Source organism: Mycolicibacterium bacteremicum (assembly GCF_002086115.1).
Lineage (GTDB): Bacteria > Actinomycetota > Actinomycetes > Mycobacteriales > Mycobacteriaceae > Mycobacterium > Mycobacterium bacteremicum.
In genome coordinates this window covers 56,364-113,721 of the sequence record NZ_MVHJ01000003.1, presented here as the reverse complement: position 1 = coordinate 113,721, position 57,358 = coordinate 56,364, and the positions used below count along the sequence as shown (strand labels likewise).

General features: G+C 69.5%; 49 protein-coding genes and 1 other RNA gene (2 of these 50 only partly in view). 26 read left to right on the top strand and 24 right to left on the bottom strand.

Going from position 1 to position 57,358, the window contains the following annotated elements; genetic code table 11:
* Window positions 1–662 carry the 5' portion of an HAD-IA family hydrolase gene (locus BST17_RS04650; protein WP_083055769.1) on the bottom strand. It extends 25 nt beyond the left edge of the window, so the window shows 662 of its 687 coding nt (coding positions 1–662); its start codon is at window positions 660–662; the stop codon falls past the left edge of the window.
* A gap of 107 nt (window positions 663–769) precedes the next feature.
* On the opposite strand from BST17_RS04650, the gene cobC reads away from it, so the two are divergent.
* The 4 genes from cobC to BST17_RS04630 are packed head-to-tail and all read left to right on the top strand — an operon-like array spanning window position 770 to window position 4,630.
* Window positions 770–1,726 carry an Rv2231c family histidinol phosphate aminotransferase CobC gene (gene cobC / locus BST17_RS04645; RefSeq protein ID WP_234807547.1) on the top strand — a complete coding sequence of 319 codons (957 nt, stop codon included), beginning with the start codon at window positions 770–772 and terminating at the stop codon, window positions 1,724–1,726.
* Window positions 1,723–2,853, top strand: coding sequence for a Nif3-like dinuclear metal center hexameric protein (locus BST17_RS04640; RefSeq protein ID WP_083055767.1), 1,131 nt, complete (start codon window positions 1,723–1,725; stop codon window positions 2,851–2,853). Before cobC ends, BST17_RS04640 begins: the two co-directional genes overlap by 4 nt.
* Window positions 2,850–3,578 carry a zinc ribbon domain-containing protein gene (locus BST17_RS04635; protein WP_083055766.1) on the top strand — a complete coding sequence of 243 codons (729 nt, stop codon included), beginning with the start codon at window positions 2,850–2,852 and terminating at the stop codon, window positions 3,576–3,578. Before BST17_RS04640 ends, BST17_RS04635 begins: the two co-directional genes overlap by 4 nt.
* Entirely contained in the window at window positions 3,575–4,630 is a 1,056-nt protein-coding gene (locus tag BST17_RS04630) for a bifunctional RNase H/acid phosphatase (RefSeq protein WP_083056050.1), read from the top strand. The genes BST17_RS04635 and BST17_RS04630 overlap by 4 nt, the downstream gene beginning before the upstream one ends.
* A gap of 9 nt (window positions 4,631–4,639) precedes the next feature.
* Here the strand turns inward: BST17_RS04630 and BST17_RS04625 are convergent, their stop codons facing one another.
* A complete protein-coding gene (locus BST17_RS04625) occupies window positions 4,640–5,209 on the bottom strand; it encodes a type II toxin-antitoxin system RelB family anti-toxin (RefSeq protein ID WP_083055765.1) in 570 nt (189 codons plus the stop codon).
* Between the two features lie 47 nt (window positions 5,210–5,256).
* Between BST17_RS04625 and BST17_RS29920 the strand changes: the two genes are divergently transcribed.
* The 3 genes from BST17_RS29920 to rnpB all read left to right on the top strand — a co-directional run bounded on the left by BST17_RS29920 (window position 5,257) and on the right by rnpB (window position 9,161).
* Entirely contained in the window at window positions 5,257–6,774 is a 1,518-nt protein-coding gene (locus tag BST17_RS29920) for a bifunctional NAD(P)/FAD-dependent oxidoreductase/class I SAM-dependent methyltransferase (protein WP_083056048.1), read from the top strand.
* 108 nt (window positions 6,775–6,882) lie between these two features.
* Complete coding sequence (locus BST17_RS04615; RefSeq protein WP_083055764.1) at window positions 6,883–8,673, top strand: DUF222 domain-containing protein; 1,791 nt, start codon at window positions 6,883–6,885, stop codon at window positions 8,671–8,673.
* An 88-nt stretch (window positions 8,674–8,761) separates the two neighbouring features.
* Window positions 8,762–9,161, top strand: an RNA gene (gene rnpB / locus BST17_RS04610) — RNase P RNA component class A.
* 3 nt (window positions 9,162–9,164) lie between these two features.
* On the opposite strand, the gene BST17_RS04605 is transcribed toward rnpB, so the two are convergent.
* Window positions 9,165–10,628, bottom strand: a complete 1,464-nt coding sequence (locus BST17_RS04605; protein ID WP_083055763.1) for a CYTH and CHAD domain-containing protein — start codon at window positions 10,626–10,628, stop codon at window positions 9,165–9,167.
* 142 nt (window positions 10,629–10,770) lie between these two features.
* Here BST17_RS04605 and BST17_RS04600 point away from each other — a divergent pair, with 142 nt between their 5' ends.
* Window positions 10,771–11,568, top strand: a complete 798-nt coding sequence (locus BST17_RS04600; RefSeq protein WP_083055762.1) for an enoyl-CoA hydratase/isomerase family protein — start codon at window positions 10,771–10,773, stop codon at window positions 11,566–11,568.
* A 4-nt stretch (window positions 11,569–11,572) separates the two neighbouring features.
* Here the strand turns inward: BST17_RS04600 and panB are convergent, their stop codons facing one another.
* Window positions 11,573–12,430: a 3-methyl-2-oxobutanoate hydroxymethyltransferase gene (panB, locus tag BST17_RS04595; RefSeq protein ID WP_083055761.1), complete on the bottom strand. Its 858-nt coding sequence runs from the start codon at window positions 12,428–12,430 to the stop codon at window positions 11,573–11,575.
* 159 nt (window positions 12,431–12,589) lie between these two features.
* On the opposite strand from panB, the gene BST17_RS04590 reads away from it, so the two are divergent.
* The 5 genes from BST17_RS04590 to BST17_RS04570 all read left to right on the top strand — a co-directional run bounded on the left by BST17_RS04590 (window position 12,590) and on the right by BST17_RS04570 (window position 21,468).
* Window positions 12,590–13,984, top strand: a complete 1,395-nt coding sequence (locus tag BST17_RS04590; RefSeq protein WP_083055760.1) for a WS/DGAT/MGAT family O-acyltransferase — start codon at window positions 12,590–12,592, stop codon at window positions 13,982–13,984.
* A 59-nt stretch (window positions 13,985–14,043) separates the two neighbouring features.
* Window positions 14,044–15,555, top strand: coding sequence for an alpha/beta hydrolase (locus tag BST17_RS04585; protein ID WP_207573570.1), 1,512 nt, complete (start codon window positions 14,044–14,046; stop codon window positions 15,553–15,555).
* An 86-nt stretch (window positions 15,556–15,641) separates the two neighbouring features.
* Window positions 15,642–17,108 (top strand): alpha/beta hydrolase, encoded by a 1,467-nt coding sequence (locus BST17_RS04580; protein WP_083055758.1) that lies wholly within the window; start codon window positions 15,642–15,644, stop codon window positions 17,106–17,108.
* A 52-nt stretch (window positions 17,109–17,160) separates the two neighbouring features.
* Window positions 17,161–18,498, top strand: coding sequence for a type I glutamate--ammonia ligase (gene glnA, locus BST17_RS04575; protein WP_083055757.1), 1,338 nt, complete (start codon window positions 17,161–17,163; stop codon window positions 18,496–18,498).
* A gap of 9 nt (window positions 18,499–18,507) precedes the next feature.
* Entirely contained in the window at window positions 18,508–21,468 is a 2,961-nt protein-coding gene (locus BST17_RS04570; protein WP_083055756.1) for a bifunctional [glutamine synthetase] adenylyltransferase/[glutamine synthetase]-adenylyl-L-tyrosine phosphorylase, read from the top strand.
* Here the strand turns inward: BST17_RS04570 and BST17_RS04565 are convergent.
* Window positions 21,465–26,132 (bottom strand): cadherin-like domain-containing protein, encoded by a 4,668-nt coding sequence (locus tag BST17_RS04565; RefSeq protein WP_083055755.1) that lies wholly within the window; start codon window positions 26,130–26,132, stop codon window positions 21,465–21,467. The two genes, BST17_RS04570 and BST17_RS04565, sit on opposite strands and share 4 nt — an antisense overlap.
* A 147-nt stretch (window positions 26,133–26,279) precedes the next feature.
* Between BST17_RS04565 and BST17_RS04560 the strand changes: the two genes are divergently transcribed.
* Entirely contained in the window at window positions 26,280–26,906 is a 627-nt protein-coding gene (locus tag BST17_RS04560) for a PaaI family thioesterase (protein WP_083055754.1), read from the top strand.
* Here BST17_RS04560 and BST17_RS04555 read toward each other — a convergent pair.
* The 3 genes from BST17_RS04555 to glnA (BST17_RS04545) all read right to left on the bottom strand — a co-directional run bounded on the left by BST17_RS04555 (window position 26,903) and on the right by glnA (BST17_RS04545) (window position 29,381).
* Window positions 26,903–27,325 carry a DoxX family protein gene (locus BST17_RS04555; RefSeq protein WP_083055753.1) on the bottom strand — a complete coding sequence of 141 codons (423 nt, stop codon included), beginning with the start codon at window positions 27,323–27,325 and terminating at the stop codon, window positions 26,903–26,905. The two genes, BST17_RS04560 and BST17_RS04555, sit on opposite strands and share 4 nt — an antisense overlap.
* A gap of 34 nt (window positions 27,326–27,359) precedes the next feature.
* Window positions 27,360–27,785: a DoxX family protein gene (locus BST17_RS04550; RefSeq protein ID WP_083055752.1), complete on the bottom strand. Its 426-nt coding sequence runs from the start codon at window positions 27,783–27,785 to the stop codon at window positions 27,360–27,362.
* 159 nt (window positions 27,786–27,944) lie between these two features.
* Complete coding sequence (gene glnA, locus BST17_RS04545; RefSeq protein ID WP_083055751.1) at window positions 27,945–29,381, bottom strand: type I glutamate--ammonia ligase; 1,437 nt, start codon at window positions 29,379–29,381, stop codon at window positions 27,945–27,947.
* A gap of 115 nt (window positions 29,382–29,496) precedes the next feature.
* Here glnA (BST17_RS04545) and BST17_RS04540 point away from each other — a divergent pair, with 115 nt between their 5' ends.
* Window positions 29,497–29,985 (top strand): RDD family protein, encoded by a 489-nt coding sequence (locus tag BST17_RS04540; RefSeq protein WP_083055750.1) that lies wholly within the window; start codon window positions 29,497–29,499, stop codon window positions 29,983–29,985.
* On the opposite strand, the gene BST17_RS04535 is transcribed toward BST17_RS04540, so the two are convergent.
* The 6 genes from BST17_RS04535 to sucB form a co-directional block, all read right to left on the bottom strand.
* Complete coding sequence (locus BST17_RS04535) at window positions 29,982–31,799, bottom strand: amidohydrolase (protein WP_083055749.1); 1,818 nt, start codon at window positions 31,797–31,799, stop codon at window positions 29,982–29,984. The genes BST17_RS04540 and BST17_RS04535 overlap by 4 nt on opposite strands.
* Before the next feature lie 35 nt (window positions 31,800–31,834).
* Window positions 31,835–32,587, bottom strand: a complete 753-nt coding sequence (locus tag BST17_RS04530) for a DUF4191 domain-containing protein (protein ID WP_083055748.1) — start codon at window positions 32,585–32,587, stop codon at window positions 31,835–31,837.
* Between the two features lie 9 nt (window positions 32,588–32,596).
* On the bottom strand, window positions 32,597–33,535 hold the full coding sequence (gene lipA / locus BST17_RS04525) for a lipoyl synthase (protein ID WP_083055747.1): 939 nt from the start codon (window positions 33,533–33,535) through the stop codon (window positions 32,597–32,599).
* Window positions 33,532–34,203, bottom strand: a complete 672-nt coding sequence (gene lipB / locus BST17_RS04520) for a lipoyl(octanoyl) transferase LipB (RefSeq protein ID WP_083055746.1) — start codon at window positions 34,201–34,203, stop codon at window positions 33,532–33,534. The genes lipA and lipB overlap by 4 nt, the downstream gene beginning before the upstream one ends.
* 65 nt (window positions 34,204–34,268) lie before the next feature.
* Entirely contained in the window at window positions 34,269–35,180 is a 912-nt protein-coding gene (locus BST17_RS04515; protein ID WP_083055745.1) for a TIGR01777 family oxidoreductase, read from the bottom strand.
* 3 nt (window positions 35,181–35,183) lie between these two features.
* The gene (sucB, locus tag BST17_RS04510) at window positions 35,184–36,968 is read right to left on the bottom strand and encodes a 2-oxoglutarate dehydrogenase, E2 component, dihydrolipoamide succinyltransferase (RefSeq protein ID WP_083055744.1); all 1,785 of its coding nucleotides are present in this window, start codon (window positions 36,966–36,968) and stop codon (window positions 35,184–35,186) included.
* A 145-nt stretch (window positions 36,969–37,113) separates the two neighbouring features.
* Between sucB and BST17_RS04505 the strand changes: the two genes are divergently transcribed.
* Window positions 37,114–37,470 carry an oxidoreductase gene (locus tag BST17_RS04505; RefSeq protein WP_083055743.1) on the top strand — a complete coding sequence of 119 codons (357 nt, stop codon included), beginning with the start codon at window positions 37,114–37,116 and terminating at the stop codon, window positions 37,468–37,470.
* Between the two features lie 2 nt (window positions 37,471–37,472).
* Window positions 37,473–39,242 (top strand): SDR family oxidoreductase, encoded by a 1,770-nt coding sequence (locus BST17_RS04500; RefSeq protein WP_083055742.1) that lies wholly within the window; start codon window positions 37,473–37,475, stop codon window positions 39,240–39,242.
* Between the two features lie 18 nt (window positions 39,243–39,260).
* Here the strand turns inward: BST17_RS04500 and BST17_RS04495 are convergent, their stop codons facing one another.
* Both BST17_RS04495 and BST17_RS04490 read right to left on the bottom strand, forming a co-directional pair.
* Window positions 39,261–40,775, bottom strand: coding sequence for a leucyl aminopeptidase (locus BST17_RS04495; protein ID WP_083055741.1), 1,515 nt, complete (start codon window positions 40,773–40,775; stop codon window positions 39,261–39,263).
* Between the two features lie 10 nt (window positions 40,776–40,785).
* The gene (locus BST17_RS04490) at window positions 40,786–41,868 is read right to left on the bottom strand and encodes an adenylate/guanylate cyclase domain-containing protein (protein WP_083055740.1); all 1,083 of its coding nucleotides are present in this window, start codon (window positions 41,866–41,868) and stop codon (window positions 40,786–40,788) included.
* Window positions 41,869–41,911: 43 nt separating this feature from the next.
* Here BST17_RS04490 and gcvT point away from each other — a divergent pair, with 43 nt between their 5' ends.
* Together gcvT and BST17_RS04480 are read left to right on the top strand one after the other, a co-directional pair.
* Window positions 41,912–43,009 (top strand): glycine cleavage system aminomethyltransferase GcvT, encoded by a 1,098-nt coding sequence (gene gcvT / locus BST17_RS04485; protein WP_083055739.1) that lies wholly within the window; start codon window positions 41,912–41,914, stop codon window positions 43,007–43,009.
* Between the two features lie 52 nt (window positions 43,010–43,061).
* Complete coding sequence (locus BST17_RS04480) at window positions 43,062–44,168, top strand: branched-chain amino acid aminotransferase (protein WP_083055738.1); 1,107 nt, start codon at window positions 43,062–43,064, stop codon at window positions 44,166–44,168.
* Window positions 44,169–44,177: 9 nt separating this feature from the next.
* On the opposite strand, the gene BST17_RS04475 is transcribed toward BST17_RS04480, so the two are convergent.
* Genes BST17_RS04475 through BST17_RS04455 form a run of 5 tightly spaced genes read right to left on the bottom strand, consistent with a single transcriptional unit; the run spans window position 44,178 to window position 48,602 of the window.
* Window positions 44,178–45,587 (bottom strand): protein adenylyltransferase SelO, encoded by a 1,410-nt coding sequence (locus BST17_RS04475; RefSeq protein ID WP_083055737.1) that lies wholly within the window; start codon window positions 45,585–45,587, stop codon window positions 44,178–44,180.
* 10 nt (window positions 45,588–45,597) lie between these two features.
* Entirely contained in the window at window positions 45,598–46,320 is a 723-nt protein-coding gene (locus tag BST17_RS04470) for an adenosylcobinamide-GDP ribazoletransferase (protein ID WP_083055736.1), read from the bottom strand.
* A complete protein-coding gene (gene cobT, locus BST17_RS04465) occupies window positions 46,317–47,375 on the bottom strand; it encodes a nicotinate-nucleotide--dimethylbenzimidazole phosphoribosyltransferase (RefSeq protein ID WP_083055735.1) in 1,059 nt (352 codons plus the stop codon). The genes BST17_RS04470 and cobT overlap by 4 nt, the downstream gene beginning before the upstream one ends.
* Complete coding sequence (locus tag BST17_RS04460; protein WP_083056046.1) at window positions 47,372–47,893, bottom strand: bifunctional adenosylcobinamide kinase/adenosylcobinamide-phosphate guanylyltransferase; 522 nt, start codon at window positions 47,891–47,893, stop codon at window positions 47,372–47,374. Before BST17_RS04460 ends, cobT begins: the two co-directional genes overlap by 4 nt.
* A 37-nt stretch (window positions 47,894–47,930) precedes the next feature.
* Complete coding sequence (locus BST17_RS04455) at window positions 47,931–48,602, bottom strand: DUF3043 domain-containing protein (protein ID WP_083056044.1); 672 nt, start codon at window positions 48,600–48,602, stop codon at window positions 47,931–47,933.
* 72 nt (window positions 48,603–48,674) lie between these two features.
* On the opposite strand from BST17_RS04455, the gene BST17_RS04450 reads away from it, so the two are divergent.
* Together BST17_RS04450 and BST17_RS04445 are read left to right on the top strand one after the other, a co-directional pair.
* Window positions 48,675–49,721: a glycerate kinase family protein gene (locus BST17_RS04450; protein ID WP_083055734.1), complete on the top strand. Its 1,047-nt coding sequence runs from the start codon at window positions 48,675–48,677 to the stop codon at window positions 49,719–49,721.
* 88 nt (window positions 49,722–49,809) lie between these two features.
* Window positions 49,810–50,166, top strand: a complete 357-nt coding sequence (locus BST17_RS04445) for a HesB/IscA family protein (RefSeq protein ID WP_073854086.1) — start codon at window positions 49,810–49,812, stop codon at window positions 50,164–50,166.
* Window positions 50,167–50,197: 31 nt separating this feature from the next.
* Here BST17_RS04445 and BST17_RS04440 read toward each other — a convergent pair whose 3' ends face one another.
* Window positions 50,198–50,809: an Rv0361 family membrane protein gene (locus BST17_RS04440; protein ID WP_083055733.1), complete on the bottom strand. Its 612-nt coding sequence runs from the start codon at window positions 50,807–50,809 to the stop codon at window positions 50,198–50,200.
* A 148-nt stretch (window positions 50,810–50,957) separates the two neighbouring features.
* Here BST17_RS04440 and BST17_RS04435 point away from each other — a divergent pair, with 148 nt between their 5' ends.
* A complete protein-coding gene (locus BST17_RS04435) occupies window positions 50,958–51,932 on the top strand; it encodes a carbohydrate kinase family protein (RefSeq protein WP_083055732.1) in 975 nt (324 codons plus the stop codon).
* Here the strand turns inward: BST17_RS04435 and asnB are convergent.
* Window positions 51,929–53,860, bottom strand: coding sequence for an asparagine synthase (glutamine-hydrolyzing) (gene asnB / locus BST17_RS04430; protein ID WP_083055731.1), 1,932 nt, complete (start codon window positions 53,858–53,860; stop codon window positions 51,929–51,931). The two genes, BST17_RS04435 and asnB, sit on opposite strands and share 4 nt — an antisense overlap.
* Window positions 53,861–53,986: 126 nt before the next feature.
* On the opposite strand from asnB, the gene ctaC reads away from it, so the two are divergent.
* The 4 genes from ctaC (at window position 53,987) to BST17_RS04410 (ending at window position 56,899) form a co-directional block, all read left to right on the top strand.
* Window positions 53,987–55,027 carry an aa3-type cytochrome oxidase subunit II gene (gene ctaC / locus BST17_RS04425; RefSeq protein ID WP_083055730.1) on the top strand — a complete coding sequence of 347 codons (1,041 nt, stop codon included), beginning with the start codon at window positions 53,987–53,989 and terminating at the stop codon, window positions 55,025–55,027.
* Between the two features lie 12 nt (window positions 55,028–55,039).
* Window positions 55,040–55,459 carry a cytochrome c oxidase subunit 4 gene (locus BST17_RS04420; protein ID WP_083055729.1) on the top strand — a complete coding sequence of 140 codons (420 nt, stop codon included), beginning with the start codon at window positions 55,040–55,042 and terminating at the stop codon, window positions 55,457–55,459.
* Between the two features lie 130 nt (window positions 55,460–55,589).
* Window positions 55,590–56,231, top strand: coding sequence for an MmpS family transport accessory protein (locus BST17_RS04415; RefSeq protein ID WP_083055728.1), 642 nt, complete (start codon window positions 55,590–55,592; stop codon window positions 56,229–56,231).
* A complete protein-coding gene (locus tag BST17_RS04410; protein WP_083055727.1) occupies window positions 56,231–56,899 on the top strand; it encodes a DUF2561 family protein in 669 nt (222 codons plus the stop codon). The genes BST17_RS04415 and BST17_RS04410 overlap by 1 nt, the downstream gene beginning before the upstream one ends.
* A 58-nt stretch (window positions 56,900–56,957) precedes the next feature.
* On the opposite strand, the gene BST17_RS04405 is transcribed toward BST17_RS04410, so the two are convergent.
* On the bottom strand, window positions 56,958–57,358 hold the 3' portion of the coding sequence (locus tag BST17_RS04405; protein ID WP_083055726.1) for a mycothiol transferase. The gene runs 160 nt beyond the window's last position; only the last 401 of its 561 coding nucleotides appear in the window; its start codon lies off the right edge, out of view; its stop codon occupies window positions 56,958–56,960.

Sequence of the window (57,358 nt, the reverse complement as noted above, 5' to 3'; positions counted from 1 at the left end):
TCGGCCATCGTCGCGACGCGGCGCAGCGGGGCCGGCGCGCCCGGACCGTCGAAGTCGTCGCCGCCGTAGCCCCAGTCGACCACCACGGTCTCGATACCGTGCACGGCGGCGCCTTCGACGTCGTGGGACCGGTCACCGATCATCAGCACCCGCTCGGGCAGCGGGGCCAGCTGCTCCAGCGCGTACGCGACGACCTCGTGCTTGGCGGCGCGGCTGCCGTCGGGGCTGGCGCCGGCGATCACCTCGAAGCTGTCGTCCAGCCCGAAGTGGGCCAGGATGCGCTGCGCGGTGGGCTGGGCCTTGGAGGTGGCCACGGCCAGTCGCACCCCGGCCCGCTGCAGGTCGGACAGCAGCTCGGGAATCCCGTCGAACACGCGATTCATCGACCAGCCGCGGCTGGTGTAGTCCGCCCGGTAGGCCGCCATCGCGTCCTGCACGCGCGGGCCGAGGCCCATCGAGCTCAGTGTCAGATGCATCGGCGGGCCGACGATGCGGCGTGCCAGATCGCCCTCCGGGATCTCCGCGCCGACATGGTTCAGGGCGTGCCGGAAACTGGCCACGATGCCGTCCGCGGAGTCCGTCAGGGTGCCGTCGAGGTCGAACAGCACCAGCTGGGGCGTGCGGGTAACGGTGTCGGGCACGGTATCGGTCACGCATCCCATTGTCGCCGATGTACCTGTGCAGCTGGGCGGCGCACTAGGGTCGTGCTGTGGCAGACGAGGTTCGGCAGGCGGCGCGGTATCACGGTGATCAGGCCGTGGGCCCCGGGATGCTGGACTTCGCGGTCAATGTGCGCGCCGGCGGTCCGCCGCCGTGGCTGGTCGACCGGCTGGCGTCCCGGCTGCCCGACCTCGGCCACTATCCGGCAGCGGCCGATGTGGACCGCGCCGTCGACGCCGTCGCCGCCCGGCACGGCCGCGGCCGCGACGAGGTGCTGCTGCTGGCGGGCGGTGCGGAGGGATTCGCGCTGCTGCCCAACCTGCAGCCGCGGTCGGCCGCGCTGATCGCGCCGTCCTTCACCGAGCCCGAGGCGGTGTTGGCAGCCGCCGGGGTGCCGCTGACCCACGTCGTGCTGGATCCGCCGTTCGCGCTGGGCGCCGTGCCCGACGAGGCCGATCTGGTGGTGGTGGGCAATCCGACCAACCCGACCTCGGTGCTGCACCCGGCCGAGGCAATCCTCGGACTGCGTCGCCCCGGCCGCATCGTGGTGGTCGACGAGGCGTTCGCCGATGCGGTGCCCGGTGAGCCGGAATCGCTGGCCGGCCGGTCGCTGCCGGACGTGCTGGTGCTGCGCAGCCTGACCAAGACATGGTCGGTGGCCGGGCTGCGGGTGGGCTATGCGCTCGGCGCCCCGGAGGTGCTGGCCCGGTTGTCGGCACGCCGCGCGCACTGGCCGCTGGGCACGCTGCAGCTGGAGGCCGTGACGGCCTGCTGTGCGCCGGCCGCCGTGGCCGAAGCGCAGGAGGGCGCGCGGCGTCTGGCGGTGCTGCGCGCCGAAATGGTCCGCGGGCTGCGCACCGCGGGCATCGACGTGGTCGAGGGCCGGGCGCCGTTCGTGCTGATGCGGGTGGGGGATGCCGAGTTGGTGCGCAAGCAGCTGGACGCGAGCGGGATTGCGGTGCGCCGCTGCGATACGTTCGTCGGCCTGGACGGTGGCTACCTGCGGGTCGCGGTGCGCCCGGAGTGGCCACAACTGGTGCGGGCAGTGCAGGAGGTGCTGCGGTGAGTGTGTCGTTGGCCGAGGTGATCGATGTGCTCGACGCGGCCTACCCGCCTGCGCTGGCCCAGGATTGGGATTCGGTCGGACTGGTGTGCGGTGATCCGGCCGAGCCGGTGACCTCGGTGACGATCGCGGTCGACGCCACCGACGCGGTGGCCGCCGAGGTTCCCGAGGGTGGCCTGCTGCTGGCGCACCATCCGCTGCTGTTGCGCGGGGTGGACACCGTCGCGGCGTCCACGGCCAAGGGCGCGCTCATCCATCGGCTGATCCGCGGCGGACGGTCGCTGTTCACCGCGCACACCAACGCCGATTCGGCCGCACCGGGGGTGTCGGATGCGCTGGCCGAGACGCTGGGGCTGGTGGTCGAGGATGTGCTGTCGCCGGTGCCGTCGGGTCCCGATCTGGACAAGTGGGTGGTGTTCGTCCCCGCCGATCATGCCGGCGCACTGCGGGAATCGCTGTTCGCCGCCGGCGCGGGCCAGATCGGTGATTACTCCTGCTGCAGTTGGAGTGTGTCGGGCACCGGGCAGTTCCTGCCCCATGAGGGTGCGACGCCGGCGATCGGCGCGATCGGTGCCGTCGAGCAGGTGGCCGAGGACCGCATCGAGGTCATCGCGCCGGCCGGCCTGCGCGCCCGCGTCCTCGCCGCGCTGCGGGCCGGGCATCCCTACGAGGAGCCGGCGTTCGATGTGCTCGCCCTGGCGCCGCTGCCTGCCGGGGTGGGCATCGGCCGCATCTGCGCGCTGCCCGAACCGGAACCGTTGTCGGCCTTCGTCTCCCGGGTGTCCGGTGCGTTGCCGTCGACCACCTGGGGGGTACGCGCCGCCGGCGATGCCGACGCGGTGGTGTCCCGGGTCGCCGTCTGCGGGGGCGCCGGGGACTCGTTGTTGAGCACCGTGGCCCGGGCCGGCGTGCAGGCCTACGTCACCGCCGACCTGCGCCATCATCCCGCCGACGAGCACGGCCGGGTCTCCGATGTGGCGTTGGTCGACGTCGCGCACTGGGCCAGCGAGTACCCGTGGTGTCACCAGGCGGCAGCCCTGCTGAGTGGGCACTTCGGAGCAGATCTACCGGTGCGGGTGAGTTCCGTGCGCACCGATCCATGGAATATCGATGGAGGACGTCAACCATGAAAGCCGCAATCAGCCAGCAGCGTTCACTGCTGGACCTGGTCGAGCTCGACGCCGAGATGCGTCGTGTCGAGCACCGCGCCAACAACCTTGCCGAGCAGCAGGAGTTCGACCGGGCCCAGGACGAACACCGCATCGCCAACGATCAGCTGGCGGTGGTGGCCATCGCGGTGGAGGACCTCGACGGGCAGATCGCCAAACTGGAGAGCGAGATCGAGTCGGTCCGTCAGCGCGAGGATCGCGACCGCGGCCTGCTCGACGGCGGCACCGTGAACGCCAAGCAGCTCAGCGAGCTCCAGCACGAGCTGGAGACCCTGGAGCGCAGGCAGGCGTCGCTGGAGGATTCACTGCTGGAGATCATGGAACGGCGGGAAGAGCTGCAGCGCAAGCAATCCGAGGACCTGGCGAGGATCGACACCTTGCACAACGCGTTGTCGGCAGCGCAGCTGGCGCGGGATGCGGCACTGGTGGAGATCGACAACATCCGACAGGTGTCCGCCACCCGCCGGGAGGAGCTGGTGTCGCACCTGGACGCCGATCTGGTGGCGTTGTACGAGAAGGTGCGCGCCGGTGGCGGCGCGGGAGCCGGGCTGTTGCAGGGCCGACGGTGTGGGGCGTGCCGCATCGAGATCGACCGCGGTGAGATCGCCAGGATCACCGCGGCCGCCGATGACGATGTGCTGCGCTGCCCGGAGTGCGGGGCGATCCTGCTGCGGGTCCGCCCGTGAAGGTCGTCGTCGAGGCCGACGGCGGCTCCCGGGGCAACCCGGGTCCGGCCGGCTACGGCGCGGTGGTGTTCAACGCCGACCGGTCGGCGGTGCTGGCCGAACGCCGGCAGTCCATCGGACGGGCCACCAACAACGTCGCCGAATACCGCGGTCTGATCGCCGGTCTGGAGGCCGCGGCGGAACTGGATGCCACCGAGGTCGTGGTGTTCATGGACTCCAAGCTTGTGGTCGAGCAGATGTCCGGCCGGTGGCGCGTCAAGCATCCGGATCTGCTGGAGCTCAACCGGGAGGCTAGTCAGCTCGCTCGACGGTTCGACAGTGTGGAATACGGATGGATTCCGCGGGAACAGAATTCGCATGCCGACCGGTTGGCCAACGAGGCCATGGACGGCGCCGCCGAACCCGTCCCGACATCCTCGCCGGGGTGGAGCGGTGCCCGGGGCGAGCCGACCCGGGTGCTGTTGCTGCGCCACGGTCAGACCGAATTGTCGGTGGAACGTCGGTACTCCGGACGGGGCAATCCACCGCTGACGGAGCTCGGGCGCACCCAGGCCGACGCCGCGGCCCGCTATCTCGGCGCGCAGGGCGGTGTGACCGCGGTGCTCTCGTCTCCGCTGCAGCGCGCGCAGGAGACCGCTGCCGCCGCAGCCAAAGCTCTCGATCTGGATGTCACCGTCGATGAGGGCCTGATCGAGACGGACTTCGGCGCCTGGGAGGGGCTGACCTTCAACGAAGCGGCGCAACAGGATCCGGAGCTGCACGGGCGGTGGCTGCGCGACACCAGCATCACGCCACCGGGCGGCGAGAGCTTCGACGCGGTGGCCGACCGGGTGCGGGACGCCCGCAACCGCATCATCGCTGAGTACGCGGGCTCGACGGTCCTGGTGGTCTCGCATGTGACGCCGATCAAGACGATGCTGCGTCTGGCGCTCGACGGTGGCGCCGGCATCCTCTACCGGTTGCACCTGGACCTCGCCTCGTTGAGCATCGCCGAGTTCTATCCGGACGGTTTGGCATCGGTGCGGCTGGTGAACCAGACGTCGTACCTGTAGGTCGGCGTCTCAGTCGGAATGCAGGTGTAGGCGTTCGCCGTGGACATCGAAGATCATGATGGCCTCCACCGGGCCGTCGACGGTACCGAACCAATGCGGCGTCCACGTCGAGAATTGCACGGCCTCACCAGGTTTGATGATGAAGTCGCGCTCGCCGAGGACCAGGCGCAGCCGCCCGGACAGGATGTACATCCATTCCTGACCCTCGTGGGTCGGCAGCTCGGCCGGCGGCGTGTTGCGTCGAGTGCTGATCCGGACCTTGAACGTGTGCCGGCCGCCGGTGGCGCCCTGGCGGGTGAGTGGCCAGTACGTCACGCCGTGCCGGGTGTGCGAGCTGCCCCGGACCCGGGGGTCTTCAGATTCGGGCTCGCGTAGCAGTTCGTCGGTGCTGACCGCGAGCGCATTGGCCAGGCGCGGTAGATGATCCAGGGCCAGTCGGCGCTTACCGGATTCCAGCCGGCTCAACGTGGAGACGTCGATGTTGGCGCGGCGGGCCACATCCTGCAATGTCAGCCCCTGCTGGTTGCGCAGATCCTTCAATCGGCGACGGACTGTCTCATCGACGCTGTTTGCCTCCATGGCAAACCAGCTTGGCATTTCGCGGGGTGGTCGGCAAGCTCGAAGACATGGAAAAGATGTGGGATTGCATCGTGATCGGCGGTGGCGCGGCCGGGCTGAGTGCGGCACTCGTGCTGGGCCGGGCCCGTCGCAACACGCTGGTGGTGGACGAGGGCGCGCAGAGCAACCTGGCGGCGCACGGCATCGGCGGCCTGCTGGGGCAGGACGGCCGCCCGCCCGCGCAGCTCTATGCCGACGGTCGTGCCGAGCTGCAGAAGTATCCGAGCGTGCACTTCCGCGCGACCCGGGTCACCGGTGCGAAGGCCGACGGCGCGGATTTCGTGGTCGAGCTGGCCGATGGCGTCCGCGAACGGACCCGCCGCATCCTGCTGGCAACCGGGATGGAGTACCGGCCGCCGCAGATTCCCGGCCTGGACGCGCTGTGGGGCGGTTCGGCCTTCCACTGCCCGTTCTGTCACGGCTGGGAGGTGCGCGACCAACCGTTGGCGGTGCTCGCCGACGGTGACCGGGCCGTGCACATGGCGCTGATGCTGCGCGGCTGGAGCGATGACATCGTGCTGTTGACCAACGGCGGCGCGGTGCCGCCCGTCGAGGGAATCCCAGTGGATGACCGTGTGGTGACCGAATTCCGTTCGGAGAACGGTGTGTTGACCGAGATCAGGTTCGCCGACGGCGCCCCGCTGGCACGACGCGGCGTGCTGGTGGCCGCGACCCTGCACCAGCGCTCGGACCTGGCCGCACGCCTCGGTGTGGCGTTCGCGCCGCCCACTCCGGTATCCGCCGACGCCATCGTGGTCGACCAGTTCCAGCGCACCACGGTGCCGGGGGTGTTCGCGGCCGGTGATGTCAGTGTGCAGATGCCCCAGGTCGCGGCCGCGGTGGCGAGCGGTTCGCTGGCGGCCGCGGCCGTCGTGCAGAGTCTGCTGGCCGATGACGTCGGCCTGCCGGTGCCGCCGTGGCCGGTGGCCGATACCCAGCAGCATTGGAATGCGCACTACGGCCAGCGGGAACGGATCTGGAGCGGTCGGGTGAACGTCCGGATGTCCGAGGTGGCCGCCGAACTGACGCCCGGGCGCGCGCTGGACCTGGGCTGCGGCGAGGGTGCCGACGCCATGTGGCTGGCCTCGCGCGGCTGGTCGGTGGTGGCCACCGATGTCTCCGATGTCGCCCTCGAACGGGCCGCGCAGGACGCTGGAGAGTTGTTGAGCCGCATCGATTTTCAGCAACACAATCTGGAGGAGAGTTTCCCGGAAGGGGAATTCGATCTGGTGTCGGCGCAGTTCCTGCACTCGAAGCTGCCGATGGACCGGGTGCGGGTGTTGCGCCGGGCGGCCGAGGCGGTGGCGCCCGGGGGAGTGCTGCTGATCGTCGATCACGGTGATGCGCCCCCGTGGTCGCACCATCAGCACGTGGAGTTCCCCTCCGCCGAGGAGGTCGTCGCCGGTTTGAACCTGGGGGAGCAATGGGAGCGCGTGCGCGTCGAGGCGGTGGCGCGCGAGGCCGTGGGTCCGGACGGGCAGCCCGGGCACCTGACGGACAACGTGATGGTGCTGCGGCGGCGCTGACGCGCGCATATCGGGTGAGGCAACTGCTTCTGAGCTGGGCGTTCGGAGTTATCCACAGGGGTTGAAAATCTCCCCATCGTGTCAGTGTGCGTCGGTAGAATCGCACACATGTTCGAACGATCGGAACTGTCGGCGATGAGCGATCGCGCGCTCATCGACGCGGTCACGGCCGCCACCCGCGAAGAAGCCGCCGCCGCGGCGCGCCGCTTGGCGTTCGTCGCCGAGGTCACGGCCCGGCACTGCGATGACGAGGACGAGTTCTCGGCGCTGAAGTTGATCGACGGGTGGGCGCTGGCCAAGGCCGAGATCAGCGCGGCCGGCAACCTCGGGCCGCATGCCGCCAACACTCAGATGCGGATCGGGATGGCGCTGCGGGAACGGTTACCGCGCACCGCGGCGGTGTTTGCCGATGGCGCTGTCTCGGCCAAAGTGATCAATGCGATCACCTGGCGCACCCACCTGGTCACCGATCCCGAGGCCCTCGCCCGTATCGACGCCGGCATCGCCGAGAACGCCCACGGCTTCGGGGTGCTTTCCGAGACCGGCCTCATCGCGGCCGTCGACCACTGGGTGCACAAATACGATCCCCTGGCCGTGATCCGGTCGAAGGCCGCGGCCAAGGACCGCTACATCGAGTTCGGCGACACCAACGACCCCGACGGCGTCGTCTCGTTCTGGGGCCGGATGCGTGCCACCGACGCCAAGATCACCGAGGCCCGCCTCAACGCGCTGGCCGACACCGTCTGCCCCAATGACCCGCGCACCGCACGTGAACGCCGTGCCGACGCCACCGCCGCCGTTGCCGCCGGAGCCGACCGCCTCACCTGCCTGTGCGGGGACCCCGACTGCGACGCCGCCGGCAAGGATCCCCGGGCAGGTGCGGTCAACATCTACATCCTCGCCGGGCAGGATCCGGCTGCCGGGTCCGGAGCCGATCCCGGACCCACTCCCGCGGGGCCGACGCCGCCGGCCCCCGACGAGGACGACCGACCGGCAGAACGCCGCGCGGATGGCGACAAGTCCGAAGCCGACGAGGCTGCACCCGACGAGCCTGCACCTGACGAGCCTGCACCTGACGAGCCTGCACCCGACGAGCCTGCACCTCATGAGCAGTCCGAGCCGCAGCCACCTGCGGCACCCGCAGCGCAGTGCCAGCCCGCCGCGCGGTGCCAGCCCGCCGCGCGGTGCCAGCCCGCTGCACCCGGTGGCGGCGCGGGCATCACCCTGGATGGGGCAATCATTCCCGCCCACCTGCTCGCCGAACTCATCGACGCCGGGGCGAAAGTCCGAACCATCGGCCCGTCGCAGCTGGGTTCCGAACCGCGCTACCGGCCCTCGGCCGCGCTCGCGGCGTTCGTCCGCATGCAACAGATGACCTGCAGCTTCCCGGGCTGCGGACGACCGGCCCACCGCTGCGATCTGGACCACGTGGTCCCGTGGCCGGCCGGGGCCACTCACCCGGGCAACCTGCGACCGCTGTGCCGCGAACACCATCTGCTCAAGACCATGAAAACCGGCTGGAGCCCGCGGGCGAACCCCGACGGCACGACGACGTGGACCGCGCCCACCGGGCACCGCTACACGACGGCGCCATTGGCCTCAGTCCTGTTCCCGCACACCACCGTCGACACGCCCATACCGAGAACGCGGCACATCAGCCTCATCGATGAGCACGACCGCGCACCGGCGGTACCGAGCAGACAGCGCACCCGAGAGCATGACCGCGAATACCGCATCAACGCCGAACGCAGCCGCAACGCACTGGAACTGGCACTCGAGCAGGCCCGCGGACAACCGCCGCCCGCGTACCCGCGCCCCAGAACAGGCCGGGCCGGCGGCTACTTCGACGAGACCACATCTGCCGACCCCGACATCGACACCGACCCACCGCCGTTCTGACGATGGCGCTTGCCACGTCAGGGGAGGTCGTTTGCTCGCCGAAGATGGCGGGCGACGCGCAACTTGATGCTACGGTTGCGCGCGCGGACGAGTTGGCCGGGCGGCCGCGGGCCTCGGGGCGACCCGGGGTTCGAGGAAAGTCCGGACTTCACAGAGCAGGGTGATTGCTAACGGCAATCCGGGGCAACCCGCGGGACAGTGCCACAGAAAGCAGACCGCCGCCCGCATGGGCGGTAAGGGTGAAACGGTGCGGTAAGAGCGCACCAGCATCCCGGGTGACCGGGATGGCTAGGCAAACCCCACCCGGAGCAAGGCCAAGAAGGCCGCAACCTGGTTGCGGCCGCGCAAGCGTTCGAGGGTTGCTCGCCCGAGCTTGCGGGTAGGCCGCTTGAGGCACCCGGCGACGGCGTGTCCAGATGGATGGTCGCCTACCGGCCCTCCGCCGAGGAGGGCCGGTACAGAATCCGGCTTACAGGCCAGCTCGTCCGCCCCTACTTCTTGACCGCCTTCTTGAGCGCCTTGAGTGCCTCGTCGATACCGTCCTCGGCCTCGTCCGCCACCTCGGCCTCCTTCTGGTAGAGCAGCCCGTAGGTGAAGGTGTCCTCCCCGGCGGCATGGGCGGCGTCGGCCTCCTCCAGCAGATGGGTGCGGCTGACCACGCTGTCCTGATGATCGCCCAGCAGGCTCTGGATCGTCTTGGCCTTGGCCTCCACCTCGGAATCACCGGTGGCCGACGCCGTGTAACGAAGCCGCTTCGCGCGCTTGCGAATACGGTGCAGCGACTCGTCGGTGCCGTCCTCCTCGGCCACCTTCGCCGCCTTGGCGACTTTCTTGTAGGCCGCCGCTACGCTCGCGGCGGCCGACTCGGCGCCGGACTTCTCCGCCGTCTCCGACGGCGCCGCAACCAACTCGTCCAGACCGTCGAGCAGTCGGAAGTAGCGCTCCGAGCGCATCGCCAGCAGCGACCGGCGCCAGCCGTTCGCGTACTGCGCCTTGGCGCCGTCGACCAACCGGGCCCGCACGGGACCGCGGACCAGTTCCGGGGCCAGCGAGTCGAGGGCCTTCTCGTACTTCTCGGCCAGCACCTCGGCATCGCGGGCCACCCCGAGGATTCCGGCCAGCAGCTTCAACTCGTCGAGGATCCAGGAGTCCTTGGGCAGCCCGAACGACTCATCGGCGAGCAGGCTGCGGATCTTGCGGGTGGTCACCCGCATCTGGTGCACCGAGTCCCAGGCGTCGGCGCGCACCGCCCGGTCCCACACCAGCAGTTCGGCGACATTCTCGGCCACGGCCCGGCGCACCGGATCGGACGACTCGACGGCGGCGGTCGCCGGCTCACCGGTCGCCAGCACCCGCGCCAGTTTCGACCCGTGCCCGGCCGGGACCGCACCGGCGTCGAACAGTCGATTGGCCAGCCGGTCCAACAGCTCGGAAGCCTTGGGACGGTCACCGATCAGTTCGAGCTCCCACTCCCGCCATGTCTGCGGTTCGCTGTCGGGCCGCAGTGCCGCCGCATTGACCTGGTCGTCGCAGAACTCGGCGATCGGCGCCTCGTCGGCCCCGAAGAGCAGCGACACCGTGCGATTGGTGGTGATCCGGGCGACGGCGGACAGCGGACGATCACGAACGATGGCCGCGACGACATCGCGGATCTCCTCGGGCACCGCATCCTGCAGCGGCGCGCGCACCTCGGTGCGGGCATCCGGCCCCGCGGGCAACTTCACGTGCCAGCCGGCATCCGAACCCCCCGTCCGCCGGCGCAGGGTGATCTTGTGGGCGGCCAGATCGTAGGACTCGGTGTCGTAGTACACCGCTTCGAGCAGCTGGGTGGGCGCATGCTGAACCCTCGACACCACGGCCAGACCCTCGAAGGAGGGGGAGACCGTGGTCCCCACGACGTCGAACTTCCGCTCAACCTCGGTGTGGCGCGACGTTTTTGGTTTGTCAGCAGGCATGTTCACCCTTGTTCGATGTGGCGCTCGGTCAAAGTTGTGAACAGCGTGCCACATCTAGGTGAACAACCACCCGCCGTGCGCAGGGCCCCGATTCGGGGGCGCGTGTTACACATCACGGTGCCGGCGTAATACGGTGTGCGCCATGACCGCATTCGAGACGCTGAAGTTCACCCGGGCCGGTTCCATCGTCAACATCGTCCTGGACCGCCCCGACGCCGCCAACGGCATGAACGCCGCGATGACGCACGACCTCGCCGTCGCCGCGTCGCTGTGCGACACCTCGGACGCGAAGGTGGTCACCGTGACCGGCGCCGGCCGCTTCTTCTGCGCCGGCGGCGATCTGAAGGCGATGGCCGCGGCCGAGGACCCGGGCGCGTTCGTCAAGGGCATCGCCAACGACCTGCACCGCGCCATGTCGACGTTCGCCAGGATGGATGCCGTCCTGATCACGGCGGTCAACGGCGTCGCCGCGGGCGCCGGATTCTCGCTCGGCGTGTCCGGCGACCTCGTGCTGGCCGCCGAGTCGGCGTCGTTCACCATGGCCTACACCAAGGCGGGGCTGAGCCCCGACGGCGGCGCGAGCTACGTGTTGCCGCGCCTCATCGGCCTGCGCCGCACCCAGGACCTGATGATCACCAATCGCGTGGTCAAGGCCGCCGAGGCGCTGGATTGGGGTTTGGTCACCAGTGTCGTTCCCGACGCCGACCTGCCCGCCGCGCTGACCGCACTGGCCGAACAGGTGGCCGCCGGTGCCCGGGGCTCCAACTCCGCGGTCAAGCAGTTGCTGGTGAGCAGCTACGCGAACGGTTACGAGGCCCAGCTGGAGCACGAGGCCCGCCATATTGCCGCAAACGCCTCCTCCGCCGATGGCAGAGAAGGCGTCGCGGCATTCCTGGGTAAGCGCAGCCCGGCGTTCGGCGGAGCCGAACAAAAGGCCTGAGCGGCTAGTAGGAGTGCTCCTCGGCGGGGAAGACCCCGCCGGCCACCTCGTCGGCGTACTGCACCGCGGCACGCCGCAGGTCGGCGCCGATCTCGGCGAACCGCTTGACGAACTTCGCGGTCTTGCCCGAGGTCAGCCCGGCCATGTCCTGCCACACCAGCACCTGGGCGTCGCAGTTGGGCCCGGCGCCGATACCGATGGTCGGGATGGTCAGCTTGCCGGTGATCTGGGTCGCCAGCTCGGCGGGCACCATCTCCAGCACCACGGCCACCGCGCCGGCCTCGGCCACCGCGATCGCATCGTGGATGGTCTGGTCACCGGCGTCACCCCGACCCTGCACCCGGAACCCGCCGAGTCCGTTGACGCTCTGCGGGGTGAATCCGATATGCGCGATCACCGGAATGCCGGCCTGGGTGATCGCGGCGATCTGCGGGGCCACCCGCTCGCCGCCCTCCAGCTTCACCGCGTGCGCACCGGTCTCCTTCATGAACCGGGTCGCGGTCTCCAGCGCCTGATCCACGCTGCGCTCGTAGCTGCCGAAGGGCAGATCGGCGACCACCAGCGCGTGCTGCGCGCCGCGGACCACCGCGCTGACCAACGGGATGAGCTCCTCGATGGTGACGCGGACGGTGGTGTCGTAGCCGTAGACGACATTGGCTGCGGAGTCACCGACCAGCAGTACCGGAATACCGGCGTCGTCGAAGATGCGGGCGGTGGAGTAGTCGTAGGCCGTCAGCATCGACCACTTGTGGCCTTCGGCCTTCCACTTCTGCAGGTGGTGGGTACGCACCTTGGTCCGCGGAGCGGACGAATCAGCCTCGGCGGGAGTATTACCGGCACCATAAACGGACTGCTCAGACATCTGTGTCCTCGATGTGTCGTTGTCGGGTAGTCCTCGAGGCCCATCCGGGTCCCCGGGTCTTCTGACGCCCTCAAGTGTGCCACCCGTGCCCTGCCGAGGTGAACGGCCGGTTAAGTGGATTTGCTCACACCACCATCGGCCCGACCTACCATCGGCAGCATGCAACGGCTCAGCGGACTCGACGCCAGTTTCCTCTATCTCGAGACGGCCGCCCAGCCGCTGCACGTGTGTTCCATCCTGGAACTGGACACCTCCACCGTGCCCGGCGGATACACCTTCGACCGGCTGCGCGACGAGCTGACGATGCGCATCAAGGCGATGCCGGAGTTCCGCGAGAAGCTCGCCGACAGCCGCCTCAACCTCGACCACCCGGTGTGGGTGGACGACCCCGATTTCGACGTGCAGCGACATCTGCACCGCATCGGTCTGCCGGCACCCGGTGGCCGGGCCGAACTGTCCGAGATCTGCGGTCACATCGCCTCGTTGCCGCTGGACCGCAGCCGCCCGCTGTGGGAGATGTGGGTCATCGAGAACGTCGCGGGCACCGACGCGCACGCCGGTGGCCGGCTGGCTCTGTTGACCAAGGTTCATCACGCAGCCGTCGACGGTGTCACCGGCGCCAACCTGATGTCCACGCTGTGCACCACCGAACCGGATGCCCCGCCGCCCGATCCGGTGGACGGCCCGGGCTCGGCGACCGAACTGGAGATCGCGGTCAACGGCGCTATCCGGTTCGTCACCCGCCCGCTGAAGTTGGTCAACGTGCTGCCCTCGACGGTGTCGACCGTTCTCGACACCGCGCGCCGGGCCACCAAGGGCCTCACCATGGCCGCGCCCTTCGCCGCGCCGAAGACCGCGTTCAACGCGAATGTGACTGCGCACCGCAACATCTCGTTCGCCGAGATGGACCTCGATGACATCAAGACGGTGAAGGACCACTTCGGGGTGAAGGTCAACGACGTGGTGATGGCACTGGTCTCCGGGGTGCTGCGACGGTTCCTGCTCGACCGCGACGAACTGCCCGAATCGTCGTTGGTGGCCATGATCCCGGTGTCGGTGCACGACAAGTCCGACCGCCCCGGCCGCAACCAGGTGTCGGGCATGTTCTCCTCGCTGCACACCAACATCGAGGACCCGGTGCAACGGCTCAAGGCCATCGCCGAGGCCAATTCGGTGGCCAAACAACACAGCTCGGCCATCGGTGCCACCCTGCTGCAGGACTGGACGCAGTTCGCCGCGCCCGCCGTCTTCGGCGTCGCGATGCGGGTGTACGCGCGTAGCAAGCTGTCGGCCGCCGCCCCGGTGCACAACCTGGTGGTGTCGAATGTGCCCGGACCGCAGATTCCGCTGTACCTGCTGGGCTGTGAGGTCAAGGCGATGTATCCGCTGGGGCCGATCTTCCACGGCTCGGGCCTCAACATCACCGTCATGTCGCTGTGCGGCAAACTCGACGTCGGCATCATCTCGTGCCCGGAACTGCTGCCCGACCTGTGGGAGATGGCCGACGACTTCGGCGTCGAGCTGGCCGAACTGGTGGCCGCGACCCGTCGTTAGCGCGCCCGGGCACCCGGCCTCACCTGCCGCAATGCCCACGCATGGCAGCATGGTCAGCCATGAACCTCACGCGCGGGATTCTCGCGGCCTCGATGACGCTGCTCCTGGTCTCCGGATGCAGCAACGCCGTCGACGGTCGTGCCGTGCTGTCGGCGCCGCGTCCCGGCACACCGGTGCAGTGGGCGCCGTGTGAGGCCGGCGCCGGCGAGGCGCAGATCCCGACCGGCGCCGAGTGCGGGCTGCTGTCGGTCCCGGTGGACTACGACGAACCCGACGGCGATGTCGCGCAGATCGCCATGATGCGAATCAAGGCCACCGGCACCAAGATCGGCACCCTGTTCATCAACCCGGGCGGGCCCGGTGAGTCCGGTGTGAAGGCGGCCGCCTCGCTGGTGGGCAGCCTGCCGCAACCGGTCCGCGAACAGTTCGACCTGGTCGGCTTCGACCCGCGCGGGGTCGGCGCGTCCAGGCCCGCGCTGTGGTGCAACTCCGATGAGGACAACGACCGGCTGCGCGCCGACCCGGTGGTGGAGTACGACGACGCCGGGGTGGCCCACATCGAGGGCGAGACCCAGGCCTTCGTCGACCGCTGCGTGGACAAGATGGGCGAGGAGTTCCTGGCCAACATCGGAACCCAAAGCGTGGCAAAGGATCTGGATGCCATGCGGGAGGCCGTCGGGGACGACAAGCTGACCTACCTGGGGTTCTCCTACGGCACCCGGATCGGCGCCACCTACGCCGAACTGTTCGGCGGGGACAAGGTGCGCGCGATGATCCTCGACGGCGCGGTCGATCCCAACGCCGACCCCATGGAGGCCGACCTGCGCCAGGCCAAGGCCTTCCAGACCGCGTTCGACGATTACGCCGCCGACTGCGCGAAGGATCCGGAGTGCCCGCTGGGTACCGATCCGGCCAAGGCGACCGATGTCTACAAGTCGATGGTCGAGCCGCTGGTGGAGGACCCGGCCAAGACCCGCGACCCGCGCGGGCTGAGCTACGGCGACGCACTCGTCGGGACCATCCTGCCGCTGTACTCGCCCAACCTGTGGCGCCACCTGACCGACGCGCTGACCGAACTGCGGGCCGGTCGCGGCGACACCATGCTTGCCCTGGCCGACCTGTACATGGGCCGGGATGCCAACGGCCACTACAACAATTCGACCGACGTCCGGATCGCGGTCAACTGTGTCGACGAACCGCCGATCACGGACCGTGCGGCCGTCATCGAGCAGGACCGCCAGGCCCGCGAGGTCGCCCCGTTCATGAGCTACGGCGACTTCACCGGCAACGCGCCGATGGGGACGTGCTCGTTCTGGCCGGTGCCGCCGACCTCGGAACCGCACGAACTGAGCGTGCAGGACATGCCGCCCACCCTGGTGGTGTCCACCACCAACGATCCGGCGACGCCGTATCAGGCCGGTGTCGACCTGGCCCGCCAGCTCGGCGGCACGCTGCTGACCTTCGAGGGCACCCAGCACACGGTCGTGTTCCAGGGCAACAGGTGCGTCGACGATATCGCCACCCGGTACCTGGTCGACGTCGCCGTCCCGCCGGAGGGCACCCGCTGCTGACCCGGCAGGGGTGATGGTCACGGCTGCGTCACCGTCTGGTCTCTGCACCGGTTCGCGGCGCGGCGGGGCGCCGCAGGCATGCAAACATGGCCGGCATGTGGCTGGCGGGCAGGCTTTTCGCGATGCTGCTGGCCCCGCTGCTGCTGGCCGGCGCGCTCTCGGCGCCCGCGCAGGCGGCCGTCGTGTGGGGTGGGTGCGCGCAGTTCCTCGGTGACCGGCCACTGATCGCCACCGCCGAATGCGGCACCGTCGACGTGTCCGGTGCGCAGCTCGCGGTGATCCGGGTGCCGGCGTCGGGGGAGCGGATCGGCACCCTGATGGTGAACCCGGGCGGGCCGGGCGCCTCGGCGGTCGACACCGTCGCCGACATGGGAACGGCATTGGCGGACACCGAGATCGGGCGGCGCTTCGATCTGGTCGGGTTCGACCCGCGCGGGGTCGGACACTCCACCCCGCAGCTGCGCTGCCGCAGCGACGCCGACGTCGACGCCTACCGGCGTGAGCCGATGGTCGACTACAGCCCGGCGGGTGTGGCGCACATCGAGGACGTCTACCGCTGGTTCGGCCAGGCCTGCCTGAACGCGATGGGCGCGGACTTCCTGGCCTCCGTCGGCACCGACACTGCCGCCGCCGACATGGACGCGGTGCGCGCGGCGCTCGGCGACGAGCAGATCAGCTATCTGGGCTTCTCCTACGGCACCGAACTGGGCACCGCCTACGCCGAACGGTTCCCGGACCGGGTGCGGGCGATGGTGCTCGACGGGGCGCTGGACCCCGCGGCCGACCCGATCGATGAGAACGTCGCACAGCTGGCCGGTTTCCAGGGTGTGTTCGACGAGTACGCCGCCGACTGCGCACGCTCGCCGGCCTGCCCGCTGGGAACCGATCCCACCCAGTTCGTGGCGCGCTACCACCAGCTGATCGACCCGCTGGTGACGCGTCCGGCCGCCACCACGGACCCGCGCGGGCTGAGCTACTCCGACGCCATCACCGGCACCGCCAATGCGCTGTACGCCAAGCGGTACTGGCCGTACCTGACCAGCGGTCTGCTCGGGTTGCAGCGCGGCACCGATCCCGGCGACCTGCTGATGCTGGCCGACGACTACCTGGGCCGCGACGCGGCCGGTCACTACCGCAACCAACAGGACGCGTTCACCGCGATCCGCTGTGTCGACGCCCGCTACTCCCCGGACCCGGCGGTGTGGGTGGAGGCCGACCGGCGCACCCGCGCGGCCGCCCCGTTCATGGAGTACGGAACGTTCACCGGCTCCGCCCCGCGCGACATCTGTGCGCTGTGGCCGGTCCCGGCCACCCGGGACGCCCGTGCGGCGGTCTCGCCGGGGCCGGGCAAGGTGATCGTCGTCTCGACCACCCGCGACCCGGCCACGCCGTATGCGGCCGGGGTCAACCTGGCCCGGCAGTTGCAGGCCCCGCTGGTCACCTTCGACGGCAGCCAGCACACCGTGGTGTTCAACGGCGATGCCTGCGTCGACACCACGGTGCTGGCCTTCCTGACCGACCTGGCCCAGCCGGCCCCCGGCCTGACGTGTTGAACCGCGACGCGTGTGTAACACAGATTTAACAGCCGGTACCTAGGCTTCGCCTATGGACCGCCAGAAGGAATTTGTGCTGCGCACGCTGGAAGAACGGGATATCCGTTTCGTCCGGTTGTGGTTCACCGACGTGCTCGGATACCTGAAATCGGTGGCCATCGCGCCCGCCGAACTCGAGGGCGCCTTCGAGGAGGGCATCGGGTTCGACGGCTCCTCCATCGAGGGCTTCGCCCGCGTGTCCGAGGCCGATATGGTGGCCCGTCCCGACCCGTCGACCTTCCAGGTGCTGCCGTGGTCGGACAGCGCAGGCAGGCACCATTCGGCGCGGATGTTCTGCGATATCACGATGCCCGACGGCTCGCCGTCCTGGGCGGATTCGCGGCACGTGCTGCGCCGTCAGCTGGCCAAGGCCAGCGATCTGGGCTTCTCCTGCTACGTGCATCCGGAGATCGAATTCTTCCTGCTCAAATCCGGCAACGACGACGAGCCGCCGGTGCCCGCCGACAATGGCGGCTACTTCGACCAGGCCGTGCACGATTCGGCACCCAACTTCCGCAGGCACGCCATCGACGCGCTGGAACAGATGGGCATCTCGGTCGAGTTCAGCCACCACGAAGGCGCGCCCGGCCAGCAGGAGATCGACCTGCGCTACGCCGACGCCCTGTCGATGGCCGACAACGTGATGACCTTCCGCTACCTGGTCAAGGAGGTCGCGCTCGGTGACGGCGTGCGGGCCTCGTTCATGCCCAAGCCGTTCTCCGAGCACCCCGGCTCGGCGATGCACACCCACATGAGCCTCTTCGAGGGCGACACCAACGCCTTCCACAGTCCCGACGATCCGCTGCAGCTCTCCGATGTGGCGAAGTCGTTCATCGCCGGAATCCTGGAGCATGCCAGCGAGATCAGCGCCGTCACCAACCAGTGGGTGAACTCCTACAAGCGGCTGGTGCACGGCGGGGAGGCGCCGACGGCGGCGTCCTGGGGTGCGGCCAACCGCTCGGCCCTGGTGCGGGTGCCGATGTACACCCCGCGCAAGGCATCCTCGCGACGCATCGAGGTGCGCAGCCCCGATTCGGCCTGCAACCCGTACCTGACCTACGCGGTGCTGCTGGCCGCCGGCCTGCGCGGGGTCGAGAAGAACTACGTGCTGGGTCCGCAGGCCGAGGACAACGTCTGGAGCCTGACGACCGAGGAGCGGCGCGCGATGGGCTACAAGGAGCTGCCGGGCAGCCTGGGCGTCGCGCTGGCGGAGATGGAGTCCTCCGAACTGGTCGCGGAAGCGTTGGGGGAGCACGTGTTCGACTACTTCCTGCGCAACAAGCGCACCGAGTGGGAGAACTACCGCAGCACGGTCACCCCGTTCGAGCTGAAGAACTACCTGTCGCTGTAACTTGGGAGGGTGGCCAAACCCGCGACCCAGCGCCCCAAGCTGCCCGGTGTCGGACGCCTGGGTCTGGTCGAGCTGACCGCCCGCGCGGACCTGGACCGGCTCGGCTGGAACACCGACGACCATGTCGAACTGCTGTGGTCGCTGTCCCGGGCTCCCGACGCCGATGCCGCGCTGCGCACGATGGTGCGCCTGGCCGACGCGCTCGAAGGTGACTGGGACGAGCTGAACCAGGCGTTACTGACCGACAAGTCGCTGCGCGGCCGGTTGTTCTCGGTGCTCGGCGGATCGCTGGCATTGGGTGATCACCTGGTCGCCCGGCCGCAGTCCTGGCGCCTGCTCGCGGGCAAGGTGAAGCTGCCCGACCGGGACACCCTGCGCGACGAGTTCCGCGCCGCGGCCGCGGACATCGCCGACCTGCGGATGGCGAGCCTGGAGCTCAAGACCCGCTACCGGGACCGGTTGCTGGTGTTGGCCGGACTGGACCTGGCGCCCACCGTGGAGAACGAACCGGTGGTGCAGTTCAGTGCCGTCGGCGAACATCTGTCCGATCTGGCCGACGCCGCGCTGGCCGCGGCACTGGTAATCGCCGAGCGCACGGTCTGCGGCGCGGACAACCCCGCCCCGGTCATATCCGTGATCGCGATGGGCAAATGCGGTGCCCGGGAGCTGAATTACGTCAGCGACGTCGACGTCATCTTCGTGGTGGAGAACGCCGACGCGATGAGTACCCGGGTCGCCGGGGAGATGATGCGCTTCGCGGGGGACACCTTCTTCGAGGTGGACGCGGCGCTGCGACCCGAGGGCAAGCAGGGTCAGCTGGTGCGCACCCTGGAATCCCATGTCGCCTACTACGAGCGGTGGGCGAAGACCTGGGAATTCCAGGCGCTGCTGAAGGCCCGGCCGGCGGCCGGGGACCCGGAGCTCGGCGCCCGCTACATCGAGGCGCTGATGCCGATGGTCTGGACCGCTTGCGAGCGTGAGGATTTCGTGCCGGACGTGCAGGCCATGCGTCGCCGGGTGGTGGAGCTGGTGCCGGCGGGCGTGCGGGACCGCGAGATAAAGCTGGGCACCGGCGGGCTGCGTGACGTCGAATTCGCGGTTCAGCTACTGCAATTGGTGCACGGCCGCACCGATGACGCACTGCATGTCGCCTCGACGGTGGACGCACTGGCCGCACTGGGCAGCGGCGGTTATGTGGGCCGCGACGATGCCGCCAACCTGACCGCGTCATATGAGTTCCTGCGGCTGTTGGAGCACCGGCTGCAGTTGCAACGCCTCAAGCGCACGCACATGCTGCCCGAGCCCGATGACGAGGAGGCGATGCGCTGGCTGGCCCGGGCCGCGCATGTCCGGCCCGACGGACAGCACGACGCGCTCGGTGTGCTGCGCAACGAACTCAAGCGGCAGAGCCACCGGGTGTCCCGGCTGCACGCCAAGCTGTTCTACCAGCCGCTGCTGGAATCGGTTGGCAAACCCGGTATCTCGGATGTGATGTCGACCGAGTCGGCCGAGCGTCAGCTCGCCGCACTCGGCTACGAGGGCCCGAGCAGTGCGCTGACCCATCTGGCCGCGCTGACCGGCGAGGGTGGGCGACGGGGCCGGGTGCAGCAGGTGCTGCTGCCGACCCTGTTGGACTGGCTGTCCGACACCCCGGACCCGGACGCCGGCCTGTTGTCCTATCGGCGCATCAGCGAAGAACTCGGCGAGATGCGCTGGTATCTGTCGAGCCTGCGCGACGAGGGCGCGGTCGCCAAACGGTTGATGCGGGTGCTGGGCACCTCGGCCTACATCCCCGACCTGCTGATGCGGGCGCCCGAGGTGATCCAGCTCTACGCCGACGGCCCGTCGGGACCCAAACTGCTCGACACCGACCCGGACACCGTCGGCCGGGCTCTGGTCGCCTCGGCGGCGCGGTACCAGGACCCGGCGCGGGCGATCGCCGCCGCGCGCACGCTGCGCCGCCAGGAACTGGCCCGCGTCGCCTCCGCTGACCTGCTGGGCATGCTCGGGGTCACCGACGTATGCCGGGCGCTGACCTCCATCTGGGTGGCGGTGCTGCAGGCCGCCCTGGACGTGGTGATCCGCGACAGGACTCCCAAGGACGGTCCGCCGGCCCGTATCGCGGTGATCGGGATGGGCCGCCTCGGTGGTGGCGAACTCGGGTACGGCTCCGATGCCGACGTCATGTTCGTCTGCGAGCCGGACAACGGTGCCGAGGAGTCGGTGGCCGTCAAGTGGTCGGTGACCGTCGCCGAGCAGGTCCGCGCACTGCTCGGAACGCCGAGTGCCGACCCACCTCTGGAGGTCGACACCGGGCTGCGCCCGGAGGGCCGCAGCGGTCCGTTGGTGCGGACCCTGGCCTCCTATGCGGCCTACTACTCGCAGTGGGCGCAGCCCTGGGAGATCCAGGCGCTGCTCCGCGCGCACCGGGTGGCCGGCGACCTGGAACTGGGTGAGCGGTTCCTGTTGCTGGCCGACAAGACCCGCTACCCGGCCGGCGGCGTGTCCGCTCAGGCGGTGCAGGAGATCCGCCGGGTGAAGGCCCGCGTCGACGCCGAGCGGCTGCCGCGCGGTGCCGATCCCAACACCCACACCAAGCTGGGCCGCGGCGGTCTGGCCGATGTCGAGTGGACCGTGCAGCTGCTGCAGCTGCGCTACGCGCACGAGATACCGGCGCTGCACAACACCTCGACGCTGGCGAGCCTGGATGCCATCGGCGCGGCCGAACTGCTCGCCGAGGGCGACGTCGCACAGCTGCGCGAGGCGTGGCTGACGGCCACCCGGGCCCGCAACGCGCTGGTGCTGGTGCGCGGCAAGGCCACCGATCAGCTGCCCGGCCCCGGCCGTCAGCTCAATGCCGTCGCCGCGGCGGCCGGCTGGCCGAACGGGGACGGCGGCGAGTTCCTGGACAACTACCTGCGGGTGACCCGGCGCGCGAAGACCGTGGTGCGCAACGTCTTCGGCGCCTAGTTCAGCCGGTCGGCCACGATGCCGACCGCGTCGAACGCGCCCTTCACGGTGTCGATCTGGGCGGCGGTGAAGCCGAAGGCACGTGCGCTGGCGATGATGGCGTAGCGAGCGTCGACGAACTTGGCCGTCGAGGGCAGTCGGTAGAGCGAGTCGTAGAACACCCGGGCCCACTGCTCGCCGGAGATCTGCTCCTTGGTGGCGTCCATCATCTTGTAGGCGGCGAAGTTCAGGATCCCGCTGTTGGAGTGCACATAGTCGAAATCGTCGTCGGCATTGCAGCCGCAGCTGTCGACGTAGCGGTTGGCATAGTGCTCGGGCTGGCGGTAGTCGGACGGATCGGCCATGTCGCGGTATGGGTTTCCGGCGGCGTCTTCGGCGAAGAGCCAGCGGGCACCGCCGGTCTTGTTCTCGATCAGCGCGCCCATGATGTCGGCGTAGGACTCGTTCATGGCGCCGGACTCGCCCAGATAGGCCAGCCCGTTGATGTGGCCGATGACCGCGTGGGTGTATTCGTGGGCCACCAGATCCAGTGCGGCCTGGGTGTTCCCGTCGTCACCGAACACCATCACCGAACCGGTCCAGGCGGCGTTGCGCCACCCGCGCGCCGCCGACCCGCTGGGGTTGTAGTCGATGCTCAGCTGAATCGCGGCACCGTTGTCGTCGAACGAGTCGCGGCCCAGAACTGCGGTGTAGTAATCGAATACGCGAACCATGTTCGCCTGCGCGGACACCGCCGAGCGCAGCCAGCTGGTGGTGTAGCCGACGATATCGCCGGGGATGCTGGGCAGGTTCGACCACGTGCTCTGGTACTTCGTCGCGTAGGTGCTGATGTTGCGCGTGACATCGGTCAGCACGATCGAGGTGCCGGTGTTGGCGGCGGTGACGGTGCGGATTTTGCCCAGCTGATCGGTGCCCGAGGATCGCACCGGTGCCAGCGCGTGCTGGGCACTGGAGAATTCGGAGATGATCTTGCCGGGCTCGGCGCCGTTGGCGGCGATGACGTAGCGCACGCCGATCGACGGATAGCTGCTGTCGGCGGCCGAGGTGACGTTCACCCGCCAGGCCAGTTGCGGCGCGTTGTTGAGATCCTCGGCGTAGATCACCAGTTCGGTGTCGAAGCGCAGTGTCGCCAGGAAGGCATCGCGGACCGCGGCGCTCGGACTGCCGCCGAGATCGGACACCAGGTCGTTCTTGACCAGCTCGATGACCTTCGCGGCGCGGTCCACCGTGCCGATCGGCACGGTGCTGACCCCGGTGATCGCCGGGTTGTAGTTGTTGACCAGTCCGGTCACCGTGCCGGCACCGTCGGTGCTCAGCACGACCTCGCTGCCCAACACCGGTAGCCCGTTCACCGTCGGCCGCAGCCGGTAGAACACCGAGCCGAAGTCGTTGGTGGACAACGAGATATCGGCGGCGGTGGCGAAGCCGGCGGGAATGCCCAGCAGCGTCGAGATCCGGTTGAGCAGTGCCGCGGCGGAGGCCGTATCGGCCACGGTGTCGACGGTGAACGTCCCGTCGATGTTGCGCACCTTGCCCGCGGCGTTGCGGCCCACGTCGAGGTGGCCGGTCGACGCGAGGTTCCGCAGCTCGGCGAGGGTGAGGGTGCCGTCGACGTCGGGGTGCACCGCGGCGATCGGGATGGTGACATCGACGGGAATGCCGTCCTGCCCGTCCAGTGCCGACACCGTGAACGTCAGCGCGTCGTCGCCCGGGGTGAACCACGCCCGGTAGCGCGCGACGACGGTGGGCGCGAAGACGAACGTCCCGGTGTCCGCGTCGACCGTGAGCGTGCCGGATGTCGGGGTGGCGGAGGCGAGCAGATAGCTCAGCGGGGACGAATCGGTGACCGCGATCTGCCCGGTCACCACGCCGGTGACAGTGTTCACCGAGGACGTGTACGCCACCGCGGCGGTCACCGGCAGGGTGTTGCCCGGTGTGGACGCGGCGATGCCGACCGACACGGTGACGGTCTGGGTGGCGCCGTGCCCGTCGTCGACGGTGACGGTGAACGAGTCGGTGCCGGCGCCGGCCGCCCGGGCGGCGGCGGTGGGGGTGTAGCCGAAGCTGCCGTCGGCCGACAGCACCACCGTGCCGCGGGTGGGCGCCGCGGCAACGGTGAAGCGCAGCGGATCACCGTCGGCGTCACTGACGGCGATGGCGCCGGTGACCCTGCCGGTGCCGTTGTGCGCCAGCAGATCGGTGACGGTCGCGGTGCTCGGCGCGGTGTTGCGGGGCGTGATGGTGACGGCGACGGGCACCGTGACGATGCCACCGTGACCGTCGTCGATGGTGATGCCCAGGTGATGGATCCTGGCCGCCGGGTCGGCGGTGGCCGCGGCGTGCCGGGCGGTGACGGTGGGGGTGTAGGTGAACTTCCCGTCCGCGCCGACGACCAGCGTGCCGCCCAGGGTGGTGGCGGTGCCGTCGAAGATGAGGCGGTCCTTGTTGGCGTCGCTCGCCGACACCGTGCCGGTGATGACCCCGGTGGTGGCATTGGGTCGTCCCACGGTGAGCGTGTAGGTCGGCGCGGTGTTGGCGGGCAGCACGGCCAGCGTGATGGTCTGCTGGACGACTCCGCGGCGGCCGTCGTCGACGGTGATGGTGACCGAATCGGTGAGGTCGGTCAGCTTTGCGGTGGCGGCTGCGGCCTTGTGCCGGTTGGCGGCGGTGGCGGTGTAGGTGAAGGTGCCGTCGGCGGCGAAGGTGATGACGCCCTTGGTGGGGGCCGCGGTCACGGTGATGGTGAGTCGGTCGCCGTCGGCGTCGGTGACGCCGGTGGACCCGGTCACCACGCCGGTGACGGGGTCGCCGGTCGCGGCGGGCAGTGCGACGACCGGCCGCAGGTTGGGCGGCACCAGCGACACCACCCGCAGCGCGTCGCCGTCGGTGAGATAGATCTGCATCCCGTCCGGGCTGGTGGCGATTCCGCCGGCCGTCCCGCCGGTGTCGAGCGCGGTCAGCGCGGTGTGGTCGGCGGTGCCGTACACCGTGAACGCGCCGTCGAGTCCGGTGAGCATCAGCAGTGACCCGTCCCTGCTGACAGCTGCGTCCAGAACCGGTTCGGCGGTGGTGAACTCGGAGACGATCGTGTTCTTGGCGGTCTCCAGCACCCGGACCGTGGCGCCGGCCACGGCGTAGACCGTGCGGGAGTCCGGGCTGATGGCCAGCGCCGACGAATCCGCGGTGCCGACAATGGTTTTCGCGGTGTGATTCCACCACGAGGCGGTCGAGTACACCGCCACGCCGGTGGCGGTGGTGACGTACACCCGTTTCCCGTTCGGGGTGACCATGATGGAGGTGGCACCCGCGGTGTTGGCGACCCAGGCCTGGATACGGTTGCTACCGGTGCCGAGCTTGGCCATCTTGCCGGTGGCGCTACCGATGTAGAGCGACCCGCCGCCCGGTGCCATCGCCAGCGCGGTGGGGGTGAAGTTCAGCGCGATCTGGCGGCGCACGGTGTTGGTGGCGGTGTCGATCACCGTGAGGGTGCGGCTGGCGGCGCCTGCGACGTAGACCGTCTTGCCGTCCGGTTTGACCGCCACCGCCACCGGATCGGCGCCCACGGTGATGGTGGTGATCACGGTGCCGTTGATGGTGTCGACGACGGTGAGCGTGCCGGACGCTGAATCGGCAAGGTAGGCACGATTGTTCGTGGTCGCCACCGCGGACACCTGGCGCCCGGTGCTGATCGGGTTCAGGAGGTGGGCAGGGGCCGGGTCGATGTCGAGCGCGACCGTCGTCGTCACCGCCGGGGTGCGGCCGTCGGTGACGCTGACGGTGAAGGTGGCCGGATCGACGGTGGACAGGCCGGCCAGGATGCGCTGGGCGGCGGTCGGGGTGTAGGTGAACGTGCCCGCGCTGAACGTGAGGGTGCCCTGGGCCGGGCGGACCAGGACGGTGTAGGTCAGCCGGTGGCCGTCCGGGTCGGTGGCCACGATGCGCCCGCTGACCGCCCCGGTGACCGGATCGGGTGCGGAGAGCACCGGTTGCCCGACGACGGGTTGGCCGGCGACGGCGGCGGTTGTGCCGATCTCGCGGCGGGCCGCGGCGAGCAGGGTCCAGAGTCCGGGTGCGGCCGCCGGCGGGGTGGTCTGGCCACCACCGGCCGACGGAGTCGTCGATGCGGTGACGGTTGCGCCGACGACCTCGGCCGCGGTGGGCGCGGTGGGTACGGGAACCGATTGCGGTACAACCTCTTCGGTTGCAGCGGTGACCGGGGTGGGTTCGACGGGCTCGGTGTGGCGGGTCGGTTCCGCGGGGTGGAGGGGCTCCGCGGTTTGTTCGGGATCCGCGACGCGTTCGATCTGCACCGGGGCGTCGGCGGGTTCGGTGACGGTGCGGGTGGTGTGGGCGGTTTTCTTCTTCCTGGGCGTGAGGGCAGCCTCGGGTTCGTCGGCCTCGGAGTCGCTGTCGGGGTCCGCTTCCTCGACGTCGGTGTCCCCGGTGTCGGTGTCCCCGGTGTCGGTGTCGGTGTCCTCGGGTTGGGTGGCGGCCGGTTCCTGGCCGGCGGGAGAGTCGGGCGTGCTCGCCGATTCCGAGGCGCTGCTCGGTCCGGTGCTGTCGGTATCGGGTTGCGCCCAAGCGACCGGCGAGGCGACGGCGGCACCGATGCCGAGGGCGACGGCGAGCGCGCCGACCCGACCGATGTGTCGTGCGTGTCCCACCCCTGCGCCCCCTATTTTGACGTTGACGTCAATCGCACTGGAGTTAATCACACGGGGACGGTGACGGCGACCCTGTTGCCCCGATTCCGGGGCGGCGCGGCGGAGCTGATAGAACCGGGGGAGAAGTCGTTCTGACCAGGAGGCCCCATGCAGAGCTACGCCGAGATCAGCGCCGACGAGCATGATCGTCAGCAGGCGTTGTACGGGCCGCTGACGGAAGCGATCCGCAAACTCGTCCATGCCGGCATTCGGACCGGCGCCGACGATGACACGATCCGCCGTGCCCAGGCGGCCATCGAGGCCGTCACCGCGGATCTGGACAGCCGGCACCACGACGGCCCGCGCACCATGCGCCATGCCGAGACCGGCCGGCCCGTCACCTGGGCCGACCCGGCCATCGGCCTGCGCAATGCGATCGCACCGCCGCTGACCATCGAGCACACCGAGGACGGGCGGTGCTGGTCGGAGTTCAGTCTCGGGGCGCCGTATGAGGGCCCGCCGGGACGGGTGCACGGCGGCATCTGCGCGCTGGTGCTCGATCACATCCTGGGTGAGGTCGCCAGTGAGGGCCTGGTCAAACCGCGCTTCACCGGCACCCTGACGCTGAAGTATCTGCGCGGCACACCGCTGGGTCCGCTGCGCGCCGAGGCCTGGGTGGACCGTACCGAGGGCATCAAAGCCTTTGCGCGCGGCCAGATCCTGGATGCCGACGGCGTCACCGTGGAGGCCGAGGGCATCTTCATCATGCCGGCCTGGGCGCGGCCTGCGGTCTAGCCGGCGCGCCGCTTGCGCAGCACACTGTCCAGCGCGATCGACCCGCCGCCGATGAACACCAGCAGGAAGAACGCGAAGCAGTAGAGCACCGTCAGCTCACCGCCGTTGTCGATGGGCCACAGCGCCTTGGGCTGGTGCGCGGTGAAATAGGCGTAGGCCATCTCGCCGGAGGCGACGAATGCCGCGATCCTGGTGAACAGGCCGGTCAAGATGAGCAGGCCGAGCACCAGTTCGATGACACCGGCATACCAGTAGGGCCAGGTGCCGGCGGGGACGGTGCCGCTCTCCATGGCGGTGGGGAAGCCGAAAAGCTTCTGGGTGCCGTGCACGGTGAACAGCAGTCCGAAGACGATCCGGAACGCCGAGAGCACGACGGGCGCGAACTGCGAGAGCTTGGTGTCCAGATTGGTCGATGCCATGCAGGAGATATTAGGACCGCGGTCCGTTTACTGGCTAGTCCGTCGTTGTGCGACTTCTCACCCGGTCCAGGGAATAGGTCCCGCCCCCGGTGAATACCAGCAGGAAGAACACGAAACAGAACAGGATGGGGTCCAGCCCGCCGTTGCCGCCGTATTCGACCGGCACGATCGGCCACAGTCCCAACGGTTGGTGCTGCCAGAAGTAGGCCACCGCCATGGTGCCGGAGGCCAGGAACGCCGCGGCGCGGGTGAACAGGCCGACCAGGATCAGTAGTCCGGCGACCAATTCGATGAGGCCGGCGTACCAGACCGGCCAGGCACCCAGTGGTTGTGCCATGGCGATCGGCCAGCCGAACATCTTCGAGGTGCCGAACAGGGTGAACAGGAAACCGAACACGATCCGGACCAGGCTCAGCACCGCAGGGGCGAGTGCATCCAGACGATCAGTCAGATTGATCATGTCTGGGGACCCTACCGAGTCCATGAGACAGGTGTTGCCTTACTGCGGCGAGCGCGCCGAGCAGTCCCCCGCAAGCGGGAGGTACCCCCAACAAAAGTGCCCCAAATCCGAAGATTTGGGGCACTTTCGTGTCTGCTCGCGCTGGTACTAGGTGCCGACTTACACGTCGTAGTACAGCGAGAACTCGTACGGGTGAGGGCGGATCTGGATCGGCATGATCTCGTTCTCCCGCTTGTAGGAGATCCAGGTCTCGATCAGGTCCTCGGTGAACACGCCACCCTCGGTGAGGTATTCGTGATCCTCTTCGAGCTTGTCGATCACCGCGGACAGCTGGGTCGGGGCCTGCGGGATGTTGGCGGCCTCGTCGGGCGGCAGCTCGTAGAGGTCCTTGTCGACCGGGGCCAGCGGCTCGATCTTCTTCTTGATGCCGTCGATACCGGCCATCAACATCGCGGCGAACGCCAGGTACGGGTTGCCCGAGCTGTCCGGCGCGCGGAACTCCAGGCGCTTGGCCTTCGGGTTGTTGCCGGTGATCGGGATCCGCACGGCGGCCGACCGGTTGCGCTGGCTGTAGACCAGGTTGATCGGGGCCTCGTAGCCCGGCACCAGACGCTTGTAGGAGTTCACCGTCGGGTTGGTGAATGCCAGCAGCGACGGCGCGTGGTGCAGGATGCCGCCGATGTAGTGCCGGGCGGTGTCCGACAGGCCGGCGTAACCGGACTCGTCGTGGAACAGCGGCTTGCCGTCCTTCCACAGCGACTGGTGGGCGTGCATGCCCGAACCGTTGTCGCCGAACAGCGGCTTGGGCATGAAGGTGACGGTCTTGCCGTTCTTCCACGCGGTGTTCTTGACGATGTACTTGAACAGCAGCACGTCGTCGGCCGCGGCCAGCAGCGTGTCGAACTTGTAGTTGATCTCGGCCTGGCCGGCGGTGCCCACCTCGTGGTGGCCGCGCTCCAGGACGAATCCGGCGTTCTGCAGGTTGGTGGCGATCTCGTCGCGCAGGTCGACGTAGTGGTCGTACGGGGCCACCGGGAAGTAGCCACCCTTGGGGCGGACCTTGTAACCGAGGTTCGGGCTCCCGTCGGCCTCGAAGGGCTCGCCGGTGTTCCACCAGCCCGACTCGGAGTCGATCTCGTACGAGGTGCCGTTGATCTTCGAGTCGAACGTCACCGAGTCGAAGATGTAGAACTCGGCCTCGGCGCCGAAGTAGGCGGTATCGGCGATGCCGGTGCTGACCAGGTAGTTCTCCGCCTTGCGGGCCACGTTGCGCGGGTCGCGCGAGTAGGCCTCACGGGTGAAGGGGTCGTGCACGAAGAAGTTGAGGTTGAGCGTCTTCGCCTTGCGGAAGGGGTCGATGCGCGCCGTCGCGGGATCGGGCAGCAGCATCATGTCCGACTCGTGGATCGACTGGAAGCCGCGCACCGAGGAGCCGTCGAAGGCCAGGCCGTCCTCGAACACGCTCTCGTCGAACGCAACCGCCGGGATCGAGAAGTGCTGGACCACACCGGGCAGATCGCAGAACCGAATGTCGACGTATTCGACGTTCTCGTCCTTGATCAGCTTGAAGATGTCATCCGAGGTCTTTTCTGCCACTACGAATTCTCCTTTTCTGGTGACCCGCGCGTTGACGCTATGGACACCATGTTGCACGGTCGTCAACCATATGTTGCGTAGAAGTTACGCAATGACGCCGCTCTATGCTGGGCGCATGGCCCGCGGGATCTCATCATGGTTGTCCGGACCGGAACCCTTCGACTCGGGTACCGGCACGGGCGCGCCCGGCCAGGATCGCGGCGACTACCCCGGGCACCGGCTGGGCCTGCCGCAGTACGGCTCGGGTTCCATCGCCGGTTTCGGCCGCCGCGCCGCCGCGCTGCTGGTCGACTGGTTGATCGCCTACGGGCTGACGGCGCTGGGCATGTCGCTGGGTCTGGTGTCGCTGACGATGATGTCGACCGTCGTGCTGGCGGTCTGGTTCGTCCTGGGTGCGGTGTCGGTCCGGCTGTTCGGGTTCACCCCCGGGCAGCTCGCGCTGGGACTGATGGTGGTGTCGGTGGACAACCGCCAACATGTCGGGTTCGGCCGGGCCGTGGTCCGCGGTCTGCTGGCGGCGCTGGTGATCCCGGCGCTGTTCACCGATTCCGACCAGCGCAGCCTGCACGATCTGGCGACGAAGACGGCGGTCGTGCGGCGCTAACCGGCCTCGTGCCGGATCCGGCCGTCCATCATCGTCATGGTGACGGTGGCGGTGTGGATGTCGTCCGGGTCGATCTCGAAGATGTTGCGGTCCAGCACGATCAGGTCGGCCCGCTTGCCGACCTCCACCGAGCCCACCCGGTCGTCCAGCCGGATCTGGTACGCCGCCCCGAGGGTGTTGGCGTGCACGGCCTGCTCCACCGTGAGCCGCTCATCGGCCGGGACCAGCACCGCGGCATCGGCCGAGCCGATCAGCCGGCGGGTCACCCCGATCTGGATGGAATCCAGCGGCTTGTAGGTGGAGAAGTAGCCGGCCGCCGGCCAGTCGGTGCCCAGCGAGATCCGACCACCGGAGCGCAGCACCGCCTGCGGCCGGTAGAGCAGATCCTTGCGCGGCGTCCCGTAGCGCGCACCCATGTTCTCGATGGTGTCCGGGTCGGCCGACATCCAGTTCGCCGAGAACTGCGCGGTCACCCCCAGCTGCCCGAAGCGCGGTGCATCGGCGTCCTCGACGTAGACCAGATGCGCGATGGCGTGGCGCCGGTCGCGCGGCGGGTTGGCCGCGATGGCCCGTTCGATGGCGTCGAGGCCGACGCGTGCCGTGCGCTCACCGCAGGCGTGGATGTGGACGTCGAACCCGGCGGCGTCGACGTCGGCGACCAACCGGTGCCACTGCTCCTCGGTGAACGGGGAGGCGCCGGTGGAATCGGGTTTGTCGGCGTAGGGCTCGATGAGCCAGGCGGTGTACCCACCCTGGGTTCCGTCGCCGATGATCTTCACCACGTCGACCGACACCAACTCGCCGGTGACCTGGGCACGCAGCGCCGTGAACTTCTCGACGGTGCCCTCGATCGGTGTGGTGCGCACCGAGTAGGAGGCGACCACCCGGAACGGCAGTTCGTTGCGCCCTTCGATATCGGTGTAGAGCCGCAGGATGGCGGCCTGGTCATCCCCGATGGGCGGAACGCCGGCATCGAAGACGGAGGTGATGCCCGCCGCGGACGCCTTCGGTAGCCAGCCCTGCACCAGGGTGCCCATGGTCTCGGGGGAGATCGGTTCGACGGCGTCGACGAGGCCGAGCACCGCGTTGACCTCCAGCACATACCCGGTCGGTTCGCCGTCCCGGTCGCGGGCGTAGTAGCTGAAGCCGGGCACCGGGTCCGGGGTATCCCGGCTGACCCCGGCCATCTGCAGGGCCGTGCTGTTGGCCCACAGGCTGTGGCCGTCGATGGCGAAGAAGAAGCCGGGACGGTCGGGCAGCACCCGGTCCAGATCCGCGCGGGTGGGGCCGTCCGGGCCGAACATGTCCACCCGCCAACCGAATCCCCGGACCGGGCCGGTCGGATTGTCCTTGGCGTAGCCGGCGATGGCATCGAGCGCATCGGCCAGTGTCGGCACCTGCAGGTCGACCCCGGAGGTCAGGAATGCGCCGAGGAAGGGGTGGGTGTGGCCCTCGACGAAACCGGGCATCAGCAGCCGGCCGTTCAGGTCGATCACCCGGGTGCCGGGACCGGCCAGGGCGGTGGCGCCGGCGTCATCGCCGACATAGCTGATGGTGTTGCCGGTGACGGCCACCGCCTGCGCCCACGGGACGGGCCCGGCGACGGTGTGGACGCGGCCGTTGTGGAACACGACATCGGGCGCGGCGCCGGTGCCCGGCGCGGACGACTCCGGCCCGGGCGACTCCGGCGGGGCACAGGCGGCCAACGTCCCGGCCGCGGCGACGGCCAGGGTCACCGTGGCCGCGCGCAACACCGCGCGGCGACTCGCCGTCAGCGCGGCGAAATGCGGGGCCCACTCGCATGCGGTGCACATGCGAGCAATCTAGGGCCAAATATTTGCGCTTGCGACTATTTGCGGCGGACGGTGCGTCCGACGCCGCGCATCTTGGCCTGGTTGGGCAGCGGGCCCTTCGGCATGGCGGCCGGGCCGATCTTGGAGCCCAGCGCCACCAGCTTCGACTCCAGCGAATCCATCTGCTTGACGGTGATATTGGCCGGCAGCTTGCCCAGGTGGCGCTCCAGCTTGGCCAGCGGCACCTCACCGTCGCCGTTGCCCACCACGATGTCGTAGATCGGCACATCGCCGACCAGCCGCGCGGTCTTCTTCTTCTCCTGCGCCAGAAGCGGTTTCACCCGGTTCGCGGAACCCTCACCGACCAGGATGACACCCGGGCGGCCGACCACCCGGTGCACGGCGTCGAAGTGTCCGGTGGCCGCGACACCCGGGGTGACCCGCCAGCGTCCGCGCAGGTTGTCCAGCGCCCAGGCGGCCGCACCGGTCTGGCCCTCGGCCTTGCGGTACACCGACTTCTGCGCGCGGCGACCGAAGATGATGAAGGCCACCAGCGCGCCCAGGATGATGCCCAGCGGGATCAGCATGTACATGGTGAAACCGCCGGCCAGCACGCCGAGCGCGATCGAGGCGCCCACGATGACGACGAACGCGCCGATCATGTACGGCAGCAGCCGCTTGTCCTCTTTGCGCTGGATCTGGAAGGCCTGCCACAGCTGACTGCGGCGCTGCTTGGACGCAGCCTTGCGGGCGGCCTTCGCCTCGGCCTTGGCGGCCTTGGTCTGGGCGGGGTTACGCGATTTCGCCATTCGACAAGTTTACGATGCGCCGGCGGCTGCTCTGACCCGCGCAGCCTCGGCATACAACTTGCCCGCCCGGTAGGACGATCGCACCAGCGGTCCGGCCAGCACACCGGTGAAGCCGATGCTCTTGGCGTAGTCGGAATGCTCGACGAATTCCTCGGGCCGCACCCAACGCTCGACGGGGTGGTGGCGCGGCGACGGGCGCAGGTACTGGGTGATGGTGACGATGTCGCAGCCCGCGGAGTGCAGATCGACCAGCGCGGTGCGCACCTCCTCGGGCGTCTCGCCCATGCCGAGGATCAGGTTGCTCTTGGTCACCAGCCCGAAATCGCGTGCGGCGGTGATGACATCGAGGCTGCGCTGGTAGCGGAAGGCCGGCCGGATCCGCTTGAAGATGCGCGGCACCGTCTCGACGTTGTGCGCGAACACCTCCGGACGGGACTCGAACACCTCGGCCAGCTGTTCGGGAATCGCGTTGAAGTCCGGGGCCAGCAGCTCGACGCCGGTGTTCGGGTTGAGCTCGTGGATCTGCCGCACGGTCTCGGCGTAGAGCCACGCGCCGCCGTCGGGAAGATCATCGCGGGCCACCCCGGTGACCGTCGAGTAGCGCAGACCCATCGCCTGCACACTCTCGGCGACGCGGCGCGGCTCGTCACGATCCAGTTCGGCGGGCTTGCCGGTGTCGATCTGGCAGAAGTCGCAGCGCCGGGTGCACTGTTCACCACCGATGAGGAAGGTGGCCTCGCGGTCCTCCCAGCACTCGTAGATGTTGGGGCAGCCGGCCTCTTCGCAGACGGTGTGCAGACCCTCGCGGCGGACCAGGCTCTTCAGTTCGGTGTACTCCGGACCGGTGCGCAGTTTGGTCTTGATCCACGGCGGCTTGCGCTCGATGGGGGTCTCGGCATTGCGCACCTCGAGGCGCAGGAGTTTACGGCCTTCCGGTACGACAGTCACGACGTCAATGCTACGCGGATTCGCCCGTCCAAAGCGCCGGAGACGGCGTCGGCGACGGCGTCCGTGACATCTTTCACCCCGACGTGGCGCCCCAGCTCGGCGGTCAGTGAGGTGACGCCGGCGTCGGTGATACCGCACGGGATGATCCCGCCGAACGCGCCGAGGTCGCAGTCGCAGTTGAGGGCGAAGCCGTGCAGGGTGACCCCGCGGGCCACCCGGATGCCGATGGCGCCGACCTTGCGGGCCGGGGCGGCATTCGTCGCGGGCACCCAGACCCCGGAGCGTCCGTCGATGCGCGTCGTCGGCAGGCCGAGTTCGGCGCACACGGTGATCAGTGCTTCCTCAAGGCGCCGAACGAAGTTCACCACGTCCAGCGGCTCGGCCAACCCGATGATCGGATAACCGACCAGCTGACCCGGCCCGTGCCAGGTGATCTTGCCGCCGCGGTCGGTGTCCACCACCGGGACACCGTCGACCGGGCGTTCGTGGTCCTCGGTGCGTTTGCCCGCGGTGTACACCGGCGGATGCTCGAGCAGCAGCAGCGTGTCCGGGCCACCGGCAACCCGCGCGTCGGCGATCTCGCGCTGCAGCTGCCAGGCCTGCTGATAGTCCAGGGTGCCCAGCAGGCGTACCTGCATCGGTTCGGCCGAGGAGCGGATGGAGTTCACAGCTAGACGCTACGCCGGTGGGACACCGGCCAGATACTCACGCCGGTGGGACACCGGCCAGATACTCACGCCGGTGGGACACCGGAGGTGACATAGGTCAGTGCCTCGCCGACGGTGTTGTGCGCGAACACGAAACCGGCCCGTTCCAGAGCGGCCGGGATGGCGCGCTGCCCGGCCAGCAGTCCCTCGTCGGCGAACTCGCCGAGCGCGGCGCGCAGCGCGAAACCGGGCACGATCATCGGCGTCGGCCGGTGCAGGGCGCGCCCGAATGCGGCGGTGAACTCCCCGTTGGTGACCGGTGCCGGTCCGGTCAGATTCACCGGACCCGACAGCGCGTCGTGGCGCAGCGCGAAGCGGATGGCCCTGATCACGTCCTCCAGGCTGATCCACGGGAAGTACTGGCGCCCGTTGCCCAGCCGGGCACCGAGGCCAAGCCCGAAGATCGGCCGCAGCCGGCTGAGCATGCCGCCGCTGGGGGAGAGCACCAGACCGGTGCGCAGCAGCACCACCCGGGCGCCGGCGTCGGACGCCGCGGCCGTCGACGCCTCCCAATCGGCGCACAGCTGGGCCAGGAACCCGTCGCCCCGCGGTGCGGTCTCGTCGACCATCCGGTTGCGGGTGTCGCCGTAGAAGCCGACCGCACTGGCATTGATCAGCAGCGGGATCCCGACCTCGGCGACGGCCGCGGCCAGCACCTCGGTCGGCCCGATCCGGCTGTCACGCAGGCTCTGCTTGAACGCACCCGACCACCGTTGGTCCGCGACACCGACACCGCACAGGTTGATCACCGCGTCGACACCGGTCAGCGCGTCGATGTCGAGTCGGCCGGAGTCCGGATCCCAGAACACCTCGTCGGCACCGGACGGCGCGCGGCGCACCAGGCGCAGCACCCGGTGCTCGGCGGCGCGCAGCGTGGTCGTCAGGGCAGAACCGATGAGCCCCGACGACCCCGCGACGGCGATGACCTGCTCGGTCATCGGTTACAGCCCCAGATCGGCCTCGAACGCGCCCTCTTCAAGCCGCCGCTTGATCGTGGTCAGGAAGCGTCCCGCGTCCGCGCCGTCGATGAGCCGGTGATCGTAGGTGAGCGGCAGGTAGGCCACCGACCGCACGCCGATCGACTCGTTGCCGAACTCGTCGACGATCACCCGCGGCCGCTTGACGATGGCGCCGGTGCCCAGCATCGCCGCCTGCGGCGGTACCAGGATCGGGGTGTCGAACAGCGCGCCCTGGCTGCCGATGTTGGTGATGGTGAAGGTGCCACCGGAGAGCTCGTCGGGCTTGAGGTTGCCCGACCGGGCGCGCGCGGCGATATCGGCGATGGCCCGGGCCAGCCCGGCCAGCGAGAGATCACCGGCGTTGTGCACGACGGGGGAGAGCAGACCCTGCTCGGTGTCCACCGCGAAGCCGAGGTGCTCGGCGTCGTAGTAGGTGATCTCCTTGGTGTCCTCGTTGTAGCTGGCGTTCACGTTGGGATGCGCCTTGAGGGCATCGACCACGGCGACGGCGAAGAACGGCAGGAACGTCAGGTTGACGCCCTCGCGCTCGGCGAAGCTCTTCTTCGCCTTGGCCCGCAGCGCCACGATCTTGGTCAGATCGACCTCGTGGGTCTGCGTCAGCTGCGCGGTGGCCTGCAGCGACTCGCGGGTCTTCTTCGCGGTGAGCTGACGGATCCGGTTCGCCTTCTGGGTGGTGCCCCGCAGATGCGACAGCGGCGCCGGGCTGGTGTTGGCGTTGGCCGGCGCCATCGCGGCGGCCGGCGCCTTGGCGGGCGCCTCGGCGGCCTGCTCGGTGCTCGACTTCTTGCTCTCCGCCGCGGCCAACACATCCTGCTTGCGGATCCGCCCACCGACCCCGGTGCCCTTCACCGAGGCCAGGTCGACGCCGTTCTCCGAGGCGAGCTTGCGCACCAGCGGGGTGACATACGGGTTGGCATCGGATTCGCTGCCGGCGGCCGCCGGTGCGGGATCGGACTTGGGTTCGGGCTTGGTTTCTTGCTTGGGTTCGGGCTTCGGCTCCGGCTTGGGTTCGGGCTTGGCCTCTTGCTTGGGCTCCGGCTTGGGTTCGGGCTTGGCCTCTTCCTTGGGCTCGGGCTCGGGCTCTGGTTCGGGTTCGACGGCGGCCTCGGCACCGGCCTCGCCGATCTTGGCGAGCTCGCCGCCGACCGCGACGACATCGTCCTCCTCGGCGCTGATCGACAGCAGCGTGCCGGCGACCGGCGACGGGATCTCGGTGTCGACCTTGTCGGTGGAGACCTCGACCAGCGGCTCGTCGACGGCAACCTCGTCGCCGACCTTCTTCAGCCAGCGGGTGACGGTGCCCTCGGTGACCGACTCGCCCAGCTCCGGCATCTTCACGGAGGTGGACTCACCCCCGCCGGACGCGGCCGGCTTGGCGGGCTTGGATTCCTGGGGTTCGGACTCTTGCGGCTCGGACTCTTCGGCGGCGGGCTCGGGCTCCGGTTCGGGTTCGGGCTCCGGCTCGGCCTCTTCGGCGGGAGTGGAATCGCCGGTCGGGGCGGACTCGCCCTCCTCGCCGATCAGCGCGAGGTCGCCACCGACCTCGACGACGTCGTCCTCGGCCGCGATGATCTTGGTGAGCACGCCCGCGGCGGGCGACGGGATCTCGGTGTCGACCTTGTCGGTGGAAACCTCAAGCAGCGGCTCGTCGACGGCGACGGTGTCGCCCTCCTGCTTGAGCCATCGTGTGACGGTCCCCTCTGTCACGCTCTCACCGAGTGCGGGCATCTGGACTGAGATTGCCATGGGTTTTGACTCCTCGAAAGTCATCGTCACGTGTCGAATGCGGTGCGCTTCTATCCTGTCACGTCCGTCGCACGCGGTCGTCACGGACGTCCCCACCGGTTGCTCTGGCACCATCGAAGGTGACATCCGAGAGGAGTAACCCCAGTTGGGACTGTTCGACAGGTGGCGCCGGGGGCGCGGGGGCGCCGGCACGCAGACCCGTAAGCAGGCTTCGGCCGACCTCGACTACCTCCGCCAGTGGGTCGCGACCCACACCGGCGTGGAGGCCTTCGTCGAACCGCAGACCACCGTCACCGAGGTCACCGTGGTGCTGGTGGCCGTCGACGGTGAGTGGACCCGGCGGCGCACCGGCGGGGACGCCGGCGCCAAACGGCTGAGCAAGCAGCTCAACATCCCGGTGTACGACGTGCAGAAGGTCGGCTACCCCCAGCGCATGCGCGACTACGATGCGCGACGCCGGATCGAACGCGACCGGGAACGCCGTCGTGAACTAGAGGGGTAACCATGCCAGCAGTCACCGAACGGTTCGTCACCAGCGGTGACGGCACCCGGATCGCCGTCTGGGAGGAAGGCGACCCGGACGCGCCCGCGGTGGTGCTGGTGCACGGTTGGCCGGACTCGCACGTGCTGTGGGACGGCGTGGCGCCGCTGCTGGCCGGGCGTTTCCGGGTGGTCCGCTACGACAATCGCGGCGTCGGGAAATCCGATGTGCCCCGGCCGGTGGCCGCCTACAGCATGGCCCGCTACGCCGACGACTTCGCCGCCGTCGCCGCCGCGGTCAGCCCGCAACGACCGGTGCACGTGCTGGCCCACGACTGGGGTTCGGTCGGGGTGTGGGAGTACCTCGGCCGGCCCGGTGCGGCATCGGTGGTGGCATCGTTCACCTCGGTGTCCGGGCCGAGCAGCCGGCACCTCAACCGCTACGTCAAGGACGGGCTGCGGATGCCCTACCGGCCGCGGCGGTTCGGCCGCGGGCTGGCCCAGCTGGCCCGGCTGTCCTACATGGGCGCGTTCTCCACCCCGGTACTGGCGCCGGCCGCGGTGCGGCTGGCCTTTGCCCGCGGCGCGATGACACGACGGCTCACGCGCGCCGGCGTCAAGCCGACGGACATCCACCATTCGCCCGCGCTGGCCGCCGACGCCGCCCGCAGCATGAAGGTCTACCGGGCCAACTACTTCCGGACGCTGCGCCAGCCGCGCACCGATCACGAGGTGGGCGTGCCGGTTCAGCTGATCGTGAACCGGCGCGACCCGTACGTGCGCCCGTACACCTACGACGAGATCGGACGGTGGGTGCCGCTGCTGTGGCGTCGCGACCTCGACGCCGGGCACTGGGCGCCGATGTCGCATCCGGCCCCGCTGGCTGCCGCCGTCAACGAACTCGTCGACCATCTCGACGGGGCGCCGCCGGCGCGCACCCTGGCCCGCGCCCGGGTCGGGCTGCCGCGCGCGCCGTTCGGCGATCAGCTGGTCTCGATCACCGGTGCCGGCAGCGGGATCGGGCGGGCCACCGCGCTGGCCTTCGCCGAACGCGGGGCCGAGGTCGTGGTCAGCGATATCGACGAAGCCGCCGCCGCGGAAACCGCCGCGCAGATCGTCACCGCCGGCGGCACCGCCCACCCCTACCGGCTCGATGTGGCCGATGCCGACGCCGTGGAACGCTTCGCCGAGCAGGTGTGCGACACCCACGGCGTGCCCGACATCGTGATCAACAACGCCGGCGTCGGGCAGGCCGGCTTCTTCCTGGACACCCCGGCCGAGGAGTACGCGCGGGTGCTGGACATCAACTTCGGTGGCGTCATCAACGGCTGCCGTTCGTTCGGGAAACGGCTGGCCGACCGGGGTATCGGCGGACACATCGTCAACGTCGCGTCGATGGCGTCCTACGCCCCGCTGAACGTGATGAACGCCTACTGCACGTCCAAGGCGGCGGTGTTCATGTTCTCCGATTGTCTACGCGCCGAGCTGGATTCGGCGGATGTGAAGGTGTCGACGATCTGCCCCGGGGTGGTCGGCACCAACATCGTCGAGGCCACCCGGTTCTCCCTGCCCGAAGACCGCGGCTACGACGCCGACACCATCCGCGCGCGGGCCCGGCGCGGCTTCGCGGTGCGCCGGGTGGGGCCGGACAAGGTGGCCAAGGCGATCATCGACGCGGTGCGCAACAACAAGCCGGTCCGGCCGGTCAACGCCGAGGCCTACCTCGTCTACGGCGTCGCACACGCCTTCCCGCAGGTGATGCGCAGCACCGCCCGCGGCGGCAACATCATGTAGCCCGCGACGCACTGAAAACTAGCCGTTGGCGGCGATGTCCTCCAGGACCGCGAACATGGTCCGGGTCGGTACGCCGGTACCGCCCTTGGGGGTGTACCCCCACGGCCCGCCGGTGTTGTAGGCCGGTGCGGCGATGTCGATATGCGCCCACTCGACACCCTCGGCGACGAACTCACGCAGATACACCCCGGCCACCAGCATCCCGGCGTAGCGCGAGGCGCTGACATTGGCCAGGTCGGCGACCTGGGACTTGAGGTCGTCCTTCAGTTCCTCGGGCAGCGGCATGGCCCAGCCGTTCTCGCCGATGGCCTGGGACAGCTCGGCCACCCGGTCACGGAAGTCGTCGCTGCCCATCACGCCCGGGGTGCGCGCACCCAGGGCGACCGTCTGCGCGCCGGTCAGCGTGGACGTCTCGATCAGGTAGTCGGGATCATCCTCGCAGGCCCGCACGATGGCGTCGGCCAGCACCAGCCGGCCCTCGGCGTCGGTGTTGAGCACCTCGACGGTGGTGCCGCCGTACTGGGTCAGCACGTCGCCGGGGCGCTGCGCGGTGGCCGAGGGCATGTTCTCGGCCATCGGCACGTAGGCGATGACGTCGATGGGCAGTTTCTGCTTGGCGGCCAGCACCACGGTGGCCACGACCGCCGCCGCCCCACCCATGTCGGAGGTCATGTGGTGCATGTTCGCCGCCGGCTTGATCGAGATGCCGCCGGTGTCGAAGGTGATGCCCTTGCCGACCAGCGCCACCTTCTTGGCGCGCCGGCCGCCGCCCTTGTGGGCCAGGCGTACCAGCCGGGGCGGGCGCGAGGAACCCTTGCCGACGCCGATGATGCCGCCGTAACCGCCCTTGGCCAACGCCTTGTCGTCGAGCACCTCGACGGTCAGACCGGCGGCCTCACCCAAAGCCTTTGCCTGCTTGGCGAATTCGTCGGGGTAGAGATGGCTGGGCGGGGTGTTCACGAAATCGCGGGCGGTGGCGACCGAGGTCGCGATGTCGACCGCACGCTGGACCTGCGCCTTGGTGGCGGCCTTGGTGTCGGCGGCCAGCGCGACGATCTTGGTCAGGCCGGTGTCCTTGGGCGCGGTCTTGGCGCTGCGGAAGTCGGTGAACCGGTAGGCCCCCAGGATCAGGCCCTCGACGGTGGCGCCGAGATCGAGGCCGGCGAGTGCGGCGACGACGGTGCCGACCTTGTCCAGTGAGCGGGCCGCCGCACCGGCCGCCCGACGGATGGTGTCCGCGGGCCATTCCTCGCGCGGGTCGCCGAGACCGACGGTCAGCACGCTGGCCACCGGCAGGCCGGTCACCACCAGTCGGTGCAGCTGGCCCTCGCCACCGGTCGCATTGAGCGCCCGCAGGCCGGATTCGATTGCGGTGACGGCATCGGCGCCGAGGTGGGTCTGGGCGCCGGCCACCACGGGGCCGTCGTCTCCGCTGACCACGCCGACCAGCAAGACGGCGTCGGTGACACCCCTGCCGGGCAGGGACGAGCTGACGGTGACGGTCGGGGCCTGGTATCCGGGTGCGCTGCTCACCCGGTCAACCCTAATCAGGAATCAGCGCGTACGCGGTGACCGGCTCGGCGAAGCCCTTCAGGGTGAGCGCGGCCGGAGCGCTCACCCGCACCCCGGGCAGCAGCTCGTGCAGCGTCGCCGAGACCAGGATCTGTCCGGGTGCGGCGGCGGCCACCAGCCGGGCCGCCCTGTTGACCGGACTGCCGAAATAATCGCCGCCGGTGGCCAGCACGGTGCCGAAATCCAGACCGGCCCGGATCGGCAGGCCGGCCTCGGCGGCCTTGGGATGGCCGACGAGATCGGCCGCGACCGTGGCCAGCTGCTGCGGGGTCGGCGCCACCCACATGACCTCGTCGCCGATGAACTTCACCAGCCGGCCGCCTGCGGCATAGATGACATCGGCTGCGGCACCGCTGAATTCGTTGAGCAGCGCGGCCAGCTCCAGCGTTTCCAGGGTCTGGGTCAGCGCGGTGAAGCCGGACAGGTCGGCGAATCCGACGCCGCACACCACCGTCGAGGAGTCCTCGTGCGCCACCAATTCCAGATAGCGGCGGGTGTTCTGCAGGTGGTGTCGGTGCACGGCGTCGATCAGCGCACCCAGGCGGGGCACGAACTCCGCGGCCTCACGGTAGGTGCGGGCGGTGATCAGCTCGTCGTGGGACCGCTCGATCTGGATGCCCGGATTGGCGTGCCGGATCATCGAGGCGACCGCCTCGGACAGTCGGGCCAGCACCGAACCGACGACCCGCAACAGGCCGGTGGCCGCCTCGTCACCGACGGCTGCGCGCATATCGGCCCACAGTGCCAGGCCGTCCACATCCGGCCGGCTGAGCACGATGTCGTCGGGACCGGCCACCGTGAGCCCGAGGGCCGTCCAGGCGCGGCCGACCTCGGCGACCGGCAGGCCCAGTTCGGCGGCCGCGCTGCGCAGGCTGTGCACCGGGGGACCGGACAACTGCACGACGTCGCCGGCCAGCCCGAACAGCCGTCCGCGCCGCTCGGCGTCGATCATCTGCTCGGCGGTGAACCCCAGCCCGTCGAGATATTCGATCAGCGGCGCCCGGTCGCGCGCGTCGGCGATCCCACCGGCGGCCAGCGCGTCGAAATCCACCACCGGGCAAGTGTGCCAGCAGCGGGTGCCGCATTAGGGTGAGTTCGTGAGTGATGACGTGCTGCACGGACCGCTGGAAGAACAACACCGCGCGCTGGGCGCCGCCTTCGCCGAGTTCGGCGGCTGGCTGATGCCGGTGTCCTATGCGGGCACCGTCGCCGAACACACCGCCACCCGCGAGACGGTCGGCCTGTTCGACGTCAGCCATCTGGGCAAGGCGCTGGTCAAGGGTCCGGGCGCCGCGGCCTACGTCAACAGCGCCTTCACCAACGACCTGAACCGGATCGGGCCCGGCAAGGCGCAGTACACGTTGTGCTGCAACGACTCCGGTGGCGTGATCGATGATCTGATCGCCTACTACGTCGCCGACGACGAGATCTTCCTGGTACCCAACGCGGCCAATACCGCGGCGGTGGTGGCCGAACTGCAGCGCCGGGCGCCGGCCGGACTCACCATCACCGACGAGCACCGCTCCTATGCGGTGCTGGCGGTGCAGGGACCCAAGGCGGCCGAGGTCGTCGGCCGGCTCGGACTGCCCACCTCGATGGATTACATGGGGTACGCCGACGCCGAGTACGGCGGCGTCCCGGTGCGGGTGTGCCGCACCGGTTACACCGGCGAGCAGGGTTTCGAGCTGCTCCCCGAATGGGACCGCGCCGCCGTCGTGTTCGACGCCCTGGTCGACGCGGTCCGGGCCGCGGGCGGGCAACCGGCCGGCCTGGGCGCCCGCGACACACTGCGCACCGAGATGGGGTACCCGCTGCACGGTCACGAACTGTCCCTGGACATCTCACCGCTGCAGGCCCGCACCGGCTGGGCCGTCGGCTGGCGCAAGGACGCGTTCTGGGGCCGCGACGCGCTGCTGGCCGAAAAGCAGGCCGGGCCCATCCGCACGCTGCGCGGGCTCAAGGCGGTGGGGCGCGGTGTGCTGCGCGCCGATCTCGACGTGCTGGACGGCGAGACGGTGGTGGGCACCACGACATCGGGGACGTTCTCGCCGTCGCTGAAGGTCGGTATCGCGCTGGCGCTCATCGACACCGCGGCGGGTATCGAGGACGGGCAGACCGTCACCGTCGATGTGCGCGGCCGGGCGCTGGAGTGCGAGGTCATCAAGCCGCCGTTCGTGACAGCGCGCACCCGGTAGCGCCCCGCGGCGGGCGCCAAAACCGCTAGCCAACGGGTTATACAATCGGTTCATGACTGACGGCCCTCTCGAATTCACGCTTGCCCGCAACACCTCACCGGCAAGCGACGAGGTAAGGGACGGCATCCTGGCCGATCCGGGGTTCGGCCGCTATCACACCGACCACATGGTCTCGCTGAGCTACACGCGTGCCCAGGGATGGCATGACGCGCAGGTGCTGCCCTACGGGCCGATCGAGCTGGATCCGTCGGCCATCGTGCTGCACTACGCGCAGGAGATCTTCGAAGGGCTCAAGGCCTATCGCTGGACCGACGGTTCCATCGTGTCGTTCCGCCCCGAGGCCAACGCCGCGCGGCTGCAGGCCTCGGCGAATCGACTGGCCATCCCGGAGTTACCGACCGAGGTCTTCCTGGAATCGCTGCGCCAGTTGATCGCCGTCGACGAGAAGTGGGTGCCCGCGGCCGGTGGTGAGGCCTCGCTGTACCTGCGACCGTTCGTCATCGCCACCGAACCCGGACTCGGGGTGCGCCCCGCCGATGAATACCGCTACCTGGTGATCGGTTCGCCGGCCGGCGCGTACTTCAAGGGTGGGATCAAGCCGGTCAGCGTGTGGCTGTCGCACGAGTACGTGCGTGCCTCGCCCGGCGGCACCGGTGCGGCCAAGTTCGGCGGTAACTACGCGGCATCGCTGCTGGCCCAGGCCCAGGCCGCCGAGCACGGTTGTGATCAGGTGGTGTGGCTGGACGCCCTGGAACGGCGCTATGTCGAAGAGATGGGCGGGATGAACCTGTTCTTCGTGTTCGGCAGCGGTGGCTCGGCGCGCCTGGTCACCCCGGAGCTGTCCGGTTCGCTGTTGCCGGGGATCACCCGGGATTCGTTGCTGCAGTTGGCAACCGATGCCGGGTTCGCCATCGAGGAACGCAAGATCGATGTCGACGAATGGCAGAAGAAGGCGACCGCGGGGGAGATCACCGAGGTGTTCGCCTGCGGCACCGCCGCCGTCATCACCCCGGTGTCGCACGTCAAGCACCGCGACGGCGAGTTCACCATCGCCGACGGTCAGCCCGGCGAGATCACCATGGCCCTGCGCGACACCCTGACCGGGATCCAGCGCGGCACCTTCGCCGACACCCACGGCTGGATGTCCAAGCTGAACTGAGCGCCGCGGTCAGGTGCCGCAGAAGGTGCGGTAGCTCGCGGCGAAATCCTGCGAGCCCGCGCCGGCATAGCGCTCCAGGCCCGGACGTTCGGTGAACGGATCGCGCAGGACGTCCAGCAGTCGGTGCACCGGCGTCAGATCACCGGCGGTGGCCGCCGCCAGCGCCTCCTCGACCAGGTGGTTGCGCGGGATGTAGACCGGATTCACCCGGTTCATCGCCGTGGTGTCGGGCTGGTGTGCCCGCCAGCGCTGCACCCAGCCCATGAAGCCCAGCGGCACGTCACCGCGGGCCAGGCCACGGAAGAACGACGTGTAGTCGAGCTGGTGCTCGGTCAGCAGCGCGGGCAGCTCGTCGATCAGTGCATCCTCGGAATTGTTCTCGGCCAGGCCGAGTTTGGCGCGCATCCCGGCCCGCCACGCACGCTGGTAACGGGTGGCGAACTCGCCGAGCGCGGTCGTCGCGGTCTCGATGGCCCGATCGGTATCGCCGGCGGTCTCGGCGAGCAGCGGCAGCAGTGTCTCGGCGAAGCGGGCCAGGTTCCAGCCGGTGATCGCCGGCTGATTCCCGTACGCGTAGCGGCCCCAGCTGTCGATCGAGCTGAAAACCGTCTCGGGGTTGAAGGTGTCCATGAACGCGCACGGCCCGTAATCGATGGTCTCGCCGGAGATCAGCACGTTGTCGGTGTTCATCACGCCGTGGATGAAACCCACCAGCATCCACTTGGCGACCAGTTCGGCCTGCACCGTGAGCACCGCGTCGAACAACGCCAGATACCGATCGTCCGCGTCGGCGCACTGCGGGTGGTGCCGGGCGATGGCGTAATCGGCCAGCCTGCGCAGCAGGCCGAGATCGCCGGTGCTCGCGGCGTAGACGAAGCTGCCCACCCGCAGATGGCTGGCGGCGACCCGGGCCAGCACCGCACCGGGCAGCACCGTCTCCCGCTGTACCGGCGCACCGGTGGCGACCACCGACAGCGACCGGGTGGTCGGGATCCTCAGGGCGAACATGGCTTCGCTGACGATGTATTCGCGCAGCATCGGCCCCAGCGCGGCCAGCCCGTCCCCGCCGCGCGATAGGGGCGTCCGGCCGCTGCCCTTCAGGTGCAGGTCTCGACCGTCGGGGAACTCGCCGAGCAGTAGGGCACGACCATCGCCGAGGCGGGGCTGCAGCCCGCCGAACTGGTGTCCGGCATACACCTGCGCGACGGGTTCGGTGCCCGGCGGCAGCACCGTTCCGGTCAGCAGGCCGATACCGTCCGGTGTGCGCAACCATTGCGGATCCAGGCCGAGATCGCGCGCCAATGCCTCGTTGAGCACGGTCAGGGTGGGTTGCGGCGGGGTCTGCGCCTGCCAGCTGATGGCCAGTTCGGGCAGCTCCCTGGCAAAACGGTTGTCCAGCGCGATCGTCGACGCGGTCATATGTTCGACGCTAGCCGACGGTCAGCCCGAGCGCCGTCAGCGTGGTCGTGACCTCCACCGACGCCCCCAGCACGTCGCCGGTGATCCCGCCGAAGCGACGTACGCAGTGCGCGACCAACCAGCCGCACAGGCCCAGGGCGACCAGCACGACCAGCGGGCCCTGCCACGGCCGCGGCGTCACGAACACGGCCGCGACCGCCAGCGCCGCCGTCCACGCCGCGACGACCCACGGCGGCTGGGATCCGGCCACCAGCGCACCCAGTGTGCTGCCCGGTGCCGCGGGCAGCGACCGCCGGCAGGTCAGCACCACCGCGACCCGGCCGGCCACCACCGCGACGATGATCGCCGCGGGTTCCAGTGCACCGAAGGTCAAGCCCTGCACCAGGATCACCACGACGACGGCGGCCACCCCGAACGGTCCGGCGGTGCCGTCGCGCATCACCGCCAGCGCCCGCTCGGGTGCTCCGTAACACCCCAGCCCGTCCACGGTGTCGGACATGCCGTCGATGTGCAGGCCGCGGGTGCACAGCAGCAGTGCCGCCACCGCCAGCACGCCGGCCAGCGGGCCCGAGTCGAGCAGGCGCGTCGCACCCCAGACGATCAGGGCGGCCAGCGCGCCGAGCGCGACCCCCACCACCGGCAGCGCGGTCAGGGCACCGCGCCCGAAGTGGTGCGAGGTCCGGACCGGCAGCACCGTGCTGAACGCGAGCGCCGAGGCCAGCGAACCGATCATGAGTCCGGGTCGGGGGCGCCGGTCACGGCCGCTTCGGCGAAGGTGGCCATCGAGGCCAGGGTGGCCACCGCGGCGCGCAGCACCGGCAGTGCCACCGCCGCCCCGCTGCCCTCGCCGAGGCGCATGCCGAGATCGACGATCGGTTCCAGCTCGAGGCGCTGCAGCGCCAGCGTGTGCGCGGGTTCGGTGGAGCGGTGTCCGGCCTGCCACCACGCCCGGGCCCCGGGCGCCAGTTCGTCGGCGACCAGGGCCGCCGCGGTGACCACCACCCCGTCGAGCAGGACCGGCGTGCGGCGCACCGCGGCCTGGGCCAGGAACCCGGCCATCGCGGCCAGGTCGGCGCCGCCGCACACCCGCAGCAGACCCACCGGATCGGCCACCACGGCGCGGGCGCGGTACAGCGCATCCCGGATCGCCGAGACCTTGCGCGACCACCCGTCGTCATCGATGCCGGTGCCGCGCCCGATCACCGCAACCGGTTCCGATCGGGTCAGCGCGGCGATCAATGTCGTTGCCGGCGTGGTGTTCCCGATGCCCATGTCGCCGGCGATCAGCAGATCGGCACCCGCGTCGACCTCCTCGTCGGCGATGGCGCGCCCGGCGGCGACCGCGGCGACGGCCTCCTCGGCGCTCAGGGCGTCCTCGACGGCGATGTTGCCGCTGGCCCGGCGGATGCGGTGGGCACTGACCGCGCCGTCGGCGGGTTCACCGTCCACCGCGATGTCGGCGACCCGCACCCCGGCACCGGCCAGGTCGGCCAGCACGTTGATGGCCGCACCGCCGGCGGCGAAGTTGGCGACCATCTGCGCGGTCACCTCGGGTGGGAATGCCGACACCCCGGCGCGGGCCACGCCGTGGTCGCCGGCGAACACCACCACCCGGGCGCGTTCGAACTGCCGGGGTGGGCAGACGCCCTGGCAGGCCGCGGCCCACCCCGACAACTCCTCCAGGCGGCCCAGCGAGCCGGGCGGTTTGGTCAGGGTGGTCTGACGCTGCCGGGCGGCCCGGCCGGCCTCGGCATCCGGGGCGACGACGGCCGAAAAATCTGCTGTCATGCCGACTCCTTGACGACCAGCGGTTGACCGGCGACGACCAGCACGACGCGCTCGCACACGACGGCCAGCCGCTGGTTCAGGGTGCCCAGCTCATCGGTGAACAGCCGGCCGGCCGGGGTCGCCGACACCACCGTCAACCCGACCTCCGGGCTGACCAACGCCAGTGGACCGGTCACGCCCTCGACCGCGGCGCACAGCTCGTCGACGTCGTCGCGGATCGAACCGCCGGTCCAGGCACCGCGGCGGTCCATGGCCGCGGTCAGCCAGCCGCCGATATCGTCGACGAGCGTCGGTGCGGCCGGGTCGGTGCGCAATTCGGTTGCCACATCGGCGGTTTCGACGGTGTACCAGTGTGCGGGCCGGCGATCCCGGTGCGCGCCGACGCGGGCCGACCAGCTGTCGTCACCGTCGGGGATTGGACCGGTGGCCAGATAGCGCACGGCATCCGCCCCGGCCAGCAGGTGCTCGGCATGCCGCGACTTGCCCGAGCGGATCCCGCCGAGGATCAACGCGCGCACGCCGGGGCGGGTCAGGCCACGGGTCATGGGGGAGCGCTCAGACGTCGTCGCCGCGGTTGACCTGCGGCCGCGGGGCGCGCATCCGGCGCAGCTGGGAGGCCCGGCTGGCGGCGTAGAAGCCGAGTTTGAAGCCGGTTTCGGTGTTGTCCGGGAACTTCTCGTCGACCTTGCGGTTGACGTAACGGCCGACGATCACACCATCGATGGCCATCACGACCAGCAGCACCGGCATGGCGAACGACAGCGGCTGCTGCACGGCCGGCGTCGGCACCGACAGGGTGATCAGGATGAGACCCAGGGCGATCGGCATGAACAGCCCCAGCAGATTGCGGCGCGCATCGACCAGATCGCGGACGTAGCGGCGCACCGGGCCCTTGTCGCGGGGCAGCAGGTAGGCGTCCTCGCCGGCCATCATCCGCTCGCGGCGGTCGGCCATGTCGGCGCGCCGGGTGACTTTCTGCGCCTTGCGTTCTTCCTTGGACAGCTTCGGGCCGGCGACGGCCTTACGGCGCTTGCGTGCCTCCGCCGTCGTCATCGGCGCGGGGGCGACCGGACCGCGCTTGCGGGTCGCCTCGCTGCGTTTGGGGGTCGGCCTGCCCTTGGGAGCCGTCCTGCGGAGCTCGGCGTCCTCGACCGTCGTCGCGGGAGTTCCCGTGGATCCGGTGTCCTCCGGTTCGGGATTGTCCTTGTGGCGGCCGAGCAGTTTCACGTCATCCAGGTTACTTGCCGAGCCGTCGTCGCCCGGCATGCACCTCCGAAAGCCACGCTCTACGCTGCTGGCATGACAGGGCTGGCGGTGTTGATCGCGCCGGACTGCTTCGGCGACACGCTGACCGCGGTGCAGGCCGCCGAGGCCATCGCCACGGGCTGGTCGCAGGCCCGCGGCGCCGACACCCTCACCCTGGCCCCACAGTCCGACGGCGGCCCCGGTTTCGTCGAGGTGCTGGGCACCCGGCTGGGCGGGGTCCGCTCGGCGACGGTGCACGGCCCGCTGGGTGGCTGGGTCGATGCGCAGTGGGTGCAGCACGACGAGACGGCGTACATCGAATGTGCGCAGGCCTGTGGCCTGACCCTGCTGGGGCGGCGCCCGGATCCGCAGACCGCCGTCACCGCCGACACCCGTGGCGTCGGTGAACTCGTCGCGGCCGCGCTGGCGGCGGGGGCCCGACGCATCGTGGTCGGCCTGGGCGGTAGTGCCACCACCGATGGCGGTCGCGGGCTGATCGAGGCCCTCGGCGGGGTGTCGGCAGCCCGGCACCGGCTGACCGGGATCGAGCTGATCGCCGCCAGCGACGTCGAACACCCCCTGCTGGGGCCGATGGGTGCCGCGGCGGTGTTCGGGCCGCAGAAGGGCGCCGACCCGGCCACCGTGACGCTGCTCGAGGAACGGCTGACCGCATGGGCCCGCGAGCTCGGGCCCGGCATCGCCGGACAGGCCGGGGCCGGTGCGGCCGGGGGACTGGGCGCGGCGCTGCTGGCGTTGGGCGGGCGTCGGGAATCCGGCGCCGCCGTCATCGCCGAACACACCCGGTTGGCCGCCGACATCGCCGCCGCCGACCTGATCGTCACCGGTGAGGGTCGATTCGACGACCAGTCACTGCACGGCAAGGTGGTCAGCGCACTGGCCGGTGGGGCGCGGGTCCGCGGCATCCGGGTCCTGGTGCTGGCCGGGCAGGTCACCCTGGACCCGGCGGCGCTGACCGCGGCCGGGATCCACGCGGCGCACTCGGTCACCGATTTCGCCGGTTCGGTGCAGCTGGCCATGGACGACGCCGCCAACCAGCTGACCGGGTTGGCGCGCCGGGTCGCCGCCGGGCTGTCGGAGTGAACCGGCCCGCGACGACTCGGGAATAGTGGCCGGACAAGGTACCGTTGAACACATCGCGATTTGCACGAGCACTTCTTCAGGAGAAGCAATGACTCTTCAGGACGACACCACCACCGAAACCCATGGTGCGGTGCTGACCGAAGCGGCCGCCAGCAAGGCCAAGGCGCTGCTCGACCAGGAGGGCCGCGACGACCTGGCGCTCCGTATCGCTGTGCAGCCCGGTGGCTGCGCCGGTCTGCGCTACAACCTGTTCTTCGACGACCGCACCCTCGACGGCGACCTGACCACCGATTTCGGTGGCGTGGCGCTGACCGTGGACCGGATGAGCGCGCCCTACATCCAGGGCGCCACCATCGACTTCGTCGACACCATCGAGAAGCAGGGTTTCACCATCGACAACCCGAACGCCACGGGCTCCTGCGCCTGCGGCGACTCGTTCAACTGATCTTTCACGTCAACGGACCGGCTGAGTCTTCTCAGCCGGTCCGTTGTACGTAGGAGCAGACCAGGATCTCGTCGTCGGTCTGCAGCAGCTGGGCGACCGCCTGCATCTCCGAGCCGGCCTCGGCCGCGCCGCGCCCGGAGCCTGGTTCGGTCACGCGCATGGTGAACAGCGCCTGAGCCTGATCCGCCGACCACGGCACGAGCTTGTCGATCGAGGCCACCTCCACCCGGCCGTACTGCTTTGCGAACCCGTCGGCGTTCAGTTCGGCCAGCGCCAGATCGGATGTGCGGTCGTCGACCGCGTCATAGAGCCCGCACAGCGTGTGCCGGGCGATGCCCTCGACGTCGGCGTCGGCCAGCGCGTCGAGGAACCCCTGGATCGCCGGCTGTACGGTCTGCGCCGTCATCGGCGGCTGCTCGTCACCGCCGCCGGTCAGCGCGATGGCGGTGCCCGCGACGGCCGCGATCACCACCGCGCCGGCCACCCCGGCGACGATCCACCGGCGCCGGTTGTTCTTCGGGTACGGCACCGGTGGCGGCAGTGTTCCCGGATACGCGCCGGCGAACTGACCGGGCGGGGTCGCGGGATTCGGCGGAAAGCCTTGTGGCGCTGGGGAATCGGGATACGGCACGGGACCGGACATCGGGTGCTTTCGGATGATCTGGGACGAGCATCGGACTCAGGAGCAGGCTAGCGCACCCGTCCTCGGCGGGATCGCCGGCGAAGCGTGGCCCACCGGGCGTCTGTAAGGTGCGCCTAGCTACGTCGATGACTTTGAAGGGCTGATTTTCGTGACCATTGCGGTGACCGGATCCATTGCGACCGACCATCTGATGAAGTTTCCGGGCAAGTTCTCCGAGCAACTGCTGCCCGATCACCTGCAGAAGGTGTCGCTGAGCTTCCTGGTCGACGACCTGGTGATGCACCGGGGCGGCGTCGCGGGCAACATGGCCTTCGCGATCGGCGTGCTCGGCGGCGATGTGGCCCTCGTCGGCGCGGCCGGCCAGGACTTCGCCGACTACCGCCAATGGCTCGACAGTCACGGCGTCAACACCGAGAACGTGCTGATCTCCGACTCCGCCTACACCGCGCGCTTCGTCTGCACCACCGACGAGGCCATGGCCCAGATCGCGTCGTTCTACCCGGGCGCGATGTCGGAGGCCCGCAACATCGACCTGGCCGAACTCGTCGAGCGCAGCGGCGCACCCGAACTGGTGATCGTCGGCGCCAACGATCCGGACGCCATGTTCCGTCACACCGAACAGTGCCGCGAGCTGGGCCTGGCCTTCGCCGCCGACCCCTCCCAGCAGCTGGCCCGGCTGAACGGCGAGGAGATCCGCCGCCTGATCGAGGGCGCCACCTACCTGTTCACCAACGACTACGAATGGGACCTGCTGCTGCAGAAGTCCGGCCTGTCCGAGGCCCAGGTGATGAGCCAGATCGAACTGCGCGTCACGACACTGGGGGACAAGGGTGTCGACATCGTGGGCAGCGACGGCACCTTCGTGCACGTCGGGATCGTCCCGGAGACCCATCAGGCCGATCCGACCGGTATCGGCGACGCCTTCCGGGCCGGATTCCTGACCGGCCGTTCGGCCGGGCTGAGCCTGGAGCGGTCGGCGCAGCTCGCCTCGCTGGTGGCCACCCTGGTGCTGGAGGCCACCGGTCCGCAGGAGTGGACCTGGGATCGCGAATCCGCGGTCGCGCGCATCTCGGCGGCCTTCGGCGAGGACGCCGGCGCCGAGATCGGCGCGGCGCTGACCTAGAGCTGGACGGGGTAGGTCGGTTCGCTGATCTGCGGGGTCACCGTGCCGTCGACGAAGACGGCATGCCACAGCATGAAGATCAGCACCGTCCACAACCGGCGGCTGTGATCACTCGCGCCGGCCCGGTGCTCGTCGAGCATGGTGCGCACCGCGGCCAGGTCCACCAGATGACCTGCCTGCGAGGTGTCGATGGTGTGCTGGGCCCAGTCCAGCAGCGGGCCGGTCTTGAGCCAGTGCCGGATCGGCACCGGGAAGCCCAGCTTCGGCCGGTTGAGCACGTGCGCGGGCACGATCGGCTCCAACGCGCGGCGCAACGCGTATTTGGTGGTGGTGCGGGTGATCTTCTCCTCGTACGGCAGCCGGGCGGCCACCTTGAACACCTCGGCGTCCAGGAACGGCACCCGCAACTCCAGTGAGTTGGCCATCGTCATCTTGTCGGCCTTGACCAGGATGTCCCCGCGCAACCAGGTGAACAGGTCGATGTGCTGCATCCTGGCCACCGGATCCCAGCCGGCCGATTCGGCGTACAGCGGCGCGGTGACGTCGGTGTGGGTCCAGTCCGGCCGGAAACCGGGCAGCGTCGCCCGCAGTTGCTCGTCGGAGAAGCTGCGCGCGTTGCCGTAGTAGCGCTGCTCCAGCGTCAGCGAGCCGCGGTGCAGCAGGCTCTTGCCCCGCATACCCTCGGGCAGTGGTTTGGACGCCTTGCCCAGCGACCGGCGCAGCGGCCGCGGGATGTAGTCGAAGGCCTTCAGCGACAACGGTTCCCGGTAGATGGTGTAACCGCCGAACAATTCGTCGGCGCCCTCGCCGGAGAGCACCACCTTGACGTGCTTGCGCGCCTCGCGGGCGATGAAGAACAGCGGTATCAGCGCCGGGTCGGCCACCGGCTCGTCGAGGTACCAGACGATCTCGGGCAGCGCGGCGACGAACTCCTCGGCGCTGACCACCTTGGTGACATGGCGCGCACCGATCGCCTTGGCCGATTCGACGGCGACGTCGACCTCCGAGAAACCCTCCCGCTCGAAGCCGGTGGTGAAGGTGATCAGCCGGGGGTTGTGCCGCATCGCCAGCGCCGCGATGGCGGTCGAGTCGATACCGCCGGACAGGAACGCGCCCACCGTCACGTCGGCGCGCATGTGCTTGGCGACGGAGTCCTCCAGCACGGCGGTGATCTCGTCGTAGCGGGACTGCTCGCTGCCCGCCGCGAACGGGACCGACCGGAAGCGCGGCCGGAAGTAGCGGGTGATCACGGGCGCCTGACCGGGCCGCACGACGGCGTAGCTGCCCGACTCCAGGCGGCGGATGCCGCGGTGCAGCGTCTCGGGCTCGGGCACGTACTGCAGCACGGTGTAGTGCTGCACGGCGCGCTCATCGATGTCGAGGTCCAGGCCGGCGGTCGGGGCCAGATCCACGAGGCACTTCTTCTCGCTGCCGACCACGGTGCCGCCGGGACCGGTCGCCAGGTACAACGGCTTGATGCCGAACGGATCGCGCGCGCACAGCAGCTCGTTGGTCTCGGTGTCCCAGAGCGCGAAGGCGAACATGCCGCGCAGCCGGTTCAGGATGTCGGTACCCCAGAAATGGAAGCCGGCAACGATGGCCTCGCCGTCGCCGTCGGTGTGAAATACCGCACCGTGTTCGGCCCGCAGCGCCTCACGCAGTTCGAGGTAGTTGTAGATCTCGCCGTTGAAGACCAGCGCATAGCGCTGCGGCGACTCGGCCGGGCCCCAGCGCAGCGGCTGATGACTGTGCGCGATATCGATGATCGAGAGCCGGTTGAAACCCAACACGACATCGCCGTCCGACCAGGTACCGGGCTCGTCCGGGCCGCGGTGCCGCATCAGATGCGAGGCTCCCGAAACCGCTTCGACCAGCATAGATGTGGTCTCCACGGACGGGTCGGTCAGATACGCCAGCAGTCCGCACACCGCGCCAGTATGCCCAATCGTGCGGTCGCTTCGCTCGACCCGGCGGGCGTGGTCTACGCTGCGTAGTATTCGCCAAGTTTCACCGACCGCGCTGCGGTTCACCGACTTCATCTAGGAGGCGCCAACGTGACCGCTCGCGGGGCCCGTTTGGTGGCGTTGTCAGTGGTATTGGGTGGCGCGGCCATCCTGCTGAGCGGCTGCAGCTACCAGGAGATCTTCGGCCTGGGCTGGCCCGATGGCATCACCCCGGAAGCACGGCTCAACCGTGACCTGTGGGTCTGGTCGGTGATCGCCTCGTTCGTCGTCGGCGGCATCGTCTGGGCGCTGATCTTCTGGACCAGCGTCTTCCACCGCAAGAAGGCCACCGACACCGAGCTGCCGCGTCAGTTCGGCTACAACATGCCGCTCGAGCTGGTGCTGACGGTGGTGCCCTTCCTGATCATCTCGGTGCTCTTCTATTTCACCGTGGTGGTGCAGGAGCGCATGCTGCACAAGGATCCCAACCCCGAGGTCGTCATCGACGTGACCGCCTTCCAGTGGAATTGGAAGTTCGGCTATCAGAAGATCGCCTTCGCCGACGGCACCATGACCTACGACGGTGTCGACAACGCGCGCAAGGAGGCCATGGCCTCGGCGCCCGAGGGTGTCGACGAGCACGGTATCGAGCAGGTCGGCCCGATCGCGGGCAAGAACGAGACCGACCGCACCTACCTGAACTTCAACAAGGTCGAGACCGTCGGCACCAGCACCGAGATCCCGGTCCTGGTGCTGCCCAAGGGCAAGCGCATCGAGTTCATCATCGCCTCGGCCGACGTGATCCACGGCTTCTGGGTGCCGGAGTTCCTGTTCAAGCGGGACGTGCTGCCCAACCCGAAGGAGAACAACTCCGACAACGTGTTCCAGGTCAGCGAGATCGAGCAGACCGGCGCCTTTGTCGGGCGGTGCACCGAGATGTGCGGCACCTATCACGCGATGATGAACTTCGAGGTTCGTGTCGTGGAGCCCAACGATTTCAAGGCCTACCTGGAGTTCCGCGAGGGCAACCCGCAGGCCACCAACGCCGAGGCCTTGCAGGCGATCGGACAGGATCCGTTGGCCACCACCACCTTCCCGTTCGACACCCGCCGCGGTGAGCAGGTCGGGGTCCCCGCGCAGGCGAGCAAGTAAGGACGACGACGCATGCATATCGAAGCCCGGTTGTTCGAGTTCCTGACCGCGTTCTTCGCCCTGTCCTCGGTGGTCTACGCCGTGCTGACGGCGTTGTTCGCCACCGGCGGTGTCGAGTGGGCCGGCACCACCGCGCTGGTGCTGACCACCGGCCTGACGCTCATCACCGGTACCTTCTTCCGGTTCGTCGCCCGGCGTCTGGACACCCGGCCCGAGGACTACGAGGATGCCGAGATCAGTGATGGCGCGGGCGAGCTGGGCTTCTACAGCCCGCACAGCTGGTGGCCCATCCTGATCGCGCTGTCGTTCTCCACCGCCGCCGTCGGCGCCGCGCTGTGGCTGCCGTGGCTGATCGTCGCGGGCGTCTGCTTCGTGCTGGCCTCGGCCGCCGGCCTGGTCTTCGAGTACTACACCGGCCCCGAGAAGCACTGACCTTCTTCCGCCAGGTCACAACCGTGCGTCAGTTCATCGGCGCACCGTGTCGGCCCGGTCCACACCGTCGCGGTGTTGGGTAATCTTGCCGAGGCAGCAGTCGAGAAGGATAGGCCGAGGTTAGTTGCAGATGAGCGGGCCGTCAGGACCGGAGTCTTCGGGTGGGGACAGGGACAAGACGTCCCGCGCCGACGAGACCGACATCCATTCGCGGGCGTATTCCGCCCCGGAGTCCGAACAGTTCACCAGCGCGCCGTATGTGCCGCCGGATCCCGCGCTGTACGACTACGACAACTACGCGCCGCTGCACCCCGAGGATGACCGGCCGCCACGGTGGCCGTGGGTCGTCGGGGTGGTGGCCATCGTCGCTGCGATCTCGCTGGTGGCCTCCGTCGCGCTGCTGGTGACCCGTACCGACAGCGACAATCTGGCCAATCCGACCACGTCGACCACGACGGCGCCGCCGGTGCAGGACGAGATCACGACGACCCGCCCGGCCGGCCCACGTCAGGTCACCTATTCGGTGACCGGCACCAAGGCGCCCGGTGACATCATCACCGTCACCTATATCGACGCGTCGGGGCGCAGCCGTACCCAGCGCAATGTGTACATCCCGTGGTCGCTGACGGTGACCCCGATCTCGCAGTCGGAGGTGGGTTCCGTGCAGGCATCCAGTCTGTTCCTGGTGAGCAGGCTGAACTGCTCGATCACGACCAGTGACGGCACCGTGCTGTCGTCCAACACCGGCAACGCCGCGCAGACGAGTTGCTGATGCTGGACAACCTGTCGCGCGGCACGTCGCGGAACACGCTGTCGGGCCCGCCTGATCTGGATCGCATCCTGCTCGGGGTGTGCGCCGCGGTGTGGCTGGCCGCCCTGGGCGTGTCCGTCGCCGCCGTGGTCCGGCTGGTCGACCTGGGCAGCGGTCGCGGGACCGTGCGCGCCGAACTCGCCGAGGCGTCCGGGTCGGAGACGCCGTGGGCGCTGTACACGGTGATCGGGGTGTCGGCCGTGGTGATCGCGGTGGCGATCCCGCTGCTCATCCGGGCCCGCAGGCAGAGCACCGACCGTCCGCTGCGGGCCGGCACGGCCGGTGGGTCGGTCTCCGACGACATCGCAGCCGTGCCCAGCCGGCAGGCCCGCCGTCGGGCCGCGGAATCGACGATCGCCGTGGCCGACAGCGGTCTGGGTTCCGGCGTCCGGCCCGCGGTGGTCGACCAGGTGTACCTGCGCTGCACCGCCGGGGTCATCGCCGCGGTCGGTGCCGGCACGCTGGCCATCGCCGTCGGCACGTATCTGCTGGCCGGCGACAACAGCACCGGTGCGGTCGCGCTGTTCATCATCGCCGGGTTGGTCACCGTGGCGATGCCCGCGGTGCCGTGGTTCTATCTGCGCGAACTGCGCGCGGTGCTGGGCCGCGGCGGCGCCCCCGCCGCTTGATCGATTCATGGCGCCCCGCCGCCTGATCGACTCATGGCGCCCCGCCTCCTGACCTGACTCAGCCCGCCCCTGGGCGCCAGTCGGGCGGGGGATCCTCGCCGACCCGGCCGTCGACGGCCTCCCGCAGCAGGTCGGCGTGGCCGGTGTGGCGGCCGTACTCCTCGATCAGATCGCACACCAGGCGGCGCAGCCCGGCACGGCTGCCGTCCGGCCAGGCGATGCACACCAGTTGGTCCAGACCGCCGTCGGCCAGGGCCGCCGCCAGGCGCGTACGGGATCGGGCCACCGTGTCATCCCACAGCGCGTAGAGCTGCTGCGGACTGTCCTGCGCGGCGGACGTGAAATCCCAGTCCGCTTCGTTGTCATCAACGCTGTCCCACGGCGCGCCCATCGGGGAGTCGTCGAGGTCGGGCCCGAACCGTTGTGCCTCGGCGCGCGCCAGATGCTTGAGCAGCCCGC

What these genes read in the sequence shown, in the direction of transcription:
- cobC (WP_234807547.1), top strand. Translation starts at nt 770, where the DNA reads ATGCTGGACTTCGCGGTCAATGTGCGCGCCGGCGGTCCGCCGCCGTGG.
- BST17_RS04635 (WP_083055766.1), top strand. Translation starts at nt 2,850, where the DNA reads ATGAAAGCCGCAATCAGCCAGCAGCGTTCACTGCTGGACCTGGTCGAG.
- BST17_RS04625 (WP_083055765.1), bottom strand. Translation starts at nt 5,209, where the DNA reads ATGGAGGCAAACAGCGTCGATGAGACAGTCCGTCGCCGATTGAAGGAT.
- BST17_RS29920 (WP_083056048.1), top strand. Translation starts at nt 5,257, where the DNA reads ATGGAAAAGATGTGGGATTGCATCGTGATCGGCGGTGGCGCGGCCGGG.
- BST17_RS04615 (WP_083055764.1), top strand. Translation starts at nt 6,883, where the DNA reads ATGTTCGAACGATCGGAACTGTCGGCGATGAGCGATCGCGCGCTCATC.
- BST17_RS04605 (WP_083055763.1), bottom strand. Translation starts at nt 10,628, where the DNA reads ATGCCTGCTGACAAACCAAAAACGTCGCGCCACACCGAGGTTGAGCGG.
- BST17_RS04600 (WP_083055762.1), top strand. Translation starts at nt 10,771, where the DNA reads ATGACCGCATTCGAGACGCTGAAGTTCACCCGGGCCGGTTCCATCGTC.
- panB (WP_083055761.1), bottom strand. Translation starts at nt 12,430, where the DNA reads ATGTCTGAGCAGTCCGTTTATGGTGCCGGTAATACTCCCGCCGAGGCT.
- BST17_RS04590 (WP_083055760.1), top strand. Translation starts at nt 12,590, where the DNA reads ATGCAACGGCTCAGCGGACTCGACGCCAGTTTCCTCTATCTCGAGACG.
- BST17_RS04585 (WP_207573570.1), top strand. Translation starts at nt 14,044, where the DNA reads ATGAACCTCACGCGCGGGATTCTCGCGGCCTCGATGACGCTGCTCCTG.
- BST17_RS04580 (WP_083055758.1), top strand. Translation starts at nt 15,642, where the DNA reads ATGGCCGGCATGTGGCTGGCGGGCAGGCTTTTCGCGATGCTGCTGGCC.
- glnA (WP_083055757.1), top strand. Translation starts at nt 17,161, where the DNA reads ATGGACCGCCAGAAGGAATTTGTGCTGCGCACGCTGGAAGAACGGGAT.
- BST17_RS04560 (WP_083055754.1), top strand. Translation starts at nt 26,280, where the DNA reads ATGCAGAGCTACGCCGAGATCAGCGCCGACGAGCATGATCGTCAGCAG.
- BST17_RS04555 (WP_083055753.1), bottom strand. Translation starts at nt 27,325, where the DNA reads ATGGCATCGACCAATCTGGACACCAAGCTCTCGCAGTTCGCGCCCGTC.
- BST17_RS04550 (WP_083055752.1), bottom strand. Translation starts at nt 27,785, where the DNA reads ATGATCAATCTGACTGATCGTCTGGATGCACTCGCCCCTGCGGTGCTG.
- BST17_RS04540 (WP_083055750.1), top strand. Translation starts at nt 29,497, where the DNA reads ATGGCCCGCGGGATCTCATCATGGTTGTCCGGACCGGAACCCTTCGAC.
- BST17_RS04535 (WP_083055749.1), bottom strand. Translation starts at nt 31,799, where the DNA reads ATGTGCACCGCATGCGAGTGGGCCCCGCATTTCGCCGCGCTGACGGCG.
- BST17_RS04530 (WP_083055748.1), bottom strand. Translation starts at nt 32,587, where the DNA reads ATGGCGAAATCGCGTAACCCCGCCCAGACCAAGGCCGCCAAGGCCGAG.
- BST17_RS04515 (WP_083055745.1), bottom strand. Translation starts at nt 35,180, where the DNA reads ATGACCGAGCAGGTCATCGCCGTCGCGGGGTCGTCGGGGCTCATCGGT.
- sucB (WP_083055744.1), bottom strand. Translation starts at nt 36,968, where the DNA reads ATGGCAATCTCAGTCCAGATGCCCGCACTCGGTGAGAGCGTGACAGAG.
- BST17_RS04500 (WP_083055742.1), top strand. Translation starts at nt 37,473, where the DNA reads ATGCCAGCAGTCACCGAACGGTTCGTCACCAGCGGTGACGGCACCCGG.
- BST17_RS04480 (WP_083055738.1), top strand. Translation starts at nt 43,062, where the DNA reads ATGACTGACGGCCCTCTCGAATTCACGCTTGCCCGCAACACCTCACCG.
- BST17_RS04475 (WP_083055737.1), bottom strand. Translation starts at nt 45,587, where the DNA reads ATGACCGCGTCGACGATCGCGCTGGACAACCGTTTTGCCAGGGAGCTG.
- BST17_RS04470 (WP_083055736.1), bottom strand. Translation starts at nt 46,320, where the DNA reads ATGATCGGTTCGCTGGCCTCGGCGCTCGCGTTCAGCACGGTGCTGCCG.
- cobT (WP_083055735.1), bottom strand. Translation starts at nt 47,375, where the DNA reads ATGACAGCAGATTTTTCGGCCGTCGTCGCCCCGGATGCCGAGGCCGGC.
- BST17_RS04450 (WP_083055734.1), top strand. Translation starts at nt 48,675, where the DNA reads ATGACAGGGCTGGCGGTGTTGATCGCGCCGGACTGCTTCGGCGACACG.
- BST17_RS04445 (WP_073854086.1), top strand. Translation starts at nt 49,810, where the DNA reads ATGACTCTTCAGGACGACACCACCACCGAAACCCATGGTGCGGTGCTG.
- BST17_RS04440 (WP_083055733.1), bottom strand. Translation starts at nt 50,809, where the DNA reads ATGTCCGGTCCCGTGCCGTATCCCGATTCCCCAGCGCCACAAGGCTTT.
- BST17_RS04420 (WP_083055729.1), top strand. Translation starts at nt 55,040, where the DNA reads ATGCATATCGAAGCCCGGTTGTTCGAGTTCCTGACCGCGTTCTTCGCC.
- BST17_RS04415 (WP_083055728.1), top strand. Translation starts at nt 55,590, where the DNA reads ATGAGCGGGCCGTCAGGACCGGAGTCTTCGGGTGGGGACAGGGACAAG.
- BST17_RS04410 (WP_083055727.1), top strand. Translation starts at nt 56,231, where the DNA reads ATGCTGGACAACCTGTCGCGCGGCACGTCGCGGAACACGCTGTCGGGC.